Here is a 55,516-nt window from a genome sequence, read left to right on the forward strand (position 1 = left end):
TGGTTTGCCCGATTGATCGTCATGCCGCGCAACAGATAAGGCCAGATCTTGTGCTTCACATGACGGCGGCTCGTGTTCGGCTTGCAGTACAGCGCTTCAATGCCTACGCGTTTCATCAGTGTGCCGACGTGTTTGCGTCCGACCTGGACGCCTTCCCGCTTCAGCAGGCGCACCAGCATCCGCGCACCGGCGAACGGAAACTCCAGATGCAGTTCATCGAGCCGGCGCATCAGCTTCAGATCAGTCTCGCTTACCGGGTGCGGTTGGTAGTAGGCGCTCGAACGAGCAATGCCCACCAGCTGGACCTGCCGGCTCACCGGCAGCGCGTGCGCGCGATCAATCATCGCTTTACGCTCAGCAATCCCGCCTTGCCGAGCGCGCCTTCCAAAAAATCATTCTCCAGTGTCAACTGCCCGATCTTCGCGTGCAACACCTTCACGTCGACCGGGGGCTCGGCCGATGCCTTGCCTGTCTCGAACACTTCAGCAACGCGTTCCTGCAATTGCTTCTTCCAGTCCGTAATCTGGTTCGGATGCACTTCGAACTGTTGCGCCAACTCCGCCAGCGTCTTGTCGCCCTTCAGGGCCGCCAGCGCCACCTTCGCCTTGAACGTAGGAGAGTGCGCGCGTCGATTTCGTTTCGTCATTTCTGGGTTCCTATTTGCCAGCCATTATGGCCGACTCGGACCCCAGCTTTTTCCACTTACCGAGCTGTCCGAATTCCCGGCGCCACCTCTCGCAGCTTCAGACACTCCCGACTGAACTTCCTTTGCACTATTATCTGATAGCCGATGCTGCGCAGGACAAGCAGCACCCGTCAGTATTACTACACGAGAGCCTTGGAACGCGTAGCCAATGTCTCTTGACGTTCGATCAAGGGCCGGATCTTGACGCTGCCGCGCCTCATCTCATGACCTTTCCACAGTTCGATGCAGACGCAGAAAGCTGGCAATGGTTATTTGGCTATGGACCGTCGGTACCAGCGGCCTTCAGCATCATTGCAAGTCCGTTGAGTTTCGATGAGCTCTACGTCCACTTACACGCAATGACGGAAGTCGTCCTTCCCGATGGCGAGGAGATGATCTTTGCGTTTTGGGATCCTGCGATTCTTGGAACACTGGTCGGACAACGGGACGATCGCACCTTGCACGTTCCCGGTCCTGCATTGACCACAAGAGAATGTGGAAAATTCCTTTCTTGCGTGACCGCATGGTGGTACTGGGACCGTGACGGAGGCATGCATCAGATTGTCAAGGACTCGAACGCAGAGGGGGGAAAGGAAGTGGTGCTTCCGCTAAAGCTCACTCAGACTCAGGTGGACATGCTCGTGGAGGCGAGTGTACCGGATCACATTCTTAGTTATATCAATGCTAACAGGCCTGGCATTTTGGCAGATCTACCGGTTCAGGAAAGATATGCGCGCGTTGAAAAGCATCTGAAGGAAGCTCGAAAATTGAACCTTAGGGGTATGCGCGATATTCTCGACTACGTATGTGCATCCTTGATATACGGCGACCGGATGATTGAGAGTCAAGAGATTGCGACTTTGCTCCAGAAGGTCAAGTCGCGCGAACTCAGTCTCACACAAGCGTTGGAGCAGTTTCCATGAACTCACGCCGTAGGTTCGTTAAGCATGTATCGACGCTACTTTTGTCCTGCACATTGTTTGGCTGTAAAAAGGGGATATCTATGGAATCGGCAGTCGTTCTCGATGTGGTGTTATTCAATTATATTGATAGGGCGATTATTGATGTGCTCTTAAACGGAGAAGATATCGGCGTGGCTGGCCCTTACGGTGGTGGAAGCGGTGTGTTGAGTGGTGTGCGGATCCCGCTTGGTGCTCAAAGGTTGACATGGCGTTGGGATGGTCCCGAGGGAATGCCGGGAAATGGCGACACTGTAGCGGCGATAAATACGATGACTCTGTCGCCGACGCAAATTTCAGCCGACGATCGATACCTTGGAGTTCATGTCTATCCCGACAGAACAGCGGAGCTGACACTATCTCCGCATCTGCCCGAGATGACGCCGAAGGGTGAACAAATTTATAGGGAGAAACGTCGCAATGACCGGTGACAAGGAAAACTTGCAGGCGGCTCAAGCCACTAATCGTGATGTTCCGCCGGGACAACCGGCGCCAAAGCAGGATTGCTCTGACGTCGTCAACATCAGCGTCTACTTCGATGGAACGGGAAACAATAAGGAGGTAGACGAAAAGCTAAGAAAATGGGCGAACCCTGCTCGAATGTGGCGAGCTGCACAACTCGCTTCCGAGTTGGGCGACACGACAATTCACCCCATCTACATCTCTGGTGTTGGAACGGATTTCAATGGTGGCGCGACCGACTGGCTTGACCGATCCGAAACCTATATTCAGGACAATGTATTCGGATTGTCTGGCGGCGCAGGTGGAACCCGACGAAACGAATTTGGAAAAAACAATGTCAATGAAGCGTTGCGTCGGGTCTTGCTGGACAACGCGAAAAAGCTGAATGCTACGACGACGGAGTATGCAGGAAAAGGAAAGGACTACAGCCTCAGTGAATTGAGTAAGGCGCTCGCGAAACATCGATTGATCAAAATGATCAATCTGTCAATTTTTGGCTTCTCGCGTGGCGCAGCTTTAGCGCGCGCGTTTAGCAATGATTTTCTGAAAGATTGCAAGACAGACAAAAACGGTCAGCTCACATATCAGGGTTTCCCTATTCGTCTCCATTTTATGGGGCTGTTCGATACAGTCGCGTCGTTTGGCGGGCCCACTACGAATATGGATTCATTCTTCACTGAGAAAAATCTGAAGGTCCCAGGTGCTGTGGAGCGATGCGTTCACTATGTGGCTGCCCATGAATTGCGTTTCTCATTCCCGTTGGATATTATTCGCCAGAACGGAAGTCTGATGCCGAATTGGACGGAACTTGTGTATCCGGGAGCTCACTCCGATGTCGGTGGCGGGTACGAGCCCGTTGAACAGAATCGGTCAAACAACTCCGGTTGTATCCCACTTCGTGACATGATGAAAGAAGCGGTCAAATGCGGAGTGCGGTTGTTAGATTATGATCAGATAAAAAAATCATATAACACAATATTCGCAGAACGCTTTGAGGTAAAGCCGCAAACACAAGCTGCATACGACCGATACAGAAACGCTGTACCATCTCGCGGTTCGGTTGAGCAGCAAGTCGATGCGAACATGAAGGCCATGTACGCTGCATACGGAACGATGTGGCGACGTGGTGTCAAAACACCAGATAACCAAAGCGAATTTGGCCATAGGCTTGTCGGCCATGTAAGTATGGCCCGTGAGGTTCAGGCGTTACGAAGTCGTCGTTCCGCAGGATCATTGCTGATCGAGCAGCACGATACCCAGATTGGGCTGCAATTTATTGGTACGGTGTATGGCCAGTTCGTGAAGCCGGACGCGTGGCGATTGCAAGCATGGGACACTACGGCGAACGAAGACGTCGTTCAATTCTTCGGCAAGTACGTTCATGACTCGAAGGCAGGCTTTCTTCATGGCGTGGAGCCGTTCAGCTATTTCCGTCCTCGTGGAATCACTGAAGCCAGCCGGAACGTGATGGCGGCAGGGCTGCAATGGCTGGATGAGCACATTGAGGCATCCAAAGACTATGTCATTAAAGTCTATACCTCCGCTCAAGGCGTGGTAGTCGAAAAATGGAAACGTGGCGAAAAGATAGCTGCTACGACGTATCAGGTTGGAGAACAGATTGTGGTCGAAACGATCAGTTCCGGTCAGCAGTATGCCGTTGAGATTTATAAAACGAGCAAGAATATCGTAGTCACTCAAATCAATGAGGGCGAGAAAGTCATCATCAACACGGTCGACACCCTCCAGAAGGAAATGTCTTCCGCACTCGATGCCGCTCGGCAAAAGGCTATCGACTCGGCGAAGCAAGTGCAGCAAGCGGCAGCATCCGCCGCCAATACAGCCGGAAAGGCAGTGGATAGCGGAGTGAAGGCCATTGAGGATAGCTGGCAAACCACCAAGGCTGCGCTCGGCTTGTGAGTTGCTGGAAGTTGCGCACTTGTTGTTTGAATAACGGCATGCTGCGTACACTGACTCATATCTAGAGGGGAATGTTGATGAATCGTTCGATTTGTTGTGATGGTGATGCAACCAGCCACGGCGGAAAGGTTATTAAGGTCAGCGGTAGCATGACGATCGATGGACGTCGCAATGCTCGCCTTGGTGATTGGGTAAGTTGCCCCGAGCATGGCGATAATCAGATCGTGGAAGCTTGTGAAATGCTTGACGAAGACGTTCCTGTGGTGTTGCATCAATGCAAAACCGCGTGTGGGAGCTTTGTCATCGCGACTGGCAACTTGACGATTACTGAATGAAATCGGAGCCGTGGCGGTACGGGTTCTACCCGCTGTTGCGCAGCATCGGCGCGAACACGCACGGGGAAGCCATCGGCACTGCACAACTGCCGACGAGCGAGTCTTTTCGCATCGGCCAGCGTCCGAGCCTCACCTTTGCCCCGCGCGAAGTGGCGGACGCCCGGCTGAAGGATGGAAAGCTGCACATTCGGCTCTTCGGTCTGGGCATGCTCGGCCCGAATGGACCGCTGCCGATTCACGTTACCGAGATCGCACGCGAACGCGAAGAACATCGCAACGACCCGACGCTCGGCAACTTTCTGGACATCTTCCACCACCGTTCGCTGTCGTTGCTGTATCGCGCATGGGCCTTGACGCAGGCCGCAGCCGGTCTGGATCGACCCGATCAGGAGCGGTTTTCCGTGTATGTGGCGAGCGCATCCGGGCACGCGACTCGGCGCGATCGCACCGCATTTCTACCGACGCATGCGCGCCTGTCAGCAGCGCCCCATCTGATCGCGGAGGCGCGCAACGTCGATGGCCTACGCAGTTCACTGGCCGCATATTTCTGCGTGCCACTGCGCATCGACGAGTATCAGCTTCACTGGATGACCACTCCGACGCACAGCCAGAGCATCATGGGCGAACAGCGCATGTCGTCTTATCTGGGTGCCGGCGCGATGCTCGGCGAGCAGGCGCCCGATTGCCAGTATCGGTTTCGCATTGTGATCGGGCCGCTGGAGATCGAACAGTATCAGCGCTTCACGCCGCGAGGCAGCGATCTGTTGACGCTGGTCGAATGGGTGAGAGCGTACGTCAGCGAAGAGTACGACTGGGAGCTTGAATTGCAGATCAAGCCAGAGAGTGCACCGCCGGCAGTCCTCGGTGGGCCGCAGCAGCTTGGCTGGTCGAGCTGGTTGGGTGCATCGCCGACGGACGCGCCGATCACCGGCATGCGTTTCGAGCCCGAGGAATACATGCGTGAGTTGCGGCGGAATGCGACCCAGCGTGCAGTCGAACCTCACTATTACCGCGAACACTCGTAAAAGCGAGGCGATGACAACCATGATCGCCAGGCAAGATCATGGAAGTGAAAAGATGACAAGGAATCGTTTCACCAGAGGATTGCAGCGAGGCCAAGGCCACTACGATGGTCTGTGCTCCAGTGCCGCAGACTCTAATGACGGCTTTGACGTCAGCGTGAACCGGGCGGGACGGGATGTCTGGACTCCACGGCGCCCCAGTCCCATCCGCACGACGCTTCCGCTGTATATTCATCCTCCGCTGTCAACGGCGAAGCCGCATCACAGGCAACGTAACCCAAAAATGCGGATACACCTTCTACCAGCCGATGCACCTCCCGATGTACGCCTCTGGCTCGTCGACATCGACCTCAACGCACCGCTCATCGAAGCTGGCGCAAACGGCCTGCATGCCAGCGAACTCGCACGCGCACACCGCTTCTTGCGCCACCAGGATGCAGCTCGCTTCGTTACTATGCGTGCCGCGTTGCGACGCCTGCTCGCAGCCGAACTTAACGTCGATCCAGCCGGCCTCCCCTTCATCGCCGACACAAACGGCAGGCCATCACTCTCCATGCCCGATGCCCCGGATTTCAACGTATCGCATTCGGGCGCGCATGGCCTGATCGCCGTGTCGTTCAGGCGGCGCGTAGGCGTCGACATCGAAGAAGCGCTGCCTTCGCTCGACTGGCGCTCACTCGAAGCCTCGGTGCTTCATCCCACTGACAAGCGAGTCATCGACGCTATGCCGCAAGCGCATGCAAGCAGCGCATTCTTCGCATGCTGGACCGCGAAAGAGGCGGTGTTGAAGGCGCATGGCGACGGCATTGGCGGCAAGGCGATAAGCATGCAGGACTTCTCCGTTCTGCCGCGCAACGACGCACGTTATGCAGTATCGGCAGAGCCGGGCGCGTTCCAGGCGATATCGCTTGTAGTCCCGCAAGGCTATGCGGCGGCGCTCGCCTGGTCAGAGATCACTCAACCTTAGTGCGGATCAGATCACGATGCGTGAGATAAAGCCGCAGATCGAATTCAATCTGATGGTAGCCAGGCTGCATTAGCTCACATAGACGATAGAACGCCTTGTTGTGCTCGCTTTCCTTTAGATGCGCGAGTTCGTGCACGATGATCATGCGGAGAAACTCGGGCGCGGTGTCCTTGAACAGCGAGGCGACGCGTATCTCTTTCTTGGCTTTCAGCCTGCCGCCTTGCACGCGTGAAATGGCGGTATGAAGGCCCAGCGCATGCCGCAGCACATCGAGCTTGCTGTCGTAACACACCTTGTCGATGGCGGGCGCGACACGCAAAAACTCATTCTTCAGATCCGTGCAGTACTGATACAGCGCGCGGTCCGACTGAACCGCGTGCCGCTTCGGGTAACGCGCGTCGAGATACGGCCCGAGTTGCTGCTGGGCGATGAGTCGGCGCACCTTGTCCTGTAGCGTGTTCGGATAGGCGCTCAGGTATTTCAGGTGTTGCATGACGGCTTTTCTAGTAGGAATCGAAGGAAAGTTTCGATCACGCACGGCCTCCGCCGCAACGGTTCTTGCAATCATTTTAGTCATTGCCGCGCCCGCTCGCCGATGATGTGCGTCAATGGCCGCCTCAAGACGGAGCTTTTGCGTAAGTTTATGTATCCGCACGCGCAAGGAATGAACCGTCGTGCGAACATGCGCGGTTTCCACAGCATGCGTTACAAGGCAGGTTGCACATGGCATCGAGCAAGGCCCATCACGCGACGGGATGGGCAGCGGGCATCATCGCGGCGGCGCTCGCCAGCAAGGCCGCGACAAGCGTCGACTACGTGTCGTGCGCGCTTGCGGTTCTCGGCGGCGTCGTGGGAGCAACCGCGCCCGACTGGCTCGAAGTGGCCTGGTGGACGAGAAAACGCAAGCTGTGGATCACGCACCGGACGCTCACGCACTGGGGCCTCGGATGGGCCGCACTTTTCGCTTTATGCTGGCATTACCTCGGGCGTCATCCGGCGGTGCCTTTCGCTTTGGGATTCGCATGCGGCGGAATCATCCATCTGCTGGCGGACTGGCCCAATCCGATGGGTGTGCCGTGGATCGCAGGCCGTCATTCGCTCAAGCTATGGACGAGCGGTCACTGCGATCTGATCGTCGTCGGCGCGGCGTGGATCGCGGCGTTCTACGTTGCCGATGGCGTCTGGTTTCATCACGAGTATGGCCGCCTGCTGCTTCATGCGATGCGGGCCTAGAACGTCCGCTGTCTCCTTAACGCTTACGGAAAGTCGCCCATGCAATCGAATCACGCGGTACGCAACGGTTTTATCGCTCTTTTCGTTTTCTTCGCGATGCTCGCGCTTGGCGGTTGCGCGGGTTTCATGAATCGCGATCCGCTGCGTGTGAATGTTGCGGGCATCGAACCGCTCGAAGGGCAGGGGTTGGAAATGCGCTTCGCCGTCAAATTGCGCGTGCAGAACCCCAACGATGCGCCGATTGATTTCGACGGCGTTGCGCTCGATCTCGACCTCAACGGTCGCCCGTTCGCGAGCGGCGTCAGTGCGCAGCGTGGCACCGTGCCCCGTTTCGGCGAGGCGGTGCTATCGGTGCCGGTGACGGTATCGGCGTGGTCGGTGGCGCGGCAGGCGCTCGGGCTTGCAAGCGGCGATGCATCGACCAAAGTCGCCTATGAAGCACGCGGCCGACTCGCTGGGGGTGCCTTTGGCGGTGCGCGCTTTTCGGACAAGGGCGCGATCGACTTCCCCACTGGTGGCGGCGCGCTCGGCTATTGATCGTACCTGTCAGCGGCGCTTCTTTCGCCGCGCTGTTTTCGGCGGCGTCAGCGCGGCCGTCCAGAAGTCCGCGACCTGCTTCGGCGACTGGCGCTTGACGGCGGCAGTCGCATGGCCACGCGCCGATCCGGCGATCGCGTTCGCGCCGGAAAGCCACATGCTCATGAAAGGATTCTTCTTCGTCCAGGGATTCTTCATGCGGTTCTCCCAAGTGAAATGCCCGGCGTCAGGCGTCGGGAGTTGCATGTTGCGTGCCTGAGACGAGCGCCGCGGGGCGCTCGTCTTCGTCATCAGTCTTTCGACTGCGACGCTTAGTGCGTCACTTGAAAGCCGTTCGCGCGATCGTTACGGATGTCGACGCGCGCATTGCCGACCGTCGTATCGCGACGGCCGATCGCTTCAGCACGCTTGTGTTCGTCACGCACTTCACGATGCTCGCGCGCGTGCTCGACGTTCTCGCGATGCGCCTTGTGCTCGACCTTCTCGTAATGCTTGAATTCGTGCGGCTTTGCAAAGACACCAGCGGACAGGCAAGCGATAGCAGCGGCGACAAGCAGTTTCTTCGTCATAAATATCTTCTTAAGGAGAAGCAGATCGAAATGATCTGCATGCCACGAAAAACGCAGGCAGTCTCCGCAGGTTGACGCTCGCTGCCTTCCTGTAAGGACATTCAACACTTATTGCCGAACTGGCTTTAAGCGCTGGTTCAGACAAGGCTGCAAGGAAAAAAGTAAGCGATCCATAACGTTGGTTAGAGCCTCGCTTCGGCAAACTTGGCCGATGCATGCTAGGTGTAATGCGTAATTTTACTGGGCGCGCACTTTACATTCCGCAATGCCGGGCCTTTAATCAACGAGCGGACATGCGTGTCCGTCATCGCAATTCCGCTTCTCACAGCGGCACGGGCCGCTCGAGCGGATTCCTTGCGCTCTAGCGTTCCAGATGGCAGGGTCGGGCACGTCGCGGCGCGGTCTTATATGCAGCGAGGTCTTCATGGTCAACATCCCGGTCGAATCGATCGATACCCTCAAGACGGCGGTGCGCGGCAAAATCATCGCGCCCGCAGACTCCGACTACGACGAAGCGCGAAAGGTCTGGAACGCAGCCATCGACAGGCGTCCCGCGTTGATCGTGCGCTGCGCCGGCACCGCCGATGTCATCGCGGCGCTTGCCTTCGCTCGCGACAACGCCATGCTGATATCGATACGCGGCGGCGCACACAACATTGCGGGCAGCGCGGTCAGCGACGACGCATTGATGATCGACCTATCCGCGATGAAATCCGTGCGCGTCGATCCGCAAGCGAAACGCGCGTATGTAGAGCCGGGTGCATTGTTATCCGACTTCGATCACGAAGCGCAAGCGTTCGGACTAGCGACACCGCTCGGCATCAATTCAACGACAGGCGTCGCCGGCCTCACGCTTGGCGGCGGCTTTGGATGGATCAGCCGCAAGTTCGGCGTGACGGTGGACAATCTCGTCGCCGCCGAGATCGTCACGGCGGATGGACAATGGCATCGCGTAAGCGTTGAATCGGAGCCTGAACTGTTCTGGGCGTTGCGCGGCGGCGGCGGCAATTTCGGCGTGGTCACGCTATTCGAATTCCGCCTGCACGAAGTGGGACCGCAAGTGTACGGCGGGCTCGTCGTTTATCCGCTCGAACAGGCGGATCAGGTGCTGCCGAAGTATCGCGATTTCGTCGCTTCAAGCCCCGATGAGATGACCGTATGGGCCGTCATGCGCCTTGCGCCGCCTTTGCCGTTCCTTCCTGAAGACGTGCATGGCAAGCCGATCATCGCGCTTGCGTGCTGTTTCATCGGTCCGGTCGAAGATGGCGCAAAGGCAATCGAGCCGGTGCGATCCTTCGGCACACCGTATGGAGAACATCTCGGACCAATGCCCTTTGTCACGTGGCAGAAGGCGTTCGATCCGCTGCTTACGCCGGGCGCGCGCAACTACTGGAAGTCGCATAACTTCACGTCCCTGTCCGACGAGACGTTCGACGTGCTCACGAAGGCCGTGCTCGCGGTGCCGTCGCCGCATTGCGAGGTGTTCATCGGAGCGATGGGCGGGCAGACGAACCGCGTTCCCGTCGATGCCACCGCGTATGCGAATCGCGACTCGATCTATACGATCAACATACACGGCCGATGGACCGAAGCCGCGGACGACGAGAAATGCACGCAATGGACCCGCGAGATGTTCGCCGCGTTGACGCCGTATGCCATAGGCAGCGTCTACGTGAACTTTCTGACAGGCGATGAAGGAGATCGTGTGAAAGCGGCGTATGGGCCGAACTTCGAGCGGCTTGCCGAGGTCAAGCGGCGCTACGATCCGAACAACGTCTTCCGCAGCAATCAGAACATCCCGCCTGCATAATCAAACGATGCGCGCCGCCAAGAATTTTCAGCGGCGCGCATGACGTGCGTCCTGCGTGTCGATGTTCGATGCGTCGTTGCCGCGTTTCTCGTATACCAGCTTGCGCGTTTCGCTGCTCAAGTGTTCACTCAATACGTCGAGGAAGCCGGACTCGACCGCCAGCCGCAAGCGGTCGAAGCGATGACGCAATCGGCTTTCCTCGAGAAACGCGGCCACCGATCTGGCGAAAGACTCACGGTCCTTGTCGATTGAATCGGCGGCAAGCACCGCGGGATTTCTGATGTCCTCGACCTGTTGAAGATCGAGTGTGAGGCCTCGCGTTTCGAAGATTCGGGCGCGACTGCTGTCGGCGGCGAGAACCCACGTAATGGCGGTCATGATGCTCCTCCTGTGCGCCCACCTTCGGGCGACCTTCAGGCATTGTGCGCCGAATCTTCCCCTTTGCGAATGCCTTGGCTTAATGCGGACCGTCGGGCAGCATCGAACCCGTATGCGCGAAGCGCGTATGCAGCGCGAACGCCGCATCAAGCCGGTGCGGCGTGTGTCCGCCGAGCGATGCTGCATCGCGGTAGTAGTCGCGCAAGAGATCGCGATAGAGCGGGTGGGCGCAATGTTCGATGACTGCGAGCGCGCGTTCGCGCGGCGCAAGACCCGTCAGATTGGCAAGGCCGCGCTCGGTGACGATCACGTCCACATCGTGTTCGTTGTGATCGCAATGCGGAACCATCGGCACGATGCTCGAAATGCGGCCATCCTTTGCGATGGACTTCGTCGCGAACACGGCATACGACGCATTGCGCGCGAAGTCGCCCGAGCCGCCGATACCGTTCATCATGTGCGTGCCGCCGACATGCGTCGAATTGACGTTGCCGTAGATGTCGGCTTCGATCGCCGTATTGATCGCGATCAGCCCGAGGCGGCGAATCACATCGCCATGGTTGCTGACCTCTTGAGGGCGCAGGACGAGCCGCTCGCGATAGCGGTCGATGTCGCTCAAGACCTGCTGCTGGCGCTTCGCCGAAAGCGTGATCGAGGCGCCCGATGCGAACGCGAGCTTGCCTGCATCGAAGAGATCGAAGGTTGAGTCCTGCAGCACTTCCGAATAGAGCGTGAGTGCTTCGAACGGCGACGCAGCGAAGCCGGACAGCACGGCATTGGCAATCGTGCCGATGCCCGCTTGCAGCGGCGGCAACCGTTTCGGCAGGCGGCCGCGCGACACTTCATGCTGAAAGAATTCGACGAGATGGCCCGCGATCAGCGCGGTGTCTTCATCGGCGGGCAACACGGTGGAAGGACTGTCAGGCTGATTCGTCACGACGATTGCCGCAATCTTCTCGGGCGCAATCTGGATGCAAGGCGTTCCGACGCGATCCTCGACGCGCATCAACGCTAGCGGCGCGCGCTCTGGACGCGGCGCGGGCGACCATACGTCATGCAGACCTTCGAGGCCCATCGGCTGGGCAAGATTGATCTCGACGATGACCTTCTTCGCGAGCATCGCGAACGTCGCGGAATTGCCGACCGACGTGCTCGGCACGATACCGCCCGTCTCCGTGATGGCGACGGCTTCGATGATCGCGAGATCGAGCGGGCCCAGGCGATTGTCGCGCAATAGCTCGACCGTCTCGGACAGATGTTGATCGATGAACATCACTTCGCCGCGGTTGATCGCGCGTCGCAAGGTGGCGTCGACCTGAAAGGGCAGGCGGCGTTCCAGCGCGCCCGCCTCGGTGAGAATGCGATCGGTGTCGCTGCCAAGCGATGCACCGGTCATCAACGTGATGCGAAGCGGATCGCTTTCCTCACGCGCACGCCGCGCGATTTCGAGCGGCACGGCTTTGGCATCGCCGGCACGGGTAAAGCCGCTTGCACCCACCCGCATGCCGTTGTGTACGAGCTGTGCAGCCTCGGCTGCGGAAGTGACTTTTCCGCGCAAGGCGGCACAACGAATACGGTCGTCCAACATCGATATCTCCACTAACACTGACTGGCTCGTGCCCCGAGTGAGTCTCGTCGTCCGCTAGCGAAACGGCGCACGAAGGCGCGCGCTTCGTTCAGCGTGCTTGGACGCGGCGCGTTGATCGGGAGTGTCTTGCGTAGGCTTCGATGATCTCGCGGCGATGCGCGATGCTCGGATGCTGCGGACGGAGACGGCGGGGCAACGGCGAAATTATTCGTTATCCCTAGGCGTTTTCATAGGCGCAGTATCGAAAGCGCAACCTTCGTCATGCCACTCTTTGCGCTTTGTCTAATTTCGGCGTCTTGATGCTGCAAAGGCGCCGATATTGAATACGAAGGATCAACTGCCGCCGAAGAAGATGCTGCAATAGCTGGCAGGCCCCACGCATTCCTGTGCTCGCTGCGGCGTTTGCGTAGACTGTTGGTTCGTGTCGCTGGCAGCGTTGCCAGCGGCGGGCGTGGACGTTTGCGCCATCGCGAGCGTTGCGCTCGTGAGCAGGATGGCTGCAAGGGTGATCTTCAACGGCTTCATGTACTTCTCCTTTGAGACGTGTGCCGTGCGTCGGATGGTTCGGGCACGCAAACACTATAAGTCGCGCTATCCGGCGGATAAATCGTCCCGCGTGCAAGGCACATTTCCAGCACGAGGAAGGATGGGCTCAGCGTTGCGCATCGAAGGGCGCAGTGGGATCGACGAGCGCGCTGCGGATGAAATGCAGGCACGCCAGAAAGCGCCGCAGATCGCGTGCTGCCTGGTGTGAGGGAAGGTACTGGAGCAAGGCATCGCTTGCGAAGATCGACGACACCACGGCGTTGATCGCACGGCGCAGCGTCGCGCTCGACGGCGTGCGAAACAGCATCGCCATGTCATGCAGCATCTGCGCGACCGATGACGACCATGCGATGCGCAGCGACGCCGGTGCATCATCGACGTTCAGTGCGGCGCGCAGCGTGCGCAGGTCGATCATCGCCTGTCCCGCTTCGAGCGTGACGAGCATCCACGCGAGCGCACGGCGATGCTCGCGGGAGGACGGCAGCAAGAGGCCGAGCAATTGCGACATGAGATCGTGCGTGCCCGAGTGAAAGCGTTCATTCAGTCCGGGAAGCCTGCCTTCACAAGCAAGTGCGGCCTGAGCGCGCAATGCCGCCAGCGTTTTGCCGACGAGCCAGGGCGTATGCGGCGGCACGATGATCGCGCACGCGATCGCGGTCACGAGCATCGAAACGACGATTGCGATACCGTTGTTCAGCAAGAGGCCCGGATCGTAGACGATGGCGTTATCCGGTGCCGCAAGAAGACAGAAGAACACGCAAAAGCCGATGCCATATCCGGCCGTGGCGGGGCGCATTGCAATAAAAGCGCCTGCGGCAAGGGGCGGCGCAAGCACCGCGCACAAGAGCGGGAAGCCGTCGATCGCGGGATAAACATGACACAGGTAGACATAGCCGAGCATCGTGGCAAACGCCGCGCCAGCCGCCATTTGCGCGACGAACTTCGCCGGCCTTGCCGATGCGGACGACAACGCGCAAGCGAGCGTCGCAGCGATGACGGCCAGTCCGCCGCTCGGCCATGCGGTCGCGATCCAGAACCACGCGACCGCCGCGATGACGATGCCCGAGCGAACGAAAGTGGCCGCAATGACGAAGCGATTCGTCGTCGCGACATAGCGCGGGCTCGTGCCCTCGGCGCGCAATGATGCATCGTGCTGGCCGTTCGCAATCGATGAACGAATGCGCATCAGGCGTACGATGTCGCCGTTGAAGCGATCAAGCAATTCGACGCACGTCGTGACATCGATATTCGACGAATCCGCGATACGCTCGTTGAGCGACGCACCGAGCCGCGCGAGCGCGCGTTCATCGCAACGCGGCGAAGCGAGCAGGCTCGCATGATCGTCGAGACAAGCCGCGAGCGCGGGATATTCATCGAGCGCACGCAGCCGCTTGATGCACTGATCGAGCGCATGCAGACGCGCACACGCGTCCATAAACGCATTATTTAATCGAGCAAGCAACACGCTTTGTCGGCGTAGCGCAGGGTTTTCGTAAGCCGCAATGCGCCGTGTCGATTCGAATCCGGCGATCTCTTCAACGAGGTTCGCATAACGACGCTCACGAGCGCGGCGAGTCAGGCCACCGCGCAGCACGCTCGCAGCAAACGCGATGAAGTCGGACTCGCGTTGCGCAAGCGTCGCGGTAAGCCTCGCGCTGGCATGACGCGGCAGCACGAGCGCACTGACCACGCTCGAAGAGAGAATGCCGATCATCACTTCGGCGCCGCGCGTGAGCGTCGCGAGCAGCAATTGATCCGGCGCAGTGACGACAGGCACGCCGATCAGCGCGGCCGTGTATCCGGCGAGCACGAAACCATACCAGCGAAATTGCCGATGCCGCACAGCGAGCGCCGTGCATGCCGCGACCCACACGGTCAGTCCCAGTGCATAAAGCTCCGCGGTCTGCACGAACACCGCGCCGAGCACGAGCGCGGCGAGCATGCCCAACGCGGTGCCGGCGAAGCGATACACGCTCTTTGCGAGTACCATGCCGGAGAACGGCTGCATCAGCACGAACGTCGTCGTCATTGCAATGCGTGGCTGCGAAAGCTCGAAGCGCATGGCAAGGCCCATCGCGATGAAAGAGGCAAGGAGCGTCTTCAGCAGATGCAGCCAGACGTTGCCTTCAGTGGCGAGCCAGTCGCGCAGTCCGTCGATGACGTCTCGTGCGCAAGCCCGGCTCGCACGCGGATGATTCATGAACGACATGCTTGAGCCCGCTACGTCCCTTTCGTGAAGTGGTCGATTGTAGGCAGGGCGGCAATATCAATTAATGAGGGAATCAGGGAACATTCTTTCCAGATTCAATAACAATGCTTCGGGCAATTGAGCGGACAATGTCGTCCCTCTGGCAACTGTGACGGTTCGATGGACACCCTACAGAACATGCGGGTATTTGCCCGCGTGATCGAAGCCGGCAGCTTTACGGCTGCGGCTCAATCGATGAATTCCACGACCGGCGCCATGTCGCGCGCCGTATCGGAACTCGAGGCTCACTTGCGCACGCGATTGATGAACCGCTCGACGCGGCGTCTCGCGCTGACGTCGGCAGGCGAGCGTTATTTGAAGCGTGTTTTGCAGATACTCGCCGATATCGACGGCGCAGAAGAGGAAGCAAGCGGCGCGCATGAGCATCCGTCCGGCACGCTGCGCATGTTCAGTTTCGCAAGCGTCGGGCAGCACTATATTCTGCCGGCCATCGCGCGATATCGTGCGCTCTATCCCGACGTGAAAGTGGAATTGACGCTATCGCAGCGCATGCCCGATCTCTTCGAAGGCAGCAGCGATGTCGCGGTGGTGTCGGCGGGAACGTTATCCGATTCGGAGGTGATCTCGCATCGGCTTGGTAGCACCTTCAGCATTCTGTGCGCATCGCCCGCTTATATCGATGCACGCGGTACGCCCGCACAGCCCGCCGATCTCGCCAGCCACGATTGTCTGACATTGCAAACCCCTGCGTTTCCCGCACGCGAATGGACGCTCGAAGGACCGCAAGGCCGCGAGACCATGCACATCAGCGGGACCGTGCAGGTGAATATCGCGGAATCGCTCGTCGTGGCGATACGCGAAGGCATGGGCATCGGCATATTGCCGCTTTATGCCGCAATCGACGGCCTGCGTGATGGCTCCCTCGTGCGCGTGCTGCCGGACCACACGTTGCAGCACACCAATCTTTTTGCACTCTATGCGTCGCGCAAGTTCGTCGATGCAAAGACGCGCACATGGGTTGAATTTCTGCGCGCGCATCTTCCGGATGTCATTGCACGCGATGAAGCCTTGCTGAAGGAATTCGGGTAGCGTCACTAAGCGATCACGTATCGCTCCACATGCGCAGCAGGTTGTGATAACAGCCGACGAGCGTGCGCTTGGCCGCTTCATCGCCGTTGGTCGCATTCAGGCGCTGAATGGAGTTGTCGAGATCGAATAGCAGCGCGCGCTGGGCATCGTCGCGAACGAGGCTTTGCGTCCAGAAGAAACTCGCCACGCGCGCGCCGCGCGTAACGGGACGCACCTGATGCAGACTCGTGGCGGGATACACGATTGCGTGTCCCGCCGGCAGCTTCACTTCCTGCACGCCGTAAGTGTCTTCGATGACGAGTTCACCACCGTCGTAGTCTTCGGGGCGTGAAAGAAACAGCGTGACGGATACGTCCGTGCGAACGCGCGCACCATGTCCCGGCACGATGCGAATGGCGCCATCGACATGACTGCCGAAATGCATGCCGCCTTCATAGCGGTTGAATAGCGGCGGATACACACGGTTCGGCAGCACCGCGCTGATGAACAGCGGATGCCGTTCCAGCGCACCGACGATCGCATCGCCGAGTTCACGAGCAATGGGCGAGCCCTCGGCGATCTGCTGATTGCGCTTGACTGGCGCGCCCTGATAGCCCGCGGTGGCGCGGCCATCGACCCATGAGTCGCTGGCATCGAGACGTGCGCGCATCGCTGCTGCGTCTTCTGGACTGAGTACGTTCGGTATCGAAAGAATCATGATTCGGTAAGTCAGACGACGCGCGCGCCGCTTCGTGGATCGTTGAAACGGCGCGCGTTCGCATCAACGGAAGCGGTAGTTCACCGTCGCAAGGAACGTGCGGCCAATGCCCGGCACCGCGCGTCCGCCATCGGAAGGAATGAGGGCGTCGTAGTACTTCTTGTCCGTCATATTCCATACGTTGAACTGGATATCGTAGCGCTTCTGATGATACGCGGCCATCACGTCCCAGCGCGTATAACCGCCTACTTTGACGAAATTATTGTTCGCCGCATAGCGTGACGACACATAAGACGGCCCGCCGCCGAACTCCCAGTTGGGCGTGAAGTTATACGTCGACCATAGCGTGAGCATGTTGTGCGGCGTGTTGGCGAGCGTATTGCCGGTGGTGCCGTCGAGTGCTTTCTCCACGGTGCCGTTCATGTACGTATAGCCGCCGAAGAGCTGCCACTTGTTCGTAATGTGCCCCGCGACGCCGAGCTGATAGCCGCGCACGCGCACATCACCATCGAGCGTGTATTCACCCGTCGATACCTGCGTGCGTGCATTCGTTTTCTCGATGTTGAAAAGCGACTGCGTCACGGATAACCCGCCGTTCAGCAAGTCCCACTTCGAGCCGATTTCATACGAGCGGTTCTTCTCGGGCGGCGTGTTTTGCTGATTGTTCGTGAGCGTGAGCGCTTCAAGAGACGGGTTGAACGACGTGCCGTACGACACGTAATACGACTGCCATTCCGTCGGCTGCCACACGATGCCGGTACGCACGCTCGTGAAGTAGTTCGTTTGCGTCGCGTAACGCGGCGCGTTGATCGAGTTGTTGATCGATGCTTCGTAGCGGTCCCATCGAACGCCGCCGATCCACTTCCAGTTCTCGCCGATCGAAATCGTATCGTTCAGGTAGAGGCCAATGCCGTTCGCGCTCGACTCCGCAAGATTGGTCGCGACTTCGCGATAGTTCGATGGACGCGTCGTATAGGCCGGATTCACGAGCGGCACGATGGCCAGTGTGTTCGACGGCAGGCCGGGCGTCGTCGCGGTGAAGCTCTGATTGCTGTACGTCTCGTGGCTCAGATCGACGCCGACGAGCATGTCGTGCTTGAGGAAGCCGGTCGCGAACTTGCCCTGGAAATCGGTCGTGTTATAGACCGAGTGATCGTTGATGTTGCGGTCCTTGCCTTGCAAGCGGACGTACAACGACGAAAGCGGCAGCGTCGTGTAATTGCCGTTGCTGAGCGCCGGCGATGTGCCGAGCGGACCGGTCAGCACGGCCGCCGCATTGGTCGCGCGTGCCTCGGTGCTGTAGTGGCTGAACTGCGTCTGGTTGCGCAACGTGAACATGTCGTTAAAGCGATGTTCGACGCGCGCGTTCAACGTCTGCACGTCCTGAATGGTGCGGTCGTCGGTGAAACCGTAGAAGGTCTTCCTGTCGACAGGAGCAGGATGGCCGTTCAAAGGCGGAATGCCATAGTCGGGCTGATCGTAGTTGTGCTGGATCAGCGCGGACAGCGTCACTTGCGTGGGCGTGCCGATGCCGAACTTCAGTTCGGGCGCAATGCCGAAATCCTTGTTCTTCATCTCATCGCGCGTCGAGCCGAGCGACTGGCCGAATGCGTTGATGCGAAACGCGGCGGTATCGGTCAACGGCTGATTGATGTCGACGGTCGTGCGATAGCGGTCATGCGTGCCCGCCTGCAACGACACATCGGCGCGCGGCTTCAGATTGGGCTGCTTGCTGACCTGATTGATGACGCCGCCCGTCGAGCCGCGTCCGAAGTACAGCGACGAAGGGCCGTACAGCACGTCGATCGATTCGAGATTGAACGTATCGCGATAGTACTGGCCCCGGTCGCGAAAGCCGTCGAGATAGATGTCGGTGCGTGCGGTGAAGCCGCGCAAGTTGATGTTATTGCCGATCTGGCCGCCTTCGGCTGCGCCCAGCGTGACGCCCGGCACGTTGCGCAAGGCGTCGGAGAAGGAACTCACTGCCTGCGATTGCAGCACGGCTTTCGGCACGACGACGACGGCCTGCGGGATGTCGCGCAGCGCAGTCGGCACCTTCGCGCCGACGCTCGACGTTTCCGCCTGGAAGTCGGCTGCTGCGTCGCTTCGTCCGGTTACGGTGACGGCCGGCAGGGTGGCGTCCTGAGCGATGATCTGACTGGCGGAAGAGGCTTCCGTTGCGGGCGATGCTGCTTGCGTGGCTGAAGCGCCTTGCGGTGCGGTCTGAGCATAAAGCGGTGCGGCCATCGGCGCCGCGGCAATAGTGACCCATGCCGCTGCAAGCGGCGTTTTCCTCAACATGTCGTTCCCCGATACTTGTTAGTGATTTCCGACCGGCGCGAAACGGGATTCGTCGCCGAAAGCGATGACGCGACCTCGCCCGCCCGCGCATCATGTTCGACGGGCGGGATGCGTTATTGGCCAAGCCATAATGGAGTTTGTTAATGCGAATCAGTATCATTACACATTACGGAAATATTTGGAAAAAAATGTATCGACACGTTGGGTTCTCGCTTGCACGCGTTAAAAGGAATTGAATTCGGCATACTGCATGCACGCCTGCGGTGCAACGCATGCACAGAAACGCTCGTTCCGCACCAACTAAGAGCTACAACCTGCGTACGTCGTGAGACAGACGCACCGCGCCCGCGCACGTGCAGCCTTGGTAGAGCACCAATTGCATGCAGAGTGCGCCAGCATGGCCCGAAACTTGCAAAAAGCGCCGCTTTTCAAAATAAGCCACGCGCCATGCAGGCCCTTCAAACCGGCACCAACACACTCTTCCTGCTCCTGGGCGCCGCCATGGTGCTCGCGATGCACGCAGGTTTTGCATTCCTCGAACTCGGCACCGTCCGCCGTGAAAACCAGGTGAACGCGCTCGTGAAGATCCTCGTCGACTTCGCCGTTTCGACGCTTGCGTACTTCTTCATCGGATACAACATCGCGTATGGCGTGCAGTTCATGCACGGCGCCGATATCCTCGCCGAGCACAACGGCTATGCGCTCGTGCGCTTCTTCTTCCTGCTGACGTTCGCGGCGGCGATTCCCGCGATCGTCTCAGGCGGCATCGCGGAACGTTCGAAGTTCAACCCGCAATTGTTCGCGACGTGCGCGATCGTCGGCTTCATCTATCCGTTGCTGGAAGGCGTCGCGTGGAACGAACGTTTCGGCATTCAGCACTGGCTTGCGCAGACCTTCGGCGCGCCGTTCCATGACTTCGCAGGCTCCGTCGTCGTGCATGCGTTCGGCGGCTGGGTTGCGTTGCCTGCCGTGCTGCTGCTCGGGCCGCGTCACGGGCGCTATCACAAGGACGGGCGCATTGCCGCGCATCCGCCGTCGAGCATTCCGTTTCTCGCGCTGGGCGCATGGGTGCTCGCGGTCGGCTGGTTCGGCTTCAACGTGATGAGCGCGCAGACTGTCGACAAGATCAGCGGCCTCGTCGCCGTCAATTCGCTGATGGCGATGGTCGGCGGCACGCTCGCCGCGTGGTTCGCGGGCCGCAACGATCCCGGCTTCACGTATAACGGGCCGCTGGCCGGTCTCGTCGCGGTGTGCGCGGGCTCGGACCTGATGCATCCGTTGGGCGCGCTGATCGTCGGCGCGGTGGCGGGCGTGTTGTTCGTGCAGATGTTCACCTGCGTTCAGAACCGCTGGCGTATCGACGACGTGCTCGGCGTGTGGCCGTTGCACGGCATGTGCGGCGCATGGGGCGGCGTCGCGGCGGGCGTGTTCGGACAACGGTCATTCGGCGGCATCGGCGGCGTGTCGGTGTGGTCGCAATGCATCGGCACGCTGGGCGCGGTGGCGCTCGCGCTCGCGGGCGGCGCCGCCGTCTATGGCGCGATCAAGATGACCGTCGGCTTGCGGCTCGAACGCGAAGACGAATTCAACGGCGCGGACCTCGCGATACATCGCATCTCGTCGACGCCGGATCGCGAAATGGCAGGGTGAAGGATCGCTGACAACGCGCGCGTGGCTATGCGCTACACGCACGCGCCGGTTACGATATACGGCCGACTCACAAAAAGGCCGAACGCTTGAACCCAACCGAGAACGGGACCCTGGATTTGCCGCTCCCATCGCGCAACTTCGCGTTGACGCGGCGGGTGCTGCTGCTCGTGCTTGCAACGTCGGTGCTAATACCCATGGCGTGTCTCTGCATCTATGGCTATTACGACTATCAGCGCCGTTTCGCCGATGCGGAAGAACTGACTGAACGTCTCGCGCGTGTCGCAAACGAACACGCGCTAAAGGTGCTCGATCTCAATCAGCAACTCGAAACGCGCGTCGTCGATACGCTCGGCGATAGCGACGATGCGAACATCGCCAGCCGGCAGCAAGCGCTGCATCGCGCGCTCGACGACATGAGCGGCACGCTGCCTCAAGTCGCTGCCATTTCAGTGTTCGGTGCGAATGGCGCGCTGCTGGCGAACAGCCGCTGGTATCCCGCGCCGCAAGTCTCCATCGCGGAGCGCGACGACTTTCGCTCGGCGCGCGCCATCGCACCCGTCACGTACTTCTCGCTACCGTTGCGCGGGAAGGTCGCGAACTCCGACATCTTCACGGCGACAATGGGACGCGTCAGCCGCGATGGCCAGTTCCTCGGCGTCGTATCGATTGCGCTGAAGCGTGACTATTTCACCGACTTCTATCACGAGATCGCTGCGGGAGATAACGCGCTCGTCATCGGCCTCTACCGACGCGATGGCGGCCTGCTCGTGCGCTTCCCTTCAGCCGGCAACGGCGCCCAGCCCGCGCCCGATACGCCGTTCACCCACGCGTTCCGCAATAACGAGCTATATGGCCGTTTGCAGATGACGTCGACTATCGATCACGTCGAACGCGTGCTGGCTTATCGCCGTGTCGGAGATTTTCCTCTTTACGTTGCAGCCGGTTATGCGACTTCCGCCGTGCAAGCGCGATGGCGGCATAACCTCGCGCTCGTCACGGCGATCGCCGCGCTGCCTTGCATGGCGGTGTGGCTGCTGATTGCGTACTCGATCCGTCGCCTCGATTCGGAACAGGCGGCATGGGAACGCTGGCAAGCGGAAGTCGCGATGCGCCTATCCGTCGAAGCATCGAGCCGTCAATTGCGGCGAATGGGCGCGCTCGGCAATCTGGTCGCGAACGTCGCGCATGACTTCAACAACCTGCTGATGGTGGTGTCGTCGAATATGACGCTTGCACGTCGCAAGCATTTCAACGATGTCGAGAGCGAAGTGCTCGCGGTCGAACGCGCCACCGCCGGCGCGGAATCGCTCGCGCGAAGGCTGATGAGCGTGGCGCGCAAGCATCCGCGCAAGCAGGAAGTCATCGAACCCGCTGCGTGGCTCAGAAGCGTGCTCGATACCGTGAAAAGCGCCGTGCATCCGTCTATTCCGCTCACGGTCGAGTGCTCCGCGGACTTGTGGAACGTAATGGCCGATGCGGTCGAGCTGGAGCTTGCGCTCGTCAACATCGCCGTGAATGCGAGCGATGCCATGCCGCATGGTGGGCGCATCGTCATTCGTTGCCAGAACGCGCGCGTGCGCGGCGCGGAGAACGACTTGCCCGATGGCGAATATATCCTCATCTCCGTCACGGACAACGGCGAGGGCATGAGCGAGCCAGTGCTTCGCCGCGCATTCGAGCCGTTATTCACCACGAAGGAACGCGGAACGGGTACGGGCCTCGGCCTCGCACAAGTGCTCGCGGCTTGCGAGCAGGCGGGCGGCACGGCGCGCATCACGAGCGTGCCGGACGCGGGCACGACGGTGCGCTTGTATTTGCCGCGTTATCAAGGGCCGGCTGCGTCGTCGAAGCAAGAAGAAGTTAGGGAACCTGATCATCCTGAGTCGGAGCCGCCTATTGCCGATGACCATCCGCTGCGCGGAATGTCCGTGCTGCTCGTCGAAGATAACGTCGACGTTGCGGCCGGCATCACGGCAGTGCTCGAAGTATTCGGCTGTGCGGTCCATCATGAAGAAAGCGCGGACGCGGCCTTCGCGTTATTGGGCGAGGGCTATGGTTTCGATCTCGTGTTGTCGGATGTGCAGATGCCGGGGCGGATGAACGGCATCGACCTGGCAGAACAGATCATTCAGCGCCTGCCTATGCAGAAGCTCGTGCTGATGACGGGCTACGCGGACGACATCGAACGCGCGAAGCATCTGGGCGTGCGCATTCTCGCCAAGCCGTTCAATATGGATGAGTTGCGCGATCTGATGGCGGACGGCGTGCCGCATTAATTGAATCACTTAGCCCTTGGCATGCTTGGGCAGTGCACGCGCGCCGACCAGTGGATTGAAGCCCGCAGGCTTGCGCGACGATGTCTCTTGCTTCTTCCCGCCCTCATCGCTGCGATTGCCGCCCAGCTGGCTGAGCAGGTCTTCGTCGTCGCCAGGCTCTTCGTTGGTATCGTCCGTGGCGCGCGCCTTCGGCTCACTCTTGCCCGCAAGATGCTCGACCACCGACACGAAATCCTTCTGCGCCGAACGCAATGCGCGCCCCGGCATCATGATGAGCACGACCGCTTCCTGAACGGTGCGGTCGTCGACGGTATGCAAGGAGCCCGGCTCGTTCCAGTCGATGCCGCTATCCGCATAAGCAGCTACCACGTGATGCAGCACCGCCGGCGACAGCACGCCCGCATCGTATAAGCCGACGATCTGCCGCTCCGCGAGCGCGAAGAGCGTTGGCTGAGGCGGGGCCTCGGCTGGAGCCTGCTTTTTAGGTTTGCGCGCGGCCATTACTTCGAGGCGGGCGCGACCCGCCACACGGTGTTGCCGACATCGTCGGCGACGAGCAGGCCGCCGGCATGATCGACCGCAACGCCGACCGGACGTCCAAGCGCACGCCCATCCGATCCAAGAAAGCCGGTCAGCATGTCTTCGGGCGGGCCGGAAGGCTTGCCGTTTTCGAATGGCACGAACACGACTTTATAGCCGCTCTTGGGCTTGCGGTTCCACGATCCATGTTGACCGATGAACGCGCCGTTCCAGTAGTGTTGCGGAAACGCTTTGGCATCGTAGAACGCGAGTCCGAGCGATGCGGTATGCGCGCCGAGCGCATAGTCGGGAACGATCGCCGCGTCCACGAGTTCGGCGCGTTGGGGCTTCACGCGGTCATCGACGTGCTGGCCATAATAGCTATATGGCCAGCCATAGAAGCCACCGTCTTTTACGGCCGTCATATAGTCGGGCACGAGCTCGTTGCCGAGTTCATCGCGCTCATTGACAGCGGTCCACAACGCGCCGGTCTGCGGCTGCCACGCCATGCCGTTGGGATTGCGCAAGCCTGTTGCATAGAGCCGCGATTCTTTTGTGTCGATATCCACTTCCATGATCGCCGCGCGGCCGTTCTCGGCGTCGATACCGTTTTCCGCTGCATTGCTGTTCGAGCCGACCGTCACGTACAGCCGCTTGCCATCCGGACTCGCGATGATGTTCTTGGTCCAGTGATGATTGATCGGGCCAGCAGGCAGGTCGATGAACTTTTCGCCCGGTGATGCGATCTGCGTGTCGCCGCTTTGATACCGGAAGCGCACGACGGCATCGGTATTCGCAACATAGAGATAGTCGCCGACAAGCGCCATGCCGAAGGGCGAATGCAGCTTATCGATGAAGACCGTCCGCGTTTCGGCGATGCCATCGCCATCGGCATCGCGCAGCAAGGTAATGCGGTCGGCGCTCGGCCCCGCAGCGCCCGCGCGCTTCATCACCTTCTTCGTGATGACGCCCTTGAGGCCCGCGTTCTCATCGTGCTCTGCAGGCGTGTTGCTCTCGGCGACAAGAACATCGCCGTTGGGAAGCGTCGCGAGCCAGCGCGGATGATCGAGTCCTGAAGCGAACTCGGTCACGCCGAAGCCTTCCGCCGGAACGGGCTTCTGACCTTGCCCCCACGGTTTTGCGGGCGCGATGTTCACCGTCGGCAATAGCGCCCGTTTCGGCGCGGGTAGCGACGGATTCGGGCCGAAGCCGGGAGGGTAATCGTCGGCGCTGGCTGCCGGGCTTGCAAGGGCGAGGACGGCTATCGCTGCAGCCGCCAGCCGATCGATGCGGCGCTTCATCAGCCCCCGCCGATGCCTTGTATGACTTTGCCCGTGCCGTCACAGGTCGGGCAGTCGCCGCCGTTTTGCTTGCCGGTGCCGTTGCAATCGGGGCAGAGGTCTTCGCCGGTGCCGGGCACGCCGGGTTCGGCTTCGTCCCCGGGACTGAGAGGAGGTTCTTGCGCCATGGTCGTCTCCTTGTCGGTTGAACGCCTTACAGCAACTTGTGTTCCCACTAAGTCACGACGCGATCAAGGCTTGCGGCCAAACGCATCGCGCAAGTGTTTCTTTGCACGCTCCAATATATTGCGGCGAGTCTTGGGCAAATTGCGCCCCGCGCGATTGATATAGAAGTTGAGCATCGACATGGCCGACTGATACGGCGTGCCTTTGCGCCGCGTGCTGCTCGTCGAAGAATGCTTGAGCGACTGAGCAATTTCTTCGGCGCTGCCGGTCTTGAAGATGTCGCGTTCGATATCCATCGCATCGCTGGTTTCCATCACATGATGCGACCAGCGATGATTGGCATTTTTCGGCTTGGCGGACTTCTTCGATGCACTGCTCGTCTTCTTCTTGCGATCGCTCGCGAGCGCATGACGTTGGCGCGTGCTGCCTGTCTTCGTGTTCTTGCGAGTCGTTGCCATCAGATATCCCGATCAACGTTTAGGCTTGAGCAAACGATGCGCTTCGCGCAACGCATCGACGATGGCCTGATACGCGGCATGCCGCGTCTCAGGGTCGGGCGCGCGCAATACATACGACGGGTGATAAGTCGCTATGACCACGCGTCCGTCATGTTCGATCGGATGGCCCATCGAAGCCTGCAACTTTGCCTTCGAATCGCTCAATACGGATTTAAGCGCAGTTGCGCCGAGCGCGACGATGACCTTCGGATCGATATCGGCGGTTTCGCGGTCCATCCAGTAATGGCACGCGTCGATCTCGCGCTGCGCCGGTGTCTTGTGCATGCGTCGTTTGCCGCGTGGTTCCCACTTGAAATGCTTGACCGCGTTCGTGACATAGACGTCTTTTCGCGTGACGCCTGCCTCTTCCAGCGCGCGATCGAGCATTGCACCCGCGGGACCGACGAAGGGCTTGCCTTGCAGGTCTTCCTGATCGCCAGGCTGCTCACCGACGATCATCAATGGCGCGTGACTCGGGCCTGCACCGGGCACACCCTGCGTTGCATCCTTGTAGAGCGCGCAGCGGTGACACGTATCGAGCGATTCTGGCGTTTGATCCGGTTCGACGCCGGGTTGTTTGATCGTCGCCATGAGGGTCAGGCGTTTAACGCACTACGCGCGGCACGAAAGGGCGTTCGAAGGGAACGAGGCATCGCACTCTCCGTCGATTAATGCTGAGCGCGGAGCAATTAGCGGACCTTTCCAGATTGGAGTGGAATGCGCGTTGCTGAGTTTCGAGTTATCAACTCGACAGGAGACCTGCAATGGGTATCGACGAACGTTTGGAAGGGGAAGGCAGTACAGATAAGCCGCTCGGCGATGCCGGCAGCGGTGCGAGCGGTGGCGGGTCTATCGGGAATCTGCCGGGGCCGGGCGCGGCAACGGGTGGCGATCCGAAGCAAGGTGTTCGACAGCCGAATGCGGGCGAGGTCGAACCGGAAAACCGGCGTCTGGAACAGGACCCGCATCAGACCGCTGAGGTACCGCTGGGCTCCGGCGACCGGCCTGAGCCAGCTGGCAAGGGCGGCCAAGGCCCTCAGACAGGCCAGGACGTTCCTCCACGCGCGAACTAACGCAAACGCATGACAAGCAAAAAGAACGGCCGCTTATCGCGGCCGTTCTTTTTGCCGATTAGCGCGTGGCAATGTACATCGTGATTTCGAAGCCAAAACGCATGTCGGTGAAGCTCGGTGTTTCCCACTTCATAAAGCCTCCTTGTGCAAGAAGCGGCCTGACGCATGCCGGGCCGTTGCGCGGTGTTCTAATGCAAGCGCCGTGCAAAGCCGCGCCCTAATTCGACGCTCTTACATGCTAGCGGAGTTTGGCGCTTGCATGATTGGAAATCGCCTGGCCGTTCATTTAATTTATTTATAGCGGTCTCGGCCGATTGCCTGAGTCGTCAGGGTTTACGCTCGCTTTGTCCGGGTCTGTCGCTTCATCGCGTTCCAGTGCCTCACCGGGACGAGGGATTACCCTGTCAGCTTCTTCAGGCGTAATGTTGTTCAGTTCATTGCCGCCCGGTGCATGGGGCTTGTCATGCGTATCGGGTGCTTCCGGTGTTTGAGCCATTGCGTTTCCTTGTCGAAAGTCATTCGGCGCGCGACGCTTCGCGCAATACCGCGGCATCGCTGTCGTATTTGTGATCGCGCATTTTTCGAAGCAGCGCCAATACCTCACCGTTCGCTCCGTTGCGCTGCGCGAGCGCAATGAGTTTTTCCTTGCCCATTGGATATTCGGCGCCCTTCAGTGCCTGAGCGATCTCATCCATGCGCGGTTCGTCCTCATGCCGCTGATCCTGCGACTGCGCGGGATGCTGAGACATAACGCCTCCTTTTCGATGTGACGATAACGCCGATATCGGCAGCAACACACGTACCCGTCTGCGGGCGCGTTTGATGCTGCACTGCTTCCACCGATCGACACACAAAAAAGGAGGACAAGCAGATGACCATTAGCGCAGACCGCATCTCGGACATGGAAGTCAAGGTCGAGAGCACGATCTACACGTTCGACAGCAAGGACAAAGCCGACGCGTTCCAGCAGTGTTTGGGCAGCGATACCGTCGAAACTTGCGCGGCCGACCACGCGCCGTTATCGACGCGCGCCGCTGTCTCAAGCGACAGTGCGCTCGGCGGCGAGCCGGGCAGCATCATCTCGCCGTCGATGGGCGGCATGCCTTGAACGCAACGCGCTTCACAGCGCCGCGCTGTTCGTCGCACGCGGCGCAAGCGATGCACGAGTGAGTGCGTGCAACGGCAGCGGCTTGGCGAAGAAATAGCCTTGCGCCTGCGCCGCACCCATCTCACGCAACACGGCTAGCGTGGCTGCGTCTTCCACGCCTTCAGCGACGAGCGTCAAGTCGAGCGACTCGGCCATCCTTACGATTGCACGCACGATCGCGCGGCTGCGAGCGCTTTCAGTCAGTTCGAGAATGAATGACTTGTCGATTTTGAGACCGCTGAATTGATACTGATGCACATAGCTGAGCGATGAAAATCCCGAGCCGAAGTCATCCAGCACCACGGACATGCCGTTATCGGCAAGACGCTGCATCGTGCGGCGCGCCAGATCCGGCTCGGCGACGAGCGCGCCTTCGGTGAGTTCGAGACATACACGCGAAGGCGAAACGTAATAGCGCCGCAATAAGGCAAGGACGTCATCCGCGAACTCGGGCCGCGTCATGCTATAGCTCGAACAATTCACGTGCACCGGCGGCCAGTGAGCGTAACGCTCGTTCGAAAGAATAGCGGCCACGCGTTCGAGCATATAAAGATCGAGGCGGCCGATCAGCCTGAGCCCTTCGACGGACGGCAAAAATTCGCCTGGCCCCACGATGCTTCCATCCGGCTGACGCCAGCGTATGAGCGCTTCCAGTGCGACGACTTCGCCGCTGCTGGCATCGACGATAGGCTGAAAATAGGGCACCAATTCGTCGTCGCGCTTCATTGCGTTGCGCAGCGCGCCTTCGCGTTCCACCTGATCCGACACTTCGCGCCGCAGTTCCTGATTGAAAACGACGAAGCTGTCGCGTCCCGCATTCTTCACGCGATACATCGCCGTATCGGCATCGCGCAGAAGATCGGCAGGCTCGGTATGAAACTGACTGTCTGCGGTAACGATGCCGATGCTGCACGACGAGAAGACGACATGCTCTTCGATATGAAACGGCAAATCGAAGGCAGCGAGAATGCGCCTTGCAATCGCGACCGCATCGTGGACCGGCGCATTCACGGACAGCACCGCGAACTCATCGCCGCCGAGGCGCGCGAGCAGGTCGCTGGAGCGCACGCAGTCGCGCAGGCGCGCGGCGGCTTGCACGAGCAGCATGTCGCCGAAGTGATGCCCGAGACTGTCGTTCACGACCTTGAAGCGATCGAGGTCGATGAACATCACCGACAGCTCGTGCCCGCGCGTGCGATAGTCGTTCCATGCGCCGCGAAGCCGCTGCATCAGGTGGCTACGGTTGGGCAGGCTCGTCAGCGAATCATGCGCGTTCTCGTAGAGCAGACGCGCATTGGCTTCATCGAGTTCGCGCGTGCGGGCCTGCACGCGCGCTTCGAGTTCGAGATTCGCCGCATGCAAGGCTTCGGCGTCGCGGCGGCGCGACAATGCAGTATCGATATGACGCGATACGAAGGTCAGCAATTCCTGATCGCGCAGTGAATAGCGCACGAGCGGCGAGTAACTTTGCACGGCCAGCACGCCGCGCACGACGTCGCCGTCGAAGAGCGGAATGCCGAGCCATGAACGCAGGCGCACGGTGCCCGTTTCGGTCTCGAACGCGCCTTCGTCGATGAGCCGCATGGCTTCCTGATGGTCGATCAGCCGTGCGCGCCGCTCGCCGATCACATACTCGGTCAGCCCGCGCTGGCCGCTTCGCGGAGCAGGGCGTTCGAGCACGATCTCGTCGACGTAATAGGGAAACGACACTTCGCCCGTTTCCGGTTCGATCAGCGCGATATAAAAATTACGCGCATAGAGCAGCTCGCCGACGATGCCGTGCAGGCTGCGAAAGAACTCCATCATGTCGCCGGGCCGGCTCGACAGTTCCGCGATCTGATAAAGCGCGGCCTGCAAGTGCTCCGACCGCTCGCGCTCGGCGATGCCATGACGCAGCGCCGCGTTGAGTTGCGAAAGCTCGGACGTGCGCCGCGCAACCTGTTCTTCGAGATCAGCACGGTGAAGAATGCGATCGAGCGCCATGGCGACGTGACGCGCGACGACGAGAAAGAGCGCACGGTCCTCGGCCGTGTAAATGCGCGACACGTCGTAGACCTGCATCGCGAGCATGCCGAACACTTCGTCCGATGCGTTCTTGAGCGGCGCGCCCATCCAGAATTCGGGGCGGTCGCCGAGGCAGTGGAAGCGTCCGTCGCGCTCGGCGGCGGTAATGTCGGCGTGCGTGACGAAGAGCGGCTGACCGCTCGTCAGCACGCGGCCTGTCATCGAGAGATGCGACGGATCGAGAATGTCGTAATTCTCGGCGGCCTGCACGTCGGTATCGATGACGTCGACGTAATACGGATACGTGATTCTGCCGGTCTTGCGATCGTAGAGCGCGAGATAGAAGTTTTCAGCGTCGATCAGCGTGCCGAGGCGCTCGTGCACGCAACGAAGAAACTCGGCGCGGTCGCGCACCGAGCTTGCGAGGTAGGCAATCTCATACAACACGCGTTGAGTCAGTTGTGCACGGGCCAGCGCGTCAGCCTGCACCCGTTCGCCGAGACGCCGCGCAAGGCCGGCCAGTTGTGCATCGTTTTTGTGCGCCGCCGGCGCGACGAGCCATCCGAGCACGGCTTCACCGCGCCCGGTCGGCCAGCGATGCCAGCCATGCGCCGCGCATTGCTCATCCAGCCCTTCCTCCGGGATGCTGCGGGGCCATTTCTGGGACGCGTCGCCGCGATGCGCAAGGTGCAACTGCTCGCCCGCGCGATACCATGCCCACTCGCGGCTGCAGTCCATCGACACGGCATCGCGCAGCAGCGCTTCGATGGGCTGAGCGTCGGTCAATTCGGTCACGTCGTCCGTCCGGGCCGCGATTGCAGCCGGAATCGGCGTCGCGTTATACGCGGAAAACACACTCATCGGCGCTCCAGGCCATTTTTATAGGGCATTCAGGCCGCCGCGCTGGGGGCCTGAGTCCGCGTTCAGTTGTTAGTCAAGCAATCGCTCCTTACCGGGCTAACGGCACGGAGCATACAGGCTTGAGCATCGCCGAAAAAAAATGTAAGGCGCGATGGCATCGACACACGCGAATGCGCGGTCTTGAAGGCTCGTCAGAAGCGCTTCTGCAGAAAATAGCGCGAGTGTCCGCCTTGAAAATCGGCAAGCTCGCCGAAAGTCTCATAGCCGCAGCGCACATAAAGATTACGTGCCTTCGGGTTGAGCGTGTCGAGCCAGGCGGCGCGGCAGCCGCGCTGTTTGGCTTCAATTTCGGCTGCTTCGAGCGCACGCGCGGCGAGTCCGCGGCCACGCATGTCGTCGCGTATCCACAGCCATTTGACGAAAAGCCAGTCCCACGCGGTGAAGCCGGCCAGTCCGCCGACGAAGTCGTCATCGGCATACAGCGATACCGAGAGATCACGATGCCCGCTCGGTCCAAGCTGCGATGCGTTGAACGCCGCGAGTCCGCCCGCGACCTCGGCCTCGAACGATTCGTCGATCCAGTCGGTGACGGAAATGGTGATGTCGCTCATAACGCAGAGTGAAGCGCCCGTGGAACGTGCAGAATACGCGAAACTTGCGAAAGGGGAATCGACCATGCACGAAGCGATCGACAGTCAGGCGCTGATCGCGCGCCTGGAATTGAAACCGCATCCGGAAGGCGGCTATTTTCGCGAGACGTATCGCGCGGGTCATCGGGTGTTGCGGGAAGCATCGAACGAAGCGCGTTCGGCTTCGACCGCCATTTACTATCTTCTTTGCGATGGCGCGCATTCCGCGTGGCATCGCATTCGCTCGGACGAGGTCTGGCACTTCTATGCGGGCGATCCGGTCGACGTGCATGTGCTCGACGCAAACGGGGCGCTGCTGACGCATCGGCTGGGCGACGCGCTCGTGCATGAGGACGCGGTTTTTCAGGCCGTCGTCAAGGCGGGCGACTGGTTCGCCGCCGAATGCCGCGATGCAACGGGCGCGGCGCTGGTTGGCTGTACCGTTGCGCCGGGTTTCGAGTTCAGTGAGTTCGAGCTTGCGGCGCCAGGCGAATTGCAAGCGCGCTTTCCGCAGCATCGCGAATTGATTGCGCGGCTTGCCTAAGGCTTCAACGCAATGCCCAACGTTTTGCAAATGAACGCGCCGATGCGCGGTATGTCATCGAGCGGCAGCGTCGGAAGCGTCGTGTCGATCGACGATGCACCGTCCGTTGCGATGGCGAGAACATCCACGTCCGTCTTGAAGAGCGGCTCCGTCGCCGTCGATGGCCGCACGACTTCCAGCCGGGGCATCGCTTCACGCGCGAAGCCTTCGACAATCACGATATCCGCCTGCGACAGCCGCGCGGCCAGCGTGGCAAGCGGCGGCTCCGCTTCGTCGTTCAGTTCATGGAGGATAGCGTAGCGGTAGGGCGAGGCGATCAGCACTTCGCCCGCGCCGGCGCGACGAAACCGCGCACTGTCTTTCCCGGGCGGCTCGAATTCGATCGAATGATGGCTGTGCTTGATGACGTTCACGGCGAGACCGTGCGCGCGAAACCACGGCAGCAACGCCTCGATCAAAGTCGTTTTTCCCTGGCCGGAGCGGCCCGAAATGCCGAAGAACGGCAGGTGCGGCGAATTCATGCGATGGTTTTATATCGTGGTGAATGTTGCGAGGGCGAGTGTAGCGGTTCGGTGGCGAGGGCGGGGAAATCGCGCTATCGTCGGGCATCGTGTTTGCGAATCATGGCAAGCCCCGACATACCATAGGATCAGACATGGCCGAAGACAATCCCAGTACCGCGTTAGCGCCGCAGCAATTTTCCACCGACGTGATGCTCGAGAAATACGCCAAGGGCGACGAGACGCGCGTCGACGATATCTACCGGCGCGTTGCTCGTGGTGTGGCCCTTGCAGAGCCGGCGGAAGTGCGCGCGAAGATAGAGGCGGAGTTCGTCGACAACTTCAAACGCGGCGCTTTGGGCGCCGGGCGCATCATGAGCGCGGCGGGCGCGGGCATCGATGCAACGCTCATCAACTGCTTCGTACAGCCGGTCGGCGATGCGATACAGGGCGTCGATGACAACGGCCTGCCCGGCATCTATGTCGCGCTTCTGCAAGCCGCGGAGACGATGCGGCGCGGCGGAGGCGTGGGCTATAACTTCTCGGCGATCCGTCCGCGCGGGGCGCGCGTGCATTCGACGGGTTCCGCCGCATCCGGGCCGTGCAGCTACATGGACGTGTTCGACGCATCGTGCCGCACGGTCGAAAGCGCGGGCGCGCGACGCGGCGCGCAGATGGGCATTCTGGACTGCACGCATCCGGACTTGCTCGAATTTATCGCGGCCAAGCACACGAAAGGGCGCTGGAACAACTTCAACGTCTCTGTCGCGGTAAGCGATGAATTCATGCAGGCCGTCGCCGACGATGCGATCTGGCAGCTCGTGCACAAGGCGGAGCCATCGCCGGCGCAGCGAACATCGGCGGATATCCGTCAGCGCGACGACGGTCTGTGGGTGTATCGCGAGGTCAAGGCGCGCGAGGTGTGGAACACGATCATGCGTTCTACTTATGATGTCGCGGAGCCGGGCGTCGTGTTCATCTCACGCATGAATGGCGATAACAACCTGCGCGCGGTGGAATCCATCCGCGCGACGAATCCCTGCGGCGAGCAACCCTTGCCCGCCTATGGCTGCTGCAATCTTGGGCCGATCAACCTCACGCGGCTGGTGCGTGAACCCTTCGCGCAGATGCGAGGCGGCGTGCCGGCATTCGACTGGGACGGTCTTGGGCGCGCCACACGCACGCAGGTGCGCTTCCTCGACGATGTGCTCGACGTCACGCTCTGGCCGCTGACGGAACAGGCGCGGGAGGCGGACGCGAAGCGGCGCATCGGCGTCGGCTTCACGGGTCTCGGCGATACGCTCGTCATGCTTGGATTGCGTTACGACACACAGGAAGGCCGCGATTTCGCCGCACGCGTGGGCCGTGCGATGCGCGACGAAGCGTATCGCGCATCCGTCGATCTGGCGCGCGAACGTGGCGCGTTCCCCCTGTTCGATGCGAAGCGGTATCTCGAGCAAGGCACCTTCGCATCGCGCCTGCCGGACGACATCAAGAGCGCGATACGCCTGCATGGCATCCGCAACAGTCACCTGCTTTCCATTGCGCCGACCGGCACCGTGAGCCTTGCATTCGCGGACAATGCATCGAATGGCATCGAGCCCGCGTTCTCATGGACGTATCAGCGCACCAAGCGCATGGCGGACGGATCGCGCCAGAGCTTCGCGGTCGAAGATCATGCGTATCGGCTGTATCGCGAGATGGGCGGGGACGTGAACGCACTGCCGGAATACTTCGTGAATGCGTTGCAGATGTCCGCGCACGATCATCTGGAGATGATGGCGGCGGTCCAGCCTTTCGTCGACACGTCGATCTCGAAGACGGTCAACGTGCCTGCAGATTACCCGTTCGACAAGTTTCAGGACCTTTATTTCGATGCCTGGCGACGCGGCCTGAAGGGACTCGCGACGTACCGGCCGAACGAGACGCTGGGCGCGGTGCTGTCGGTCACGCCGGAAACAACGCCGAGCGATTCACCCGATCCCGAGCTGGACCTCGATCCGTTGCGCATAGCGATCGATCATCGGCCGCGCGGTGAGTTGCCCGCGATCATCGAGAAGGTCGAATATCTGACGCAGGCCGGCAAGAAGTCGCTGTATCTCGCGGTCTCGTTCATCGAAGTGACGGGGCGCATTGCGGGCGAGGACGTGACCATCGAGCGACCCATCGAGTTCTTCATTCCAACGGGGCAGCGCGACGAATCGCAGCAGTGGATCACCGCGACCATGCGTTCGCTTTCGCTTGCAGCACGCGGCGGTTTCGCGGCGCGCACGCTGCAGGACATGCGCAAGGTGTCGTGGGATCGGGGACAGGTGCGGCTTGGCGATGTCGAGCGGCTCGACGGTCATCGCAGTCCGCGCTGGCACGATTCGGAAGTCGCGGCGCTGGCGTTTGCCATCCAGCAGATTTTGCATCGACGCGGCTTTCTCGATGCCGAGGGCAATCAGGTGCCGTCGCGCGTGCTGGCGAAGAAGCGCAGCGAGGGCGCACAACCAGTGCGTGCGTTGACGGCGGAAGACGACGTCATCAATGAAGATGCTGCGGACTCCGATGCATCGCCCAGTGATCCGAACGGCCTTGAACTCATGCATGGACGCAAATGTGCCACGTGCGGCGCAAACGCGGTCATTCGCCGCGACGGTTGCGATTTCTGCACCGCTTGCGGAGAAGTGGGGGCTTGCGGCTAGCGCGGCTCGGCACTCGCACCCCGCCGCACGGCGCGCACGAGCCGTGCAAGCGCCTTCAATGCATCGGCGGGGGCATCGGCGAATTGCGCGGCGACAATCGCCCCATCCACCGCAAGCGCCAGCGCCTCGGCGTCGGCCTTCGCGGTGCGTGAGGCGGGCATCAGCGCGCGAATGGCGGCGGTCATGTCGCGCTTGTGCCGTCGCGCGATATCCACGGCTTGCGGCAGCGTGCCGCCGACTTCGACCACCGAATTGATGAACGCGCAGCCGCGATAAGTCTCCTGACTGAACCATTCCGCGAGCGCCGGCACGAGCGCCGACAGCGTGCCGCCGTGACGCGCGAGGGCGTCGCGGAACCAGGTCATCCAGTTGTCGTGCCGAAACTCCAGGAACGCAACGATCAGATCGTCCTTGCTGGCAAAGTAGCGATAGAACGTTTTCTTCGCGACACCCGATTCCGCGATCACCCGGTCGATACCGGTTGCGCGTATGCCATCGCGATAGAAAAGGTCGTGCGCGGTGCGAAGGATGCGCGCATCGGGCGAAAGCCCGGCGTCATCCGTGGAAGGTTCGATGAAGTTCATGGCGTCGATTGTAGACAGGTTCGTCTACCTGGGCTAGAGTGCTGCGAGTAGACAGATCTGTCTACCATCTACCGACAAGGAGCCGCAATGGAATCCCGACCGCCTCTTCCGCCGTTCGATGCACAAACCGCCGCGCAAAAGGTCCGCCTCGCCGAAGACGGCTGGAACACGCGCGATCCGAAGCGCGTCGCGCTGGCTTACACAGAAGACACGCGCTGGCGCAATCGCGCGGAGTTCGTCACGGGGCGCGCGCAAGTCGAAGCGTTTCTGCAACGCAAGTGGGTGCGCGAACTGGACTACCGGCTCATCAAGGAACTGTGGGCGTTCACGGGCAACCGCATCGCGGTGCGCTTCGCGTATGAATGGCACGACGACTCGAACAACTGGTATCGCAGCTACGGCAACGAAAACTGGGAATTCAACGAGGCGGGGCTGATGACGCATCGTCACGCGTCCATCAACGACCTGCCGATCAAGGAGTCCGAGCGCAAGTATCACTGGCCGCTCGGCCGCCGGCCCGACGACCATCCGGGCCTGAGCGACCTCGGACTGTAACGCCCGGACACGCTCACATATCGCGCCGCCGCCGGAAAGCCCACCATCCGGCGAGCGCCGTGAAAGTCGCGACGACGAGCACGAGCAGCCAGAATCCGTGATGATTCTCCGCGAGCGGAATGCCGCCCACGTTCATGCCGAAAAAGCCGGCGACGATGTTGATCGGCAGCGCGAGCACGGTCACGAGCGTCAGCGTGAACAGCGTGCGGTTGCTCTGTTCGTCCATGCGCGTCGCGATCTCTTCCTGCAAGAGCTTGATGCGCTCGACGAGGCCCGCGAGGTCGTTCAGCACCAGTGAGAACTCTTCGGTTGCGTCGCGCAAATCCTGAATGTCCTGCGCGTGCAGCCAGCGCGGCGGCCGTGCGAGCAGGCGGAACACGGACCCAGGCTCGGGCGCGAGCAGCCGCTGCAGGCGCACGAGCACGCGCCGAAGCGCGCCGAGGTCGGAGCGCGTCTTCGATGAATGCGTCGAAAGAAAGCGGTCTTCAATGCCGTCCACGTCCGCGCTCGTACGCCGCACGATCTGCACGAGAAGATCGGCCTGATCGCGCAGCAAATGGGCGAGCAGTTCCGCCGGCGAACGAAACACCTCGCCGCGCCGCACCGATTCACGCAGCGAATCGATGGAACGCAGCGGCTTCATGCGCGCCGTAACGAGCAGTTTCTGATGCGTATAGACCCAGAGCGTAGCGATTTCCGACGGCGTCAGTTCGAAGTTGAACATGACGTCGTTGATGACCGCGAACAGCGCGCCCTCCTGATGCTCGATGCGCGTCGAGTGCGAGCCTTCGTGCAGCGTGTCGAAGAACGCGTCCGGCACGCCGAGGCGCGTGCGCATCCAGCGTTCGCACGCGCTGTTCGCAAGATCGAAGTGCAGCCAGATGAACTCCTTGGCCGTATCGTCGCGGGCGAGCCATTCGCTGGCGGCCTCGGCGTCGATCGGTTCGCCCGGTTCATCGACAGGGAATCGAAAGCCGCAGACGAGGCCGGTGAAGTCGGAGCCGTAGGGCGGTCTTTGCAGGGTGGCAGCATTCATGCGGGCGTTCGAGCGTTCGATGTGCAATACGGGCGGCAGCCGGCTGGCGCGTTCAGGCGCTAGTGTGCCATTGCTCGCGCCCAAAACGGTCGATACATCGGCTGCCTGCCATGCAAGAATGACTGTCATATTGGCGGCGTATCATGGAACGATGCGAGACGGTCCGCCGGTTCAGGCGCATACGCCGTCGGTCAACTAGGGGAGAAGCGCGGTGGATGATCTGGACGATCTTGACGGCGTGACACAAACGACGGCAGCGGGACTGATACGCCTTTCTTCGGTGCTCGCGGCGCTGGCGCGCGACGGCGCGGTGGACACGCGCTTCGGCGCGAAGCTGTTCAAGCGGCTCGACAAGGAAGCGCGGCGGGTCGCGCAACGCGGCGACGAAGCGTTCGACGGCGCCACGCGCGAGTCGCTTCTGGCGGCAATCGGCGAACTCGACCTGGCGCTGCGCCAGCGCGATGCGGCCTCGCTCGTCGAAGCCAACGCGCGTCTGCGCGAGCAGGAAGAGGATACGCCGGCGAAGCGCCGCAAGAGCAAGAACGAAAGCAACGCCTGAAAGGGAAATCGAAGTCAGGCGCGAAACGTGCTGTATGGCGGGCGATCCATTCATCGAATCGCCATGTCCGTGAACTTGTATTCCCCTCATTGCGCCGTGTGGACGAACCGCAGCGTCGACGTGGAGGTCCAGAACTGGCGCATCCTGGTTGTCGATGACAACGCTTCCAGCGCGGAAGCCCTGGCCGCGGCCTTGACCGCGGATGGTTTCGATACACGCGTCGCGCTTTCCGGCGTCGACGCGCTGCACGCCATCGACGGCTGGGTGCCGCACATCGTCATCCTCGATATCAGCATGCCCGAGCACGACGGTTTCGCGACCGCGCGCGTGCTCCGGCGCATTGCCCGGACGCGCGACGCGGGCATCATCGCGTTCACTGCGCTCGGCGAGGAACTGGTGCGCCCGCAAGGCCTGCATGCAGGGTTCGACGCCTACTGCCAGAAGGGCAACTCGCCCGCGACGCTGGTCAACCTCATGCAGCGCCTCGTTCACTGAACACCCGGTTGCGCACCCCGATGCGCGAAAACGTTGTTCTGTCCCCGCGTAACGACGGGCAAGCAATGGCGCGTGCATTCGACCCCGAGAGCCTTATACCGTGTGGCAAAGCGCGATTTCAGCACATTCGTGCGGCCAGCGATTGTTGGCGCACGGTGAAAAGTGTATTGAATGGTATCGGGATAAAAAAACGATAGTAGGGGTATACACTGCATTCCATCGACGTAGCAGACAGTTTCTCGCCATCCGCTGCGGCGCTTTCTGACACGAACGTCTACCGTCTTTGGAGCACACCATGAAACGCAATCTGATCGCTACCCTGCTTATCGCTGTTTCCGCCTCGATCGCCGCGCCCGCTTTTGCGAGCGGCTACGGTCCGGCTCCGTCCTACCGTCCGGCTGTCGGCGCACCGGCTTCGCAACAAGGCCCGAGCGCGCAAGCCATCGCTGCTGAAGAACACGCGCACGGCATCGACGCCAACGCGTTCGGCGGTTCCCGCGACTCCCTGGCTCAGTCGGGCAACCGCTCGCAAGGGACCAACAGCACGAACTCGATCTACTTCGGTCACTGATCGAACCGGTCTGGCCGGATTATCCTCCGGCCCTGAAGACTGAAGCGACCCATTCGGCGCCCGTTGCAGCAGACTCAAAAGGTCTGTGCGCACCGTGCGCCGATGCATTTCAGCCCGCGTCGACGAGCGCGCCGCGCATCACGCTGGCAAGCTCCGACGCCACGAATTTCGATACATACGCGTTCGCACCGACCTTGCGCACGTGCTGCTCGTTCGCCGACCCTGACAGCGACGAGTGAATCACCACCGGAATGCGCTGCAAGCCGGTATCCGCCTTGATGCGCCGGGTCAGCGTGAAGCCATCCATTTCCGGCATTTCCAGATCGGTCAGCACGAGCGCGATTTCGTCGGACACATCGGTGCCGTACTTGCGCGCCTTGTCGAGCGCCGCTTCGAGCACTTCCCACGCCTCTTGTCCCGTTTTCGTCATCACGAAAGGAACGCCCATCGCGGTCAGGCTCTGCTCGATCAGCGCCCGCGCGACGCCGGAATCGTCCGCTGCGAGCACGCGTGCGCCGGGTTTCAACTGGAGACGGCCGGTGCTCGCCTCGGTGATATCCACGTCCTGCCCCGGCAACACCTCGCGCACGATGCGCTCGACATCCAGCACTTGAGCGAGCCGCGTCCCGTCGACATTGCCGTCCAGCCGCGCGAAGCTGGTCACCGTGCGTCCGCCCGAATGCGATTCCGCCGACAACACCTGATTCCACTCGAGCCGCACGATATCGTCGACTTCCTCGACCGCGAAACCCTGCGTCGTGCGCGCAAACTCGGTGACGAGGAGAATCTTCGGCCCGTTCTTCGGACGGCATCCGGTGATGCGCGCCAGATCGATCACGGGGATGATCTGCCCGCGAATATCCGCGACGCCCAGAATTTCCTCGCTCGATCCGGCGACGGCCGTGATCGACGGCATCGCCAGAATTTCGCGCACCTTGAATACATTGATGCCGTAAAGCTCCCGCTGCTCCGAGCCCGGCGCCTCGCCGAGTCTGAACAGGAGCAACTCGAACATGTTGCTGCCCGCGAGCCGCACGCGCTGCTCGATATCCTGCTGTGAATTGCTCATCTTGTCCTCTTTGTGGGCGGAAGCGGGCGCGCGCGCCTGGTTCCGCCGCATGCAATCAGTGGCGGGTCCGCGCGCAGGGCGCACGGCGTTCGCGGCTTGCTGCTTTTTCCGCGCGATGCCTGATTAGCGGCATGGTTCGGCGAAACTGAAGTCGGGCAAAGCGCGTATGCCGCCGTCGGGCTTGATCTATACTTTTTCCCGAATGGTCGGGTTAATGCCGATGAAGGCATCGAGCCGGAAGCCTTACGCTCGACAGCAGGCGCAGCAACGCATCGCGGATACAACGAAGCGCGCGCTCACCGGCCATCGCCGGGCCGGCGAACACGCGAAGCCAACGGAGGCGGTCGATGGCAACAGTCGCAGAAGTGCTCAATGCAAAACCGGACCAGACGGTCTATACAGTCGCCGAGACGTCGCCGGTCTACGACGCGATCAAGCTCATGGCCGACAAGCACATCGGCGCGGTGCTCGTCACGCAGGGCGAGGAAATCGTCGGCATCATGACCGAGCGCGACTACGCGCGCAAAGTCGTGCTGATGGACCGGTCATCGAAAGAAACGCCGGTGCGCGACATCATGACTTCGCACGTGCGTTACGTGCGCCCCGACCAGACCACGGACGACTGCATGGCGCTCATGACCGACAAGCGCATGCGCCATCTTCCGGTGATCGACAACGGCAAGCTCGTCGGCATGATCTCCATCGGCGATCTGGTGAAGAACATCATCTCCGAACAGCAGTTCACCATTCAGCAACTCGAGTACTACATTCGCGGCGAACACACCTGAACATCGCATCGAACGTTCGGCTTGCGCTGAAACTGTAAGCGTATCGTTATAATCGGCAGGGTTCGCCGGCTACCTCGCCGGCGCGCGCAAACACGCGACGACCGCAAGGAGCGCTGCCGATGAACTTGCCCGCCGAATCCACCGACGCCGCCCCGATTGCACAAAGCGAGCAACGCGCACGTGCGCTTTCGCCCGGCGCGCCGTTTTTCGTCGTGATGAACGCGGGCTCGGGCCGCAAACAGGTCGATGAAACCCGCGCCGTCCTCGAACGCGAGCTGGGCGGAGCCGGCCGCCGCTTCGATCTATCCGTTGTCACCGATCCACGCGAACTCGCCGCGACCGCGCGCAAAGCCGCCGAGCGCGCTCGCGCCGACGACGGCGTGCTCGTCGGCGCGGGCGGCGATGGCACGCTTTGCACGGTGGCCGAAGCGGCGCTCACGGCGGGCGTGCCGTTCGCCGTGCTGCCGCGCGGCACCTTCAATTACTTCAGCCGCGATCACGGCATTCCCGCCGATCTCGACGCATCCACGAAACTCCTGCTCGAAGCGCGCGCCTATCCGGTGCAAGTCGGCTATGTGAACGACCGCATGTTCATCGTCAATGCGAGTCTCGGCCTCTATCCGAAGCTGCTCGAAGATCGCGAGACATACAAGCAGCAGTTCGGGCGCAGCCGTCTGGTCGCGATGTGGTCGGCGCTCTTCACGCTGCTGCGGCGGCATCGGCATTTGCGCCTGCATATCGAGCATGAGGGACGCACGCGCGAAGTGCGTTCGTCGACGTTGTTCGTCGGCAATAATCGATTGCAGCTGGAGCAGATCGGGATGGCCGAGGCGAAGGCCGTGGAATATGACTTGCTAGTCGCGATTGCGCCTCGGCCCGTTGGCCGGCTCGCGCATTTGATTCTCACGCTGCGCGGAGCAGCGGGGCGCCTGAGCGATTCGGACCACGTGATGAGCTTCACCTTCGACCGCATCACCGTGGCGCGGCCAACGCGGCCGAAGGACAAGCGCCGCCGCATCAAGATCGCGACCGATGGCGAAATCGCGTGGCTCGACTTGCCGCTCGAATTCCGCGTGTCCGAAAAGCCGCTCCTGCTCCTGAAGCCTGAACCCGCCGTGGCGGAAGCCAATCGCTCATGACCTTGCTGCTGCAGATTTCCGATCCGCATTTCGGCACCGAGCAGCCTCGGGTGGTCGCGGCGCTGTCCCGTCTCATCGAGACGATGCCGCCCGATCTCGTGATCGTCTCCGGCGACATCACGCAGCGCGCCCGCAAGCGCCAGTTCGCGGCTGCGCGCGCGTTCTTCGATACGCTCGGCGCGACGCCCGCGCTCGTCGTGCCCGGCAATCACGACATCCCGCTCTTCAACCTGTTCGCGCGATGCTTCCAGCCGTACGCGAATCATCAGCGCGCGTTCGGCGCGGAACTGGAGCCGTCGTTCGAATCGCGCGATGTGATGGTGCTGGGCGTCAACACGACGCGGCCGTATCGGCACACGGACGGCGAAGTGTCGATGCAGCAGGTGAAGCGCGTCTCGGCGCGGCTCGAGTCGGCGACTGCACGGCAATTGCGGATCGTCGTGACGCATCAGCCGGTCTTCGTCACGCGTGCGCAGGACGAAGACAATCTGCTGCACGGACGCGAGCGCGCGGTGCCGCGCTGGGCGCGAGCGGGCGCGGATCTGATCGTCGGCGGGCATATTCACTTGCCGTATGTGTTGCCGCTCCACGATACGTTCGCCAATCTGCCGCGCCGGCTATGGGCGGTGCAGGCGGGGACGGCGCTGTCGTCGCGGACGCGGGGAAGCATCGGCAATTCGGTGAACGTCATTCGCTATTGCGCCGATGCAAGCGATGCCGCCGGGCGGCGCGTCGTCGTCGAACGATGGGACTACGCCGACACCGGCGACCGCTTCGAGCAGCGCGCGAGGCATGACCTGGCGCTCGATGACGCGGCGCAAGCGGCGGCGGTGACGTCCGCCGGATGACCCGCCGCCCCGGGCACGCGCACTGCGCACATGACAGAATGGACGCCGCCACGCCACCCGCCCCGGAGCCCCGATGACCTTTGAACTGACCATGCTCGCGTGGACGCTCGTCCTCGCCCTGGTGCAAGTGCTGTTGCCCGCGTTCGTGCGCAACCGCGAGACGGGCATCCGCTACAACGCCGGCCCGCGCGATGGCCCCGCGCCGCCGCCCGGCAAGCTGACTGGCCGCCTGATGCGCGCGCAGGCCAATCTCTTCGAAACGCTGCCCGTGTTCGCGATCGCTGTGCTGATCGTCCATGTGACCGGACGCGAGAACGCGCTCACGCATTCCGGCGCGCTGACCTATTTCGTCGCGCGGCTCGTCTATGTGCCGCTGTATGCGGCGGGCGTGCCGTTCGTCCGGTCGCTGGTGTGGCTGATATCCATCGTGGGCATCGTGCAGATGCTCGTCCCGATCATCTGAGGCATACGGAGTCCGCATGACCGATTCACCATCGACCGTCGAAATCGAAACCGCGCCGAATCCCGAGTTCGCCGTGATCCTCATGCACGGCCTCGGCGCGGACGCCAACGACTTCGTGCCGCTCGTGCCCGAACTGCGCCTCGCCGATGCCCCCGCCGTGCGCTTCGTGTTCCCCAACGCGCCGGAAATCGCCGTGACCGCGAACAACGGCTACGTGATGCGCGCGTGGTACGACATTCTCTCCTTCGAGGGCATCGTGAGACGCGTGGACGAGGCGGGCATCGACGCGTCGGTGAAAAGCGTGCGCGCGCTGATCGCGGAGCAGAACCGGCGCGGCATCGCCTCCGAGCGCATCTTTCTCGCGGGCTTCTCGCAGGGCGGCGCGATGACCTATCAGGCGGGGCTTACGCATCCGGAGCGGCTCGCGGGCTTGATCGTGCTGTCGGGCTACATCCCGTCGAAAGGTTTGATCGATGCGTCGATCAGCGAGGCGAACCGCCATGCGCCGGTCTTTGCGGCCCACGGCGCTTTCGACGACGTGCTCGACGTGCAGCTTGGCCAGGACGCCTGCGAGTTCGCACGCGAACTGGGGTGCGCAGTCGACTGGCATACCTATCCGATGGCGCACACGGTCTGCATGGAAGAAGTCGAAGCGCTGCGCGAATGGTTCGGCGCGCGTCTCGCGGCTGCGAAAAGCTAGTTCCCGGCGATGAGCGACACCATCTCGCGCCGCAATTCGGCAGGACTCACCGGCTTGCTCAGCACGTCGTGTTCACAGGCGAGCGGCACGATGGTCGCCGCCGGTTCGCCGGTCACGACGAGGCAAGCGCACGCGCGCCCGAGCCTGAGCGCGGCGAGCATCGCGACTTCGCGCGCCGTCTTGAAGTCGCGCAGCCGGTAATCGGTGATGATGAGGTCGGGGAAGCGTTCGATCGTCGCGAGAATCTCCTCGTATTCCTCGAAGGTCGCGGCGGAGTCGTAGAGCACGCCCCATTGCGCCAGCAGCGCTTCGGTGGACGCGCGCACGAGTCCATCGTCTTCCACGAGCAACACGTAACGCCCCTCCAGTTGCGCCGCTTCCGCCGCCTCCGGGCGCGCCGGCGCACGGCCCGCAGGCGTGTCGGGTGATGGCCCGCACTGCGGCATCTCCAGCGAAAAACGCGAGCCGCGCCCCTCGGCGGATTTCAGCTCGATGCGATGCTCGTCCAGCATCGACACGACCGCGTTGACGATCGACAGCCCCAGCCCCAGACCCTTGTCGCGATCGTGCTCCGGGTTGTCGAGCTGAAAGAACGGCTGAAAGATCGCGTCGAAATAATCGGCCGGAATGCCGATGCCGTTGTCGAGCACGTCGATGCGCGCACGCGTCGGCGATCGCACCACGCCGACGATGACCGTCGGCTTCGTCTGCTTGCCCGTGTCGGCGTACTTGATGCCGTTCGACACCAGATTCGCAACCGCACGGCACAGCCAGTGCGAATCGCTGCGCACGCAGACGGCGTCGTCTTTCGGCAGACGCAAGCGCAGGTCGACACCGCGGCTCGCCGCGAACGGGCGCAACTGCTCGGCTGCTTCCTCGACGATCTCCCGCACGTCGAACACGTGGTAGCGCGGCACAACGCGCCCCGATTCCAGCCGCGACAGGTCCAGCACCGCGTTCAACAGCCGCGCGAGGATCACCGACGAACGCCCGCATTCGTCGATCAGCCGCTCGGCCTGCGCGAACTCGCCGTTGCGGATGGCTTCGGCGGCGGCCTGCAAGAACAGGTTGAGCGCGTGCATCGGCTGGCGAAGGTCGTGCGTCGCGGCGGCCAGGAAGTTCGACTTCTCGCGGCTCGCGGTCTGCGCGGCGATCATCTGTTGTTCGCGCAAGGCGAGCAGCGCGTGCGTCTTGGTCTCCTGATCCTTCTTCGACACTTCGAGTTCGCGGTTCTTGCGCTCGAGCGAGCCGTTCGCGGAGCGCAGTTCGTCGTTGAGCGACGCGAGCGCGCGCTCGGTCAGATAGCGTTCGCGCGATACCCGCTCGGCGTGCGCGCAGACGCCGTGGCCCACGACGACCACGTTGAACATATAGAAGAGGCCCGCGAAGAAGTCCTCCGGATTGAGCAGGCGCACGGTGATCTGCAGGAACACGACCGCCGCCATCGTGACGACGCCGACCATCAGCGCGAGCCGCGAGCGCAGGTAGAAGAAGCTGAACTGGAAGAAGAGCGCCAGATACAGGCCGATGAAATACTGCGTGTAGTTATAGGGCGCGGGCGTGATGGCGACCATCGTCAGAATGAGGCACAGCAGGCCGTAGATGCCGGTGAGGATGACCCGGTGCGCCATCGCGTGCGATCTGAACGACGGCCGCAGCACCAGAAAGCCGACGCAAATCAGGAGCGCGACGCCCGCGAACCGCAGCGCGAGGATGTCGGCGAGGCGCACGTTGAGCGCCTTGTTGCCACGCACGAAGCTGAAATCCCACCACAGGAAGCACGTCCAGATGACGAGCGCGAGCAGCGCCGATGCGCGCCGGAACGCGCAGAACCGCTGGCTGTGATCTTCGAGAAATTGCGCTTCGAGCGCTGCGTCGGCGAACGGCGCGGGAATCGACAGATTGCGCACGAGGCTCGCGCCGGCTTCACGCGCGGCGGCGGCGAGCATGCCTCGGGTGCGCACGGTGGCGGCGCGTTGCGGAACGGCCATCGTCGGGGCCCGGTCGGGCGAAAGCGGAGGGAATAACTACTTTAGGCTACGGCGATCGGATAGAAACGTCTTTTTTGCCGAGCGGCGCGCTTTTCGGGTGCTGTGCGCGAGCGGGCGGTGCGCAGAAATGCCGAACGGCGAGCGCTTGACAAGGTGCTCGCCGTTTCGAAGGACAGCCACGATCGATGCCCGGCGCAACGCGGGCGCCGCGCGGTCAGCGCATGCTCACGACTTCGGTTTGGCCTTGGTCGTGCGTTTCGTGACGCTGGTTTCCTTGGCGCCCGTGCTTTTGGCGGTGGACGCTTTGCTGCCGGCTGTCTTCTTGCGGCTGGACATTTCCGTTTCGGCGGGATGGCTCGCCTGGGCCTTGCGTGGCGATGGCATGAGGGACCTCCTTCAGTAAGTGTCGAAGCGACACACTGATAACCATAGGATGCGGGTAGCCGCTATTCAAGCGATCGCGGGCGGGTGCATGAAAAAGCTTCTGACAGCGAAGCATTTCGATCCGGCCCGCCGCCGCTTCATAGTCGCCGCTTTATAGCCGCCGCTTCACAGCGGATACTTCAGCCGATCAGCTTCAGACCCGCCGGCAGCGTTTCGCCGAACACGCGGCCTTCGTCGGCGCGATCCAGCGCGACAGTCTCGCGAACCATCGCGATCCACGACTGCGCCGCGCCCATCGTCTCCAGTCGTTCGATGACGGCGGCGCGAGCTTCGTCGGACACGTCGCGGGAGCGGTCGCCCGTCATGCGCGCGATCTGCACGGCCGCGAACGCCGCCGGCTCGACCTTTTTCCAGTCGAGCGCGAGGATCGTCTTCAGCCACGCCTCGGCGATGCCCGGTGGCACGACGCCATGCGCGCTGCCATAAAACGGCTGCCGCGCGCCGATGCGTCCGACCGCCCACCAGCTTTGCAAGTTCTCCGACGGCTTCTTCAGGCGCGTGAGCAGCCACTCGCCCGCCTCAATCTTGCGTTCGACCGGCACGCGCTCCAGCGATGCCGCGAGCCTCACCATGTCCTCGTAACCCGCGCGGGCCGCACCCGCCGCACGGCGGTAACGGCTCGCGCCGGGCGGCTGAAGGAAGAATGCCATGTCGTCGAGCAGGCGCAACTGCGCGGCTTCGTCGAGACCGCCGGCGGCGCGGCGCCAGAGCGTCCACCATTCCGACCAGACCTGGTTTTCGTTGACGTACTGAATGCCCTGATCGAAAAGCGTCCACAACTGCTCGACGCGCCATTCGTCGAGCGGATGTCCGAAGCCCGGCCGCATGCAGTAGCCCGCGAGATTGAGCCACAGCCGCTCGTGATCGGCGGTGCGCCGGCGTTTCTTCGCGCGGTCCCACAGCGCGCCGAAGAGTTCGCGCAGCAGCGCGATGTCCCACGTGTCGCGCGGGCCGAGCGCCTCTTCCAGATGCGCGCGCAGGCGCTTCACTTCCTTGGGACTAACGTCCTTCGCGCGCGTGCCGAAGGTCCGGTCGATCAGTTCGATGGCCTTCGGCAAGGCTGGATGCGTCTGCGGTTGCGTCTGCATCGCGTCGGCGTTCGGTTCGTCGCGGCGTAGCTGGAATTCGAGGAGCCAGCGTTTCGCGGGATCGTCGATGGCGATGCAATGCATTTCCAGCGTGCCGACTTCGGTCAGCGATGTCGTCAGTTGCACGGGCGTCTCGCGCGGTCTGGCGTTCGCACCGGCGCTCGCCTCACCGCGCGCATCGACGATGGTGGCGATCGGCGGCAGGCGCACGAAGTCGCCCGCCGATGCGCTCACGTCCGCGATTTCGCCCGCCTTGTACGCGGTATCCGCCACTGACGAGACGAGGTGAAAGCGCACCGGCGAGCCGAGCCTCAGCGCGAAGGTGCGATCGGCGAGATGAATCGGCTGGCCTTCCTCGGTGCCGCGTGGCAGCACGCAGACGCCGCGCGTGGCGTCGCCTTCCTCGTCGAGCAGCAGGAAATAGCTGCGTGCCGATCCGCCGCCGATCTTCGGCGCATGGCCCGCACGCGCGAGCGCATAGGCGACCGCACCGCGCGCGACGGCCACGTCGGGATGGTCGTTGGCGAGCACGTGGACGGGGGCGCCGCGCCAGCTGCCGAGCGTATCGGCGATGCGCCGTGCAAGCGGCCCGGCGCGAAAGACGCCGCCGTTCAGGAGCAGGGTGTCGGGGACGGCGAGCGGGGGTGCCTCTCGTGCATCCGCGCCGCTTTTTTGCGCCGCGTCCGCTGGCTCATCGCCGTGCAACGCCTCGCGCGCCTGCGTCGCGTGTTGGGCCAGGAACGCGGCGACATGGCGCGTGATGGCCGGATCGCTCGCATACGGCAGCCCGAACTCCACGAGCCCGCCGCGCGCCCGCCCTGGCCGCTCGTTGCCCGACACCAGCGGAAAAAAGCCCTCGACGATGATCCGCTCGATCTCCTCGCGCGTCACTTCCGCCGAGCGCGCGCCGCCGATCAGCTTCGATCCCGCGCCGAGCAGCGTGATCGACGTGGACGCCGGCGCGTGTTCATCCAGCAATTGCTCCTTTGCCGCGCGGCAGCGTTCGACGAGTTGCGACAAACGCGCAGCGGACAGACGCCCGTCATCGCCCGCGAGCCGCTTCTCGACGAGATGCGCGAGCGCAAGGTCCATGTTGTCGCCGCCGAGCATCAGATGGTTGCCGACGCCGATGCGCGTCAGCAGCGGCTCACCGCCGGCGTTGGCGTTGGCTTCGACCTGAATGAGCGTGAGATCGGTGGTGCCGCCGCCGACATCGCAGATCAGCACGAGCCGCGTATCGGCGAGTTCATCGCCCAGCGTCTCACGATGATGAAACAGCCAGTCATAAAACGCGGCTTGCGGCTCTTCCAGCAGTCGCAGCGTTTCGAGGCCCGCCATCTTCGCCGCTTCGAGGGTGAGGGCGCGCGCGCCTTCGTCAAAGGAAGCGGGCACGGTCAGCACGACGTCCTGCGCATCGAGCGGCGCGTCGGGGAAGCGCTCGTTCCACGCCGCGTGGACATGCGCCAGATAGCTCGCACTGGCGACCACGGGCGAAATCTTTTCGATGTCGTCGCCCGCGCCCCACGGGAGAATGGGCGCGAGGCGATCGACCGCCGCGTGCGACAGCCAGCTTTTCGCGCTCGATACGAGCCGCCCCGGCGCCTGCGCGCCGAGCGTCCGCGCGAACCTGCCGATGACGGCAGGCGCTTCCATCTCGCCCCACGGCAATTGCAGGTCTTCGGACTTGAGTTCGCCCGGCGCGAAGTGATAACGCAATGACGGCAGCAGCGGTTGCGCCGCGACCTCGCCGGCGGCGATCAACTGATCGACCTCGAAGATGCGGATATCGTTCGAGCCGGACGCCGCGTAAGCGACGACCGTATTGCTCGTGCCGAGATCGATGCCGACGCGAAAGCGCGCCTGCACTGGCTTCTTCTTGCGCGCGGCGGACACTTACAGGCCCATGCCCTGATCCGCGCCGACGCTGCCGCGCACATCGAATTCGACTTTCCAGCGTTCAGGCGAATTGCGCGGCAGCGCTTCGAGTTCTAGCGTGCCGGCTTCGGTCACGCGGGCGTGCAGCCTGACGGGCACGACTTCGCCAGGCGTGCGGCCTTCGGTCGGCAGCGATGCTTCGATTTCCTCGAGTTCCTGCAATTCATCCGGCTGCCAGTAATCGAGCAGCGTGCCGACGGTGTCCTGCCGGCGCACCGACGACCCGAAGAAGCGGAACCGCACCGGCTCCCCGACGACGAGCCCGAACTCCTGCGCCGGCAACGCGGCTTCGGTGCCTTCTTCCATGCCGAACGGCGCGACGCATAGCGCCTGCACCGGCGGCTCGAGGCCGGGAACCGCCGGCATCGCCGATTCGACCGCGATGTAATAGGCCCGCGCCGTGCCGCCGCGAATCCGCACGCCCTTGCCGCGCCGCACGTAGCCGTAATAAGCGGCTCCGCGTGCGACCGCGAGATCGAGGTCCGCGCCTTCGAGCAGCCGCGCGGCGGGCGCGTTCTCGGCGGCGAGCCACGCGTTGAGCGTGGTCATCACGCGCTCGACCAGCAAAGGCGACTTGAACACGCCGCCGTTGAACAGCACGGCAGTCGGGTGAAGCAGGGTGGCGCCGGCGGGCGTCTCGTGCTGCAAGCCTTCCACTTCCGCGAGCGCATTCACCTGACGGCCGAGGAACGCGGCAAGGTGACGTGTCACGGCGGCGTCCTGCGCGTACGGCAGGCCGAGCTGCGTCAGACCCACGCGCGCACGGCTGACGGGACGCGCGGCGGCATCGACGTGAGGGAAGAAGCCTTCGAGCAGAATCTGCGTCAGTTCGGCGCGCGTGAGCTCGGTGCGCAGCGATCCGCCGATCAGCTTGGACCCGCGGCTCGGCACCACGAGCGGCACGGTGTCGGTGTTCGGATCGGACAGCAGCGTTTCCTTCGCCGAACGGCACGCGTAGGTGAGCGCGCGCAGTTGCCACGGATCGGGCTGCGTGCCTTGCGTCGCCAGCTTGCGCGCGACGACGTGCGCCAGCGCGAGATCCATGTTGTCGCCGCCGAGCAGGATGTGCTCGCCGACCGCCACGCGATGCAGTTCGAGATTGCCTTCGCGCTCGACGACCGCGATCAGCGACAGGTCGGTCGTGCCGCCGCCGACATCGACGACGAGAATCACATCGCCCACCCGGACCTGCTTGCGCCAGCCGCCAGCGGACTTCTGAATCCAGCTATACAGCGCGGCTTGCGGCTCTTCGAGCAGCGTCATGCGGCCGTAGCCGGCGGTCGCTGCCGCTTCGGCGGTCAACTCGCGTGCGGCGGGATCGAACGAGGCGGGGATCGTCACCGTGACGTCCTGCTGATCGAACGGCGCATCCGGATGCGCGTAGTTCCACGCCTCGCGCAGATGCGTCAGATAGCGCACCGAGCTTTCGAGCGGCGACACGCGCTCGACTTCCTCGGGCGCATCGGCGGGAAGAATCGCCGCGCGGCGATCCACGCCGGGATGACAGAGCCAGCTTTTCGCGCTCGACACGAGGCGGATCGGCGTGCCCGCGCCACGGCTGCGCGCCAGTTCCCCGACGATGTACGGCCGCTCCTGCGTCCACGGTAGTGTGAGATCGCCCGGCGCGAGTTCGTTCGCATGGGGGAGATAAAGAAACGACGGCAGCAACTCGCGCTCTTCGGCGGCGCCGGGCGCGGTGAGTTGCGCGATCGAGAGCACGCCTTGCGTGGTCTTTTCGCCGTCGCTCGCGGACATGTCGACGTACGACAGCGCGCAATGCGTCGTGCCGAGATCGACGCCGATCGAAAAGCGAGCCTGTTCGCGATGCGGTTCGTTGTAATCGCTCATAGCTCCACCTCGGCGGGCGCGACGATGCTCGCGTCATGCGTCTGCGCGAGCTTCGGCAGGCGCGTTTCCTCGACCTTCCAGCCGCGATGGCTGAGGCTTCCGTTGAACGGCGGCTTGCCGACGACGTTGCCCGTGAGCCGCACGGCGCTCGCGTCGAAGCCATCGGGCAGGGTGATGCGGCTGCCTTCGGCTTCGCTGCGCACCGGCCTAATCGTGAAATGCTCGCGCAGCACGGCGCGGCAGCCATCGTGGACGAGTCGCGCAGCCGCGCCGATGTCCGCGTCGCCGTAATTGGCGATGTCTTCTTCGACGAAATCGATGAAGCGCGCGTCCCGTTGCAAAAGACCCAGCAACTGGAGCGCGGCGACCGGGTTCGCTTCCGTCAGCGGCGATGGCGCGGGCGTCGCGACCGGGGCTGCCGCGGGCGTCGGGACGTGCGTGTCCGGCGCTTCCGGCGCATGTTGTGTTTCGCGCAGCCGCTGGACGCGGCCCGCGAAATTGCTGTTGCCGAGGATGCCGAAGAAGGCGCCGAAGGCAATGGACAGCCGGCCGAAGAAGGACGGATTCATGTCGGTCATGTGTGATGCTCCTGTGTTCTTGTCGACCGCTCCGGGGACGACCTTATCCTCGGAGCGGCGCCGGTGGGCGTGTTCGGTGGCGCATCGGCTGAAATCGGGCCGATCGCCGTGGATGCTGTTCCGGATGCGCTGCCGCCTCGCGAAATTGTTGGGCGCAAGCGCACCGCATCCCGATATTGTCCATGATGTCGCGCATCGCGAGGGAAAACGCCCGGGGCGGCCCGTTCCGCCGCCCGCGACGGGGCGCTCGCTGGCCGATGCCGCCCGGCTTCGGGCGGGGCCTCATTCTCGCGATTTGCGCAGGCAAGTCAAGGCGCGGCTCCGGTCGGTTGCACGACGGCTCCGGGGACGCCTGTCAATCGCGCCCGCCCGGCCCGTCAGAAGCCCTCAAGCCCTCAAGCCCTCAAGCCTTATACCCGATCTGCCGCAGCAGGTCCTTCCGCCACCGCACGTCGTCCGCGCTTTCGACGCCGAGCGGCGGCAGTCCGTCCACCACGCCGATGATCCCGCGCCCCTGGTCCGTCTGCGCGACGAGCACTTGCGTCGGATTCGCCGTCGCGCAGAACACGCGGCAGACCTCGGGCACCGCCTTGACCGCATTGAGCACGTTGACGGGGAAGAAGCCATCGCCGAGAACGATGATGAAGCTATGCCCCGCGCCGATGTTCTCAGCATTGCGCGTGGCCAGCCCGACGAGACCCTCGTCGGTGCCCGACGCGCGCACGAGCCGTTTGCCCGATGCCTCGCAGAAAGCGAGACCGAAGCGGATGCCCGGCACCGCGCCGACGAGCGTCTCGTGCAGGTCTTCGACCGTCTTGATGAAATGCGACTGGCCGAGAATGAAGTTGGTGTTGTCCGGCTTCTCGATGCCGATGGCGAGCAGTTGCATGGCGCACCTCCGTTTCAGGATCGCTGCATGGCAACCCTAATGGTAGGCGGTCGGCGCGGCATCGACGCTCCTATGCGCGCATGTCGAACCCGACGAGATACGCCTTCGCGTCGCTGCCGTCCCATACGCGGCCGTCGCACAACGTCGAAATTCGACGCTCGGCGGGAAGCGCGACGCCTGCTTCCCGCGCCGCCTGCGCATACAGCGCGGTCTGGTTGACGGCTGCGGCGACGGCGTCGTCGTCGCCATCGCCTGAAAGCATGCCCCATCGACGATACTGCGTGATGAACCACAGGCCGTCGGACGCGCGCGGATAGTTCACCGCGCCGCCGTCGAAGAAACGCAGCGGCGCGACGCCCTCGACAGGCCCGAGCCGCGACGCGATCAGCTCACGCGGCACGCCGAGCAAGCCGGACGCCGCCAGTGCGTCCGCAATTTCCAGCCGATGCTCCTGTGCATCCACCCATTCGCATGCGTCGAGCATCGTGCGAACGAGCGCGCGCGCCGTGTTCGGATACAGCGCGACGAAATCCCGCCGGCACGCGAGCACTTTCTCCGGGTGATCCGGCCAGATCTCGCTCGTATGGACGACCGTGCGTCCCGCGCCGCGCGCCTCGGCCACCGCATGCCACGGTTCGCCCGCGCAGAAGCCGTCGAGCGCGCCTTCGACGAGCGCATCGGCCATGCGCGGCGGCGGAATCACGACACTCCGCACGTCCGAAAGCGGATGCACGCCCTGCGTCGCGAGCCAGTAGTAGAGCCACATCGCGTGCGTGCCGGTCGGGAACGTCTGCGCGAGCACCGGCGGGCGTCCGAGCGACGCCAGTGCGTCCTTCACGCTCGCGCCCCGCTCGATGGCGTCGGCGAGCGGATTCGACAGCGTGATCGCCTGACCGTTGCGGTTGAGCACCATCAGCACGGCCATGTCCGCCTGCGGCCCGCCGATGCCCAATTGCACGCCGTAGACGAGGCCGTACAGCGCGTGAGCGGCGTCGAGTTCGCCCGACAGCAGCTTGTCGCGCACCGCCGCCCACGAGGGCTGCCGGCACAGTTCGATGCTGATGCCATGCCGCCGCCCCATGTCGCGCAAAGCGGCGGCGGCGAGCGGCGCGGCATCGCTCAGGGCGACGAAGCCGAGCCGCACGTGCGGGCGTTCGGGCGTGAGGCTGGCGGAAGGAAGCGTGACAGGCGAATTCATGGATGCTCGGGGTTCTTGATTACCGCAGCAGGTCGGCAAGCGAAAGAAGCTGGCGCGCGATCTCGGCGACTTTCACGCCCTGATCCATCGCGCGCTTGCGTAGGGTGGCGTAGGCGTCGTTCTCCGACATGCCGCGCCGTTCCATCAGGAGCCGCTTCGCCCGGTCGATGACCTTGCGTTCCGCCAGCTCGCTTTCGACTTGCTCGAGCCGCTGACGCAACTGCGTTTCATGCGCGAAGCGGGCAAGCGCGACTTCGATGATCGGCGCGAGCCGCTCTGGCGCGAGACCTTCGACGGAATAGGCGGTCACGCCCGCACCGACCGCTGCGCGGATGAACTGCTGGTCCGCGTCGTTGCTGAACATCAGCACGGGACGCGGCGCGGCCTTGTTCATCACCGCGAGCTGTTCGAGCGTGTCGCGCGAAGGCGAGTCCGTATCGATGATGACGACGTCCGGCTTCTGACTCTCCACGGCTGCGTGCAGCTGAGCAGGCGCGGCGGCTTCCGCGAGCATCTCGTAGCCGAGACGCGCGAGCTGGTCGCGCAGATCGCCGATGGGCTTGTCGGTGTCGGTGACGAGAAGAACGCGAAGCATCGTGAGGCGTTTAGAGGTGTATCGGTTCGTTGGAATTTAGCGCGATGCACCTTCGCTGAACATCTGGCCGAATGGCATAGGCCGAATCACGCGGATCATGCCGCGTGCGCCATGCCGTGACCCTGGCGTTCGCGCTGCGCCGAAAATTCGACGGCTTCGCCTATCGCCGCGCCCACGAAAATCACGGCGGGGCTGCCGAGGCGGGCGGCGGCTGCATCGTCGGCGAGACGCCCGAGCGTCGTCACGAGCCGCTTCTCCTTCGACGATCCCGCGTGCTGCACGACCGCCGCTGGCGTCGTCGCGGGCAGCGCGTCGAGCAAGGCCCGCGCGATGCCGGCGATGCGGCTCATGCCCATGTAGATCGCGAGCGTCATGCCGGTGGCCGCGAGTGCGCGCCAGTCCGGCTCGCTGTGATCCTGCATGTGCGCGGTGACGAACGTCACGCCCTGACAATGATCGCGATGCGTGAGCGAAATGCCCAGGCCCGCCGCCGCCGCGAATCCCGACGACACGCCGTTCACGATATCGACCGTGATCCCCGCATCGCGCAAGGCGGCGATCTCTTCGCCCGCGCGGCCAAACAGCAGCGCGTCGCCGCCCTTCGCGCGCACCACGTGCAGCCCCTTTCGCGCATAACGCAGCATGAGGCGCTGAATGAACGCTTGCGGCGTGGACTTGCAGCCGCCGCGCTTGCCCACGCGAATCACGCGAGCTTGCGGCGCGAGCGTCACGATGTCCGCGTTGGCGAGATCGTCGACGAGCAGGACATCGGCGGCGGCGAGCGTTTTCGCGGCGCGGATCGTCAGCAGGTCGAGATCGCCGGGGCCTGCACTGAGAAGGGTGACTTTTCCGGAGGTCATCGTCGTGTCGTGTTTGCTTGTATCGGGAGACGGTTCGACCCGGCGAACACGCAAAGCGTCCGCTCGTGTCGGGCACGAGGGACGCCATTGTCCTGAGTTCCATGTTCTTGCGTTGCCGCCAGCGCC

At 62.5% G+C, this 55,516-nt stretch carries 57 protein-coding genes and 1 pseudogene; 25 read left to right on the forward strand and 33 right to left on the reverse strand.

From position 1 onward, the window contains the following. Nucleotides 1-646, reverse strand: a pseudogene (locus tag AB6804_RS17010) (IS3 family transposase); the annotation flags it as partial. 26 nt (nt 647-672) lie between these two features. On the opposite strand from AB6804_RS17010, the gene AB6804_RS17015 reads away from it, so the two are divergent. The 6 genes from AB6804_RS17015 to AB6804_RS17040 all read left to right on the forward strand — a co-directional run bounded on the left by AB6804_RS17015 (nt 673) and on the right by AB6804_RS17040 (nt 6,347). Then, nucleotides 673-1,608, forward strand: a complete 936-nt coding sequence (locus AB6804_RS17015) for a DUF4123 domain-containing protein (RefSeq protein WP_370887433.1) — start codon at nt 673-675, stop codon at nt 1,606-1,608. A gap of 80 nt (nt 1,609-1,688) precedes the next feature. After that, the gene (locus tag AB6804_RS17020) at nt 1,689-2,075 is read left to right on the forward strand and encodes a hypothetical protein (RefSeq protein WP_370887434.1); all 387 of its coding nucleotides are present in this window, start codon (nt 1,689-1,691) and stop codon (nt 2,073-2,075) included. Further along, the gene (locus AB6804_RS17025; RefSeq protein ID WP_370887435.1) at nt 2,065-4,023 is read left to right on the forward strand and encodes a DUF2235 domain-containing protein; all 1,959 of its coding nucleotides are present in this window, start codon (nt 2,065-2,067) and stop codon (nt 4,021-4,023) included. Before AB6804_RS17020 ends, AB6804_RS17025 begins: the two co-directional genes overlap by 11 nt. Nucleotides 4,024-4,100: 77 nt before the next feature. After that, nucleotides 4,101-4,358, forward strand: a complete 258-nt coding sequence (locus AB6804_RS17030) for a PAAR domain-containing protein (protein WP_370887436.1) — start codon at nt 4,101-4,103, stop codon at nt 4,356-4,358. Next, entirely contained in the window at nt 4,355-5,383 is a 1,029-nt protein-coding gene (gene tssG / locus AB6804_RS17035) for a type VI secretion system baseplate subunit TssG (RefSeq protein ID WP_370887437.1), read from the forward strand. Before AB6804_RS17030 ends, tssG begins: the two co-directional genes overlap by 4 nt. A gap of 10 nt (nt 5,384-5,393) precedes the next feature. Further along, nucleotides 5,394-6,347 carry a 4'-phosphopantetheinyl transferase superfamily protein gene (locus AB6804_RS17040; protein WP_370887438.1) on the forward strand — a complete coding sequence of 318 codons (954 nt, stop codon included), beginning with the start codon at nt 5,394-5,396 and terminating at the stop codon, nt 6,345-6,347. Here AB6804_RS17040 and AB6804_RS17045 read toward each other — a convergent pair. Further along, nucleotides 6,334-6,840 carry a YgjP-like metallopeptidase domain-containing protein gene (locus AB6804_RS17045; protein WP_035968345.1) on the reverse strand — a complete coding sequence of 169 codons (507 nt, stop codon included), beginning with the start codon at nt 6,838-6,840 and terminating at the stop codon, nt 6,334-6,336. The genes AB6804_RS17040 and AB6804_RS17045 overlap by 14 nt on opposite strands. Nucleotides 6,841-7,070: 230 nt before the next feature. Here AB6804_RS17045 and AB6804_RS17050 point away from each other — a divergent pair, with 230 nt between their 5' ends. Next, a complete protein-coding gene (locus AB6804_RS17050; protein ID WP_370887439.1) occupies nt 7,071-7,580 on the forward strand; it encodes a metal-dependent hydrolase in 510 nt (169 codons plus the stop codon). Between the two features lie 39 nt (nt 7,581-7,619). Beyond that, entirely contained in the window at nt 7,620-8,117 is a 498-nt protein-coding gene (locus AB6804_RS17055) for an LEA type 2 family protein (RefSeq protein ID WP_370887440.1), read from the forward strand. Between the two features lie 9 nt (nt 8,118-8,126). Here AB6804_RS17055 and AB6804_RS17060 read toward each other — a convergent pair whose 3' ends face one another. Together AB6804_RS17060 and AB6804_RS17065 are read right to left on the reverse strand one after the other, a co-directional pair. After that, on the reverse strand, nt 8,127-8,315 hold the full coding sequence (locus tag AB6804_RS17060; RefSeq protein ID WP_370887441.1) for a hypothetical protein: 189 nt from the start codon (nt 8,313-8,315) through the stop codon (nt 8,127-8,129). 113 nt (nt 8,316-8,428) lie between these two features. Further along, complete coding sequence (locus tag AB6804_RS17065) at nt 8,429-8,686, reverse strand: hypothetical protein (protein WP_370887442.1); 258 nt, start codon at nt 8,684-8,686, stop codon at nt 8,429-8,431. A gap of 424 nt (nt 8,687-9,110) precedes the next feature. On the opposite strand from AB6804_RS17065, the gene AB6804_RS17070 reads away from it, so the two are divergent. After that, on the forward strand, nt 9,111-10,496 hold the full coding sequence (locus AB6804_RS17070) for an FAD-binding oxidoreductase (RefSeq protein WP_370887443.1): 1,386 nt from the start codon (nt 9,111-9,113) through the stop codon (nt 10,494-10,496). Nucleotides 10,497-10,523: 27 nt separating this feature from the next. On the opposite strand, the gene AB6804_RS17075 is transcribed toward AB6804_RS17070, so the two are convergent. The 4 genes from AB6804_RS17075 to AB6804_RS17090 all read right to left on the reverse strand — a co-directional run bounded on the left by AB6804_RS17075 (nt 10,524) and on the right by AB6804_RS17090 (nt 15,208). Next, nucleotides 10,524-10,874: a host attachment protein gene (locus tag AB6804_RS17075; RefSeq protein ID WP_370887444.1), complete on the reverse strand. Its 351-nt coding sequence runs from the start codon at nt 10,872-10,874 to the stop codon at nt 10,524-10,526. A 79-nt stretch (nt 10,875-10,953) separates the two neighbouring features. Continuing rightward, the gene (locus tag AB6804_RS17080) at nt 10,954-12,462 is read right to left on the reverse strand and encodes a succinate CoA transferase (RefSeq protein ID WP_370887445.1); all 1,509 of its coding nucleotides are present in this window, start codon (nt 12,460-12,462) and stop codon (nt 10,954-10,956) included. A gap of 333 nt (nt 12,463-12,795) precedes the next feature. Next, nucleotides 12,796-12,987 (reverse strand): hypothetical protein, encoded by a 192-nt coding sequence (locus tag AB6804_RS17085; protein ID WP_370887446.1) that lies wholly within the window; start codon nt 12,985-12,987, stop codon nt 12,796-12,798. Between the two features lie 127 nt (nt 12,988-13,114). Continuing rightward, nucleotides 13,115-15,208 (reverse strand): FUSC family protein, encoded by a 2,094-nt coding sequence (locus AB6804_RS17090; RefSeq protein ID WP_370887447.1) that lies wholly within the window; start codon nt 15,206-15,208, stop codon nt 13,115-13,117. 168 nt (nt 15,209-15,376) lie between these two features. Here AB6804_RS17090 and AB6804_RS17095 point away from each other — a divergent pair, with 168 nt between their 5' ends. After that, entirely contained in the window at nt 15,377-16,306 is a 930-nt protein-coding gene (locus tag AB6804_RS17095; RefSeq protein ID WP_370887448.1) for a LysR family transcriptional regulator, read from the forward strand. 13 nt (nt 16,307-16,319) lie between these two features. Here AB6804_RS17095 and AB6804_RS17100 read toward each other — a convergent pair whose 3' ends face one another. Further along, complete coding sequence (locus AB6804_RS17100; protein WP_370887449.1) at nt 16,320-17,003, reverse strand: Fe2+-dependent dioxygenase; 684 nt, start codon at nt 17,001-17,003, stop codon at nt 16,320-16,322. A 63-nt stretch (nt 17,004-17,066) separates the two neighbouring features. Next, the gene (locus AB6804_RS17105) at nt 17,067-19,304 is read right to left on the reverse strand and encodes a TonB-dependent receptor (RefSeq protein WP_370887450.1); all 2,238 of its coding nucleotides are present in this window, start codon (nt 19,302-19,304) and stop codon (nt 17,067-17,069) included. Between the two features lie 447 nt (nt 19,305-19,751). Here AB6804_RS17105 and AB6804_RS17110 point away from each other — a divergent pair, with 447 nt between their 5' ends. Both AB6804_RS17110 and AB6804_RS17115 read left to right on the forward strand, forming a co-directional pair. After that, nucleotides 19,752-20,954, forward strand: a complete 1,203-nt coding sequence (locus tag AB6804_RS17110) for an ammonium transporter (protein ID WP_370887451.1) — start codon at nt 19,752-19,754, stop codon at nt 20,952-20,954. 86 nt (nt 20,955-21,040) lie between these two features. After that, nucleotides 21,041-23,230 carry an ATP-binding protein gene (locus AB6804_RS17115; RefSeq protein ID WP_370887452.1) on the forward strand — a complete coding sequence of 730 codons (2,190 nt, stop codon included), beginning with the start codon at nt 21,041-21,043 and terminating at the stop codon, nt 23,228-23,230. Between the two features lie 9 nt (nt 23,231-23,239). On the opposite strand, the gene AB6804_RS17120 is transcribed toward AB6804_RS17115, so the two are convergent. The 5 genes from AB6804_RS17120 to AB6804_RS17140 all read right to left on the reverse strand — a co-directional run bounded on the left by AB6804_RS17120 (nt 23,240) and on the right by AB6804_RS17140 (nt 26,303). Further along, nucleotides 23,240-23,731, reverse strand: a complete 492-nt coding sequence (locus AB6804_RS17120; protein ID WP_370887453.1) for a hypothetical protein — start codon at nt 23,729-23,731, stop codon at nt 23,240-23,242. Further along, entirely contained in the window at nt 23,731-25,050 is a 1,320-nt protein-coding gene (locus AB6804_RS17125; RefSeq protein ID WP_370887454.1) for a sorbosone dehydrogenase family protein, read from the reverse strand. Before AB6804_RS17125 ends, AB6804_RS17120 begins: the two co-directional genes overlap by 1 nt. Then, a complete protein-coding gene (locus tag AB6804_RS17130) occupies nt 25,050-25,217 on the reverse strand; it encodes a hypothetical protein (RefSeq protein WP_167569272.1) in 168 nt (55 codons plus the stop codon). Before AB6804_RS17130 ends, AB6804_RS17125 begins: the two co-directional genes overlap by 1 nt. Nucleotides 25,218-25,280: 63 nt before the next feature. Next, nucleotides 25,281-25,673: a DUF3175 domain-containing protein gene (locus AB6804_RS17135; protein WP_370887455.1), complete on the reverse strand. Its 393-nt coding sequence runs from the start codon at nt 25,671-25,673 to the stop codon at nt 25,281-25,283. A gap of 12 nt (nt 25,674-25,685) precedes the next feature. After that, nucleotides 25,686-26,303, reverse strand: coding sequence for a UdgX family uracil-DNA binding protein (locus AB6804_RS17140; RefSeq protein ID WP_370887456.1), 618 nt, complete (start codon nt 26,301-26,303; stop codon nt 25,686-25,688). Nucleotides 26,304-26,476: 173 nt separating this feature from the next. Between AB6804_RS17140 and AB6804_RS17145 the strand changes: the two genes are divergently transcribed. Continuing rightward, on the forward strand, nt 26,477-26,785 hold the full coding sequence (locus AB6804_RS17145) for a hypothetical protein (RefSeq protein WP_075583188.1): 309 nt from the start codon (nt 26,477-26,479) through the stop codon (nt 26,783-26,785). Nucleotides 26,786-26,843: 58 nt separating this feature from the next. Here the strand turns inward: AB6804_RS17145 and pqqA are convergent, their stop codons facing one another. From pqqA to AB6804_RS17160, 3 genes are all read right to left on the reverse strand, one after another. Further along, complete coding sequence (pqqA, locus tag AB6804_RS17150; RefSeq protein ID WP_008353049.1) at nt 26,844-26,918, reverse strand: pyrroloquinoline quinone precursor peptide PqqA; 75 nt, start codon at nt 26,916-26,918, stop codon at nt 26,844-26,846. Between the two features lie 162 nt (nt 26,919-27,080). Further along, entirely contained in the window at nt 27,081-27,281 is a 201-nt protein-coding gene (locus tag AB6804_RS17155; protein WP_188885332.1) for a hypothetical protein, read from the reverse strand. 19 nt (nt 27,282-27,300) lie between these two features. Beyond that, nucleotides 27,301-27,480, reverse strand: coding sequence for a DUF2795 domain-containing protein (locus AB6804_RS17160; RefSeq protein WP_370887457.1), 180 nt, complete (start codon nt 27,478-27,480; stop codon nt 27,301-27,303). 176 nt (nt 27,481-27,656) lie between these two features. Here AB6804_RS17160 and AB6804_RS17165 point away from each other — a divergent pair, with 176 nt between their 5' ends. After that, on the forward strand, nt 27,657-27,893 hold the full coding sequence (locus AB6804_RS17165; RefSeq protein ID WP_370887458.1) for a hypothetical protein: 237 nt from the start codon (nt 27,657-27,659) through the stop codon (nt 27,891-27,893). A gap of 12 nt (nt 27,894-27,905) precedes the next feature. On the opposite strand, the gene AB6804_RS17170 is transcribed toward AB6804_RS17165, so the two are convergent. Further along, a complete protein-coding gene (locus AB6804_RS17170; RefSeq protein ID WP_370887459.1) occupies nt 27,906-30,797 on the reverse strand; it encodes an EAL domain-containing protein in 2,892 nt (963 codons plus the stop codon). A 191-nt stretch (nt 30,798-30,988) separates the two neighbouring features. Continuing rightward, nucleotides 30,989-31,408 carry a GNAT family N-acetyltransferase gene (locus AB6804_RS17175; protein ID WP_370887460.1) on the reverse strand — a complete coding sequence of 140 codons (420 nt, stop codon included), beginning with the start codon at nt 31,406-31,408 and terminating at the stop codon, nt 30,989-30,991. A gap of 64 nt (nt 31,409-31,472) precedes the next feature. Here AB6804_RS17175 and AB6804_RS17180 point away from each other — a divergent pair, with 64 nt between their 5' ends. Next, complete coding sequence (locus AB6804_RS17180) at nt 31,473-31,970, forward strand: cupin domain-containing protein (RefSeq protein ID WP_370887627.1); 498 nt, start codon at nt 31,473-31,475, stop codon at nt 31,968-31,970. Here the strand turns inward: AB6804_RS17180 and mobB are convergent. Beyond that, nucleotides 31,967-32,491, reverse strand: a complete 525-nt coding sequence (gene mobB / locus AB6804_RS17185) for a molybdopterin-guanine dinucleotide biosynthesis protein B (protein ID WP_370887461.1) — start codon at nt 32,489-32,491, stop codon at nt 31,967-31,969. The two genes, AB6804_RS17180 and mobB, sit on opposite strands and share 4 nt — an antisense overlap. Nucleotides 32,492-32,625: 134 nt before the next feature. On the opposite strand from mobB, the gene AB6804_RS17190 reads away from it, so the two are divergent. Further along, a complete protein-coding gene (locus tag AB6804_RS17190; protein WP_370887462.1) occupies nt 32,626-35,157 on the forward strand; it encodes an adenosylcobalamin-dependent ribonucleoside-diphosphate reductase in 2,532 nt (843 codons plus the stop codon). On the opposite strand, the gene AB6804_RS17195 is transcribed toward AB6804_RS17190, so the two are convergent. Next, nucleotides 35,154-35,741: a TetR/AcrR family transcriptional regulator gene (locus tag AB6804_RS17195; protein WP_370887463.1), complete on the reverse strand. Its 588-nt coding sequence runs from the start codon at nt 35,739-35,741 to the stop codon at nt 35,154-35,156. The genes AB6804_RS17190 and AB6804_RS17195 overlap by 4 nt on opposite strands. An 87-nt stretch (nt 35,742-35,828) precedes the next feature. On the opposite strand from AB6804_RS17195, the gene AB6804_RS17200 reads away from it, so the two are divergent. Then, on the forward strand, nt 35,829-36,296 hold the full coding sequence (locus AB6804_RS17200) for a DUF1348 family protein (RefSeq protein WP_370887464.1): 468 nt from the start codon (nt 35,829-35,831) through the stop codon (nt 36,294-36,296). Nucleotides 36,297-36,309: 13 nt separating this feature from the next. Here the strand turns inward: AB6804_RS17200 and AB6804_RS17205 are convergent, their stop codons facing one another. After that, a complete protein-coding gene (locus tag AB6804_RS17205; protein ID WP_035968484.1) occupies nt 36,310-37,332 on the reverse strand; it encodes a transporter in 1,023 nt (340 codons plus the stop codon). Between the two features lie 211 nt (nt 37,333-37,543). On the opposite strand from AB6804_RS17205, the gene AB6804_RS17210 reads away from it, so the two are divergent. From AB6804_RS17210 to AB6804_RS17220, 3 genes are all read left to right on the forward strand, one after another. Continuing rightward, complete coding sequence (locus AB6804_RS17210) at nt 37,544-37,891, forward strand: hypothetical protein (RefSeq protein WP_370887465.1); 348 nt, start codon at nt 37,544-37,546, stop codon at nt 37,889-37,891. A gap of 96 nt (nt 37,892-37,987) precedes the next feature. Next, a complete protein-coding gene (locus tag AB6804_RS17215) occupies nt 37,988-38,386 on the forward strand; it encodes a response regulator (protein ID WP_370887466.1) in 399 nt (132 codons plus the stop codon). A 295-nt stretch (nt 38,387-38,681) separates the two neighbouring features. Further along, nucleotides 38,682-38,957, forward strand: coding sequence for a hypothetical protein (locus AB6804_RS17220; RefSeq protein ID WP_370887467.1), 276 nt, complete (start codon nt 38,682-38,684; stop codon nt 38,955-38,957). Nucleotides 38,958-39,066: 109 nt separating this feature from the next. On the opposite strand, the gene AB6804_RS17225 is transcribed toward AB6804_RS17220, so the two are convergent. After that, nucleotides 39,067-40,026 carry a chemotaxis protein gene (locus tag AB6804_RS17225; protein WP_370887468.1) on the reverse strand — a complete coding sequence of 320 codons (960 nt, stop codon included), beginning with the start codon at nt 40,024-40,026 and terminating at the stop codon, nt 39,067-39,069. A 347-nt stretch (nt 40,027-40,373) separates the two neighbouring features. Between AB6804_RS17225 and AB6804_RS17230 the strand changes: the two genes are divergently transcribed. The 5 genes from AB6804_RS17230 to AB6804_RS17250 all read left to right on the forward strand — a co-directional run bounded on the left by AB6804_RS17230 (nt 40,374) and on the right by AB6804_RS17250 (nt 43,964). Beyond that, the gene (locus AB6804_RS17230; protein WP_370887469.1) at nt 40,374-40,814 is read left to right on the forward strand and encodes a CBS domain-containing protein; all 441 of its coding nucleotides are present in this window, start codon (nt 40,374-40,376) and stop codon (nt 40,812-40,814) included. 119 nt (nt 40,815-40,933) lie between these two features. After that, nucleotides 40,934-41,953 (forward strand): diacylglycerol kinase family protein, encoded by a 1,020-nt coding sequence (locus AB6804_RS17235; protein ID WP_370887470.1) that lies wholly within the window; start codon nt 40,934-40,936, stop codon nt 41,951-41,953. Further along, nucleotides 41,950-42,801, forward strand: coding sequence for a metallophosphoesterase (locus AB6804_RS17240; RefSeq protein ID WP_370887471.1), 852 nt, complete (start codon nt 41,950-41,952; stop codon nt 42,799-42,801). Before AB6804_RS17235 ends, AB6804_RS17240 begins: the two co-directional genes overlap by 4 nt. Before the next feature lie 73 nt (nt 42,802-42,874). Next, a complete protein-coding gene (locus AB6804_RS17245; protein WP_370887472.1) occupies nt 42,875-43,264 on the forward strand; it encodes an MAPEG family protein in 390 nt (129 codons plus the stop codon). A gap of 16 nt (nt 43,265-43,280) precedes the next feature. Next, nucleotides 43,281-43,964 carry an alpha/beta hydrolase gene (locus tag AB6804_RS17250; RefSeq protein ID WP_370887473.1) on the forward strand — a complete coding sequence of 228 codons (684 nt, stop codon included), beginning with the start codon at nt 43,281-43,283 and terminating at the stop codon, nt 43,962-43,964. On the opposite strand, the gene AB6804_RS17255 is transcribed toward AB6804_RS17250, so the two are convergent. The 9 genes from AB6804_RS17255 to cobA form a co-directional block, all read right to left on the reverse strand. Then, nucleotides 43,961-45,955, reverse strand: a complete 1,995-nt coding sequence (locus AB6804_RS17255) for a hybrid sensor histidine kinase/response regulator (protein WP_370887474.1) — start codon at nt 45,953-45,955, stop codon at nt 43,961-43,963. The two genes, AB6804_RS17250 and AB6804_RS17255, sit on opposite strands and share 4 nt — an antisense overlap. A gap of 225 nt (nt 45,956-46,180) precedes the next feature. After that, nucleotides 46,181-46,339, reverse strand: a complete 159-nt coding sequence (locus AB6804_RS17260; protein WP_370887475.1) for a hypothetical protein — start codon at nt 46,337-46,339, stop codon at nt 46,181-46,183. Between the two features lie 179 nt (nt 46,340-46,518). Continuing rightward, the gene (locus AB6804_RS17265) at nt 46,519-49,380 is read right to left on the reverse strand and encodes an Hsp70 family protein (protein ID WP_370887476.1); all 2,862 of its coding nucleotides are present in this window, start codon (nt 49,378-49,380) and stop codon (nt 46,519-46,521) included. Then, the gene (locus AB6804_RS17270) at nt 49,381-51,270 is read right to left on the reverse strand and encodes an Hsp70 family protein (RefSeq protein ID WP_370887477.1); all 1,890 of its coding nucleotides are present in this window, start codon (nt 51,268-51,270) and stop codon (nt 49,381-49,383) included. Continuing rightward, nucleotides 51,267-51,848, reverse strand: coding sequence for a DUF2760 domain-containing protein (locus tag AB6804_RS17275; protein ID WP_370887478.1), 582 nt, complete (start codon nt 51,846-51,848; stop codon nt 51,267-51,269). Before AB6804_RS17275 ends, AB6804_RS17270 begins: the two co-directional genes overlap by 4 nt. 403 nt (nt 51,849-52,251) lie before the next feature. Continuing rightward, a complete protein-coding gene (locus AB6804_RS17280; protein ID WP_370887479.1) occupies nt 52,252-52,737 on the reverse strand; it encodes an adenosine-specific kinase in 486 nt (161 codons plus the stop codon). A 70-nt stretch (nt 52,738-52,807) separates the two neighbouring features. Then, nucleotides 52,808-53,935, reverse strand: a complete 1,128-nt coding sequence (locus AB6804_RS17285) for a CmpA/NrtA family ABC transporter substrate-binding protein (RefSeq protein ID WP_370887480.1) — start codon at nt 53,933-53,935, stop codon at nt 52,808-52,810. Nucleotides 53,936-53,954: 19 nt separating this feature from the next. Next, nucleotides 53,955-54,530: an ANTAR domain-containing response regulator gene (locus AB6804_RS17290; protein WP_370887481.1), complete on the reverse strand. Its 576-nt coding sequence runs from the start codon at nt 54,528-54,530 to the stop codon at nt 53,955-53,957. Between the two features lie 95 nt (nt 54,531-54,625). Further along, the gene (gene cobA / locus AB6804_RS17295) at nt 54,626-55,390 is read right to left on the reverse strand and encodes a uroporphyrinogen-III C-methyltransferase (RefSeq protein ID WP_370887482.1); all 765 of its coding nucleotides are present in this window, start codon (nt 55,388-55,390) and stop codon (nt 54,626-54,628) included. Nucleotides 55,391-55,516: the final 126 nt, after the last annotated feature.

Origin of the sequence: Caballeronia sp. RCC_10 (assembly GCF_041360715.1) — a bacterium.
Classification (GTDB): domain Bacteria; phylum Pseudomonadota; class Gammaproteobacteria; order Burkholderiales; family Burkholderiaceae; genus Caballeronia; species Caballeronia grimmiae.

Excerpts from the sequence above, each read along its gene's own strand:
- AB6804_RS17015 (WP_370887433.1), top strand. The coding sequence starts at position 673 with ATGGCCGACTCGGACCCCAGCTTTTTCCACTTACCGAGCTGTCCGAAT.
- AB6804_RS17020 (WP_370887434.1), top strand. The coding sequence starts at position 1,689 with ATGGAATCGGCAGTCGTTCTCGATGTGGTGTTATTCAATTATATTGAT.
- AB6804_RS17025 (WP_370887435.1), top strand. The coding sequence starts at position 2,065 with ATGACCGGTGACAAGGAAAACTTGCAGGCGGCTCAAGCCACTAATCGT.
- AB6804_RS17030 (WP_370887436.1), top strand. The coding sequence starts at position 4,101 with ATGAATCGTTCGATTTGTTGTGATGGTGATGCAACCAGCCACGGCGGA.
- tssG (WP_370887437.1), top strand. The coding sequence starts at position 4,355 with ATGAAATCGGAGCCGTGGCGGTACGGGTTCTACCCGCTGTTGCGCAGC.
- AB6804_RS17040 (WP_370887438.1), top strand. The coding sequence starts at position 5,394 with ATGACAACCATGATCGCCAGGCAAGATCATGGAAGTGAAAAGATGACA.
- AB6804_RS17045 (WP_035968345.1), bottom strand. The coding sequence starts at position 6,840 with ATGCAACACCTGAAATACCTGAGCGCCTATCCGAACACGCTACAGGAC.
- AB6804_RS17050 (WP_370887439.1), top strand. The coding sequence starts at position 7,071 with ATGGCATCGAGCAAGGCCCATCACGCGACGGGATGGGCAGCGGGCATC.
- AB6804_RS17055 (WP_370887440.1), top strand. The coding sequence starts at position 7,620 with ATGCAATCGAATCACGCGGTACGCAACGGTTTTATCGCTCTTTTCGTT.
- AB6804_RS17060 (WP_370887441.1), bottom strand. The coding sequence starts at position 8,315 with ATGAAGAATCCCTGGACGAAGAAGAATCCTTTCATGAGCATGTGGCTT.
- AB6804_RS17065 (WP_370887442.1), bottom strand. The coding sequence starts at position 8,686 with ATGACGAAGAAACTGCTTGTCGCCGCTGCTATCGCTTGCCTGTCCGCT.
- AB6804_RS17070 (WP_370887443.1), top strand. The coding sequence starts at position 9,111 with ATGGTCAACATCCCGGTCGAATCGATCGATACCCTCAAGACGGCGGTG.
- AB6804_RS17075 (WP_370887444.1), bottom strand. The coding sequence starts at position 10,874 with ATGACCGCCATTACGTGGGTTCTCGCCGCCGACAGCAGTCGCGCCCGA.
- AB6804_RS17080 (WP_370887445.1), bottom strand. The coding sequence starts at position 12,462 with ATGTTGGACGACCGTATTCGTTGTGCCGCCTTGCGCGGAAAAGTCACT.
- AB6804_RS17085 (WP_370887446.1), bottom strand. The coding sequence starts at position 12,987 with ATGAAGCCGTTGAAGATCACCCTTGCAGCCATCCTGCTCACGAGCGCA.
- AB6804_RS17090 (WP_370887447.1), bottom strand. The coding sequence starts at position 15,208 with ATGAATCATCCGCGTGCGAGCCGGGCTTGCGCACGAGACGTCATCGAC.
- AB6804_RS17095 (WP_370887448.1), top strand. The coding sequence starts at position 15,377 with ATGGACACCCTACAGAACATGCGGGTATTTGCCCGCGTGATCGAAGCC.
- AB6804_RS17100 (WP_370887449.1), bottom strand. The coding sequence starts at position 17,003 with ATGATTCTTTCGATACCGAACGTACTCAGTCCAGAAGACGCAGCAGCG.
- AB6804_RS17105 (WP_370887450.1), bottom strand. The coding sequence starts at position 19,304 with ATGTTGAGGAAAACGCCGCTTGCAGCGGCATGGGTCACTATTGCCGCG.
- AB6804_RS17110 (WP_370887451.1), top strand. The coding sequence starts at position 19,752 with ATGCAGGCCCTTCAAACCGGCACCAACACACTCTTCCTGCTCCTGGGC.
- AB6804_RS17120 (WP_370887453.1), bottom strand. The coding sequence starts at position 23,731 with ATGGCCGCGCGCAAACCTAAAAAGCAGGCTCCAGCCGAGGCCCCGCCT.
- AB6804_RS17125 (WP_370887454.1), bottom strand. The coding sequence starts at position 25,050 with ATGAAGCGCCGCATCGATCGGCTGGCGGCTGCAGCGATAGCCGTCCTC.
- AB6804_RS17130 (WP_167569272.1), bottom strand. The coding sequence starts at position 25,217 with ATGGCGCAAGAACCTCCTCTCAGTCCCGGGGACGAAGCCGAACCCGGC.
- AB6804_RS17135 (WP_370887455.1), bottom strand. The coding sequence starts at position 25,673 with ATGGCAACGACTCGCAAGAACACGAAGACAGGCAGCACGCGCCAACGT.
- AB6804_RS17140 (WP_370887456.1), bottom strand. The coding sequence starts at position 26,303 with ATGGCGACGATCAAACAACCCGGCGTCGAACCGGATCAAACGCCAGAA.
- AB6804_RS17145 (WP_075583188.1), top strand. The coding sequence starts at position 26,477 with ATGGGTATCGACGAACGTTTGGAAGGGGAAGGCAGTACAGATAAGCCG.
- AB6804_RS17155 (WP_188885332.1), bottom strand. The coding sequence starts at position 27,281 with ATGGCTCAAACACCGGAAGCACCCGATACGCATGACAAGCCCCATGCA.
- AB6804_RS17160 (WP_370887457.1), bottom strand. The coding sequence starts at position 27,480 with ATGGATGAGATCGCTCAGGCACTGAAGGGCGCCGAATATCCAATGGGC.
- AB6804_RS17165 (WP_370887458.1), top strand. The coding sequence starts at position 27,657 with ATGACCATTAGCGCAGACCGCATCTCGGACATGGAAGTCAAGGTCGAG.
- AB6804_RS17170 (WP_370887459.1), bottom strand. The coding sequence starts at position 30,797 with ATGAGTGTGTTTTCCGCGTATAACGCGACGCCGATTCCGGCTGCAATC.
- AB6804_RS17175 (WP_370887460.1), bottom strand. The coding sequence starts at position 31,408 with ATGAGCGACATCACCATTTCCGTCACCGACTGGATCGACGAATCGTTC.
- AB6804_RS17180 (WP_370887627.1), top strand. The coding sequence starts at position 31,473 with ATGCACGAAGCGATCGACAGTCAGGCGCTGATCGCGCGCCTGGAATTG.
- mobB (WP_370887461.1), bottom strand. The coding sequence starts at position 32,491 with ATGAATTCGCCGCACCTGCCGTTCTTCGGCATTTCGGGCCGCTCCGGC.
- AB6804_RS17190 (WP_370887462.1), top strand. The coding sequence starts at position 32,626 with ATGGCCGAAGACAATCCCAGTACCGCGTTAGCGCCGCAGCAATTTTCC.
- AB6804_RS17195 (WP_370887463.1), bottom strand. The coding sequence starts at position 35,741 with ATGAACTTCATCGAACCTTCCACGGATGACGCCGGGCTTTCGCCCGAT.
- AB6804_RS17200 (WP_370887464.1), top strand. The coding sequence starts at position 35,829 with ATGGAATCCCGACCGCCTCTTCCGCCGTTCGATGCACAAACCGCCGCG.
- AB6804_RS17205 (WP_035968484.1), bottom strand. The coding sequence starts at position 37,332 with ATGAATGCTGCCACCCTGCAAAGACCGCCCTACGGCTCCGACTTCACC.
- AB6804_RS17220 (WP_370887467.1), top strand. The coding sequence starts at position 38,682 with ATGAAACGCAATCTGATCGCTACCCTGCTTATCGCTGTTTCCGCCTCG.
- AB6804_RS17225 (WP_370887468.1), bottom strand. The coding sequence starts at position 40,026 with ATGAGCAATTCACAGCAGGATATCGAGCAGCGCGTGCGGCTCGCGGGC.
- AB6804_RS17230 (WP_370887469.1), top strand. The coding sequence starts at position 40,374 with ATGGCAACAGTCGCAGAAGTGCTCAATGCAAAACCGGACCAGACGGTC.
- AB6804_RS17235 (WP_370887470.1), top strand. The coding sequence starts at position 40,934 with ATGAACTTGCCCGCCGAATCCACCGACGCCGCCCCGATTGCACAAAGC.
- AB6804_RS17240 (WP_370887471.1), top strand. The coding sequence starts at position 41,950 with ATGACCTTGCTGCTGCAGATTTCCGATCCGCATTTCGGCACCGAGCAG.
- AB6804_RS17245 (WP_370887472.1), top strand. The coding sequence starts at position 42,875 with ATGACCTTTGAACTGACCATGCTCGCGTGGACGCTCGTCCTCGCCCTG.
- AB6804_RS17250 (WP_370887473.1), top strand. The coding sequence starts at position 43,281 with ATGACCGATTCACCATCGACCGTCGAAATCGAAACCGCGCCGAATCCC.
- AB6804_RS17255 (WP_370887474.1), bottom strand. The coding sequence starts at position 45,955 with ATGGCCGTTCCGCAACGCGCCGCCACCGTGCGCACCCGAGGCATGCTC.
- AB6804_RS17260 (WP_370887475.1), bottom strand. The coding sequence starts at position 46,339 with ATGCCATCGCCACGCAAGGCCCAGGCGAGCCATCCCGCCGAAACGGAA.
- AB6804_RS17270 (WP_370887477.1), bottom strand. The coding sequence starts at position 51,270 with ATGAGCGATTACAACGAACCGCATCGCGAACAGGCTCGCTTTTCGATC.
- AB6804_RS17275 (WP_370887478.1), bottom strand. The coding sequence starts at position 51,848 with ATGACCGACATGAATCCGTCCTTCTTCGGCCGGCTGTCCATTGCCTTC.
- AB6804_RS17280 (WP_370887479.1), bottom strand. The coding sequence starts at position 52,737 with ATGCAACTGCTCGCCATCGGCATCGAGAAGCCGGACAACACCAACTTC.
- AB6804_RS17285 (WP_370887480.1), bottom strand. The coding sequence starts at position 53,935 with ATGAATTCGCCTGTCACGCTTCCTTCCGCCAGCCTCACGCCCGAACGC.
- AB6804_RS17290 (WP_370887481.1), bottom strand. The coding sequence starts at position 54,530 with ATGCTTCGCGTTCTTCTCGTCACCGACACCGACAAGCCCATCGGCGAT.
- cobA (WP_370887482.1), bottom strand. The coding sequence starts at position 55,390 with ATGACCTCCGGAAAAGTCACCCTTCTCAGTGCAGGCCCCGGCGATCTC.